Source organism: Pseudobutyrivibrio xylanivorans, assembly GCF_010906925.1.
Taxonomy (GTDB): domain Bacteria; phylum Bacillota; class Clostridia; order Lachnospirales; family Lachnospiraceae; genus Pseudobutyrivibrio.
Genome location: NZ_VTVE01000002.1, coordinates 288,358 through 346,028, shown reverse-complemented (window position 1 = coordinate 346,028; position 57,671 = coordinate 288,358). Strand labels below are relative to the sequence as shown.

47 protein-coding genes (2 of these 47 only partly in view) are annotated in these 57,671 nt (G+C 36.8%); 45 read left to right on the top strand and 2 right to left on the bottom strand.

The genetic code is table 11. The features are described from left to right. The 44 genes from lysS to F0Q01_RS08100 all read left to right on the top strand — a co-directional run. Positions 1 to 1,138: the 3' portion of a lysine--tRNA ligase gene (gene lysS, locus F0Q01_RS08315; RefSeq protein ID WP_090488098.1), read on the top strand. 890 nt of this gene lie to the left of the window's left edge; only the last 1,138 of its 2,028 coding nucleotides appear in the window; the start codon falls outside the window, past its left edge; its stop codon occupies positions 1,136 to 1,138. Positions 1,139 to 1,423: 285 nt separating this feature from the next. Continuing rightward, entirely contained in the window at positions 1,424 to 2,983 is a 1,560-nt protein-coding gene (gene yjeM / locus F0Q01_RS08310; protein WP_090488096.1) for a glutamate/gamma-aminobutyrate family transporter YjeM, read from the top strand. Between the two features lie 143 nt (positions 2,984 to 3,126). Further along, positions 3,127 to 4,479 carry an MATE family efflux transporter gene (locus tag F0Q01_RS08305; protein WP_090488094.1) on the top strand — a complete coding sequence of 451 codons (1,353 nt, stop codon included), beginning with the start codon at positions 3,127 to 3,129 and terminating at the stop codon, positions 4,477 to 4,479. A gap of 24 nt (positions 4,480 to 4,503) precedes the next feature. Then, positions 4,504 to 5,364, top strand: a complete 861-nt coding sequence (locus F0Q01_RS13930) for a patatin-like phospholipase family protein (RefSeq protein WP_090488092.1) — start codon at positions 4,504 to 4,506, stop codon at positions 5,362 to 5,364. 139 nt (positions 5,365 to 5,503) lie between these two features. Beyond that, positions 5,504 to 6,529, top strand: coding sequence for a histidine kinase N-terminal 7TM domain-containing protein (locus F0Q01_RS08295; RefSeq protein WP_090488090.1), 1,026 nt, complete (start codon positions 5,504 to 5,506; stop codon positions 6,527 to 6,529). Between the two features lie 3 nt (positions 6,530 to 6,532). Further along, a complete protein-coding gene (locus F0Q01_RS08290; protein WP_090488088.1) occupies positions 6,533 to 8,704 on the top strand; it encodes an HD-GYP domain-containing protein in 2,172 nt (723 codons plus the stop codon). A gap of 330 nt (positions 8,705 to 9,034) precedes the next feature. Beyond that, the gene (locus F0Q01_RS08285; protein ID WP_090488085.1) at positions 9,035 to 9,313 is read left to right on the top strand and encodes a helix-turn-helix domain-containing protein; all 279 of its coding nucleotides are present in this window, start codon (positions 9,035 to 9,037) and stop codon (positions 9,311 to 9,313) included. Next, entirely contained in the window at positions 9,300 to 10,424 is a 1,125-nt protein-coding gene (locus F0Q01_RS08280) for a type II toxin-antitoxin system HipA family toxin (RefSeq protein ID WP_090488084.1), read from the top strand. The genes F0Q01_RS08285 and F0Q01_RS08280 overlap by 14 nt, the downstream gene beginning before the upstream one ends. Before the next feature lie 157 nt (positions 10,425 to 10,581). Next, positions 10,582 to 11,922: a Gfo/Idh/MocA family oxidoreductase gene (locus tag F0Q01_RS08275; RefSeq protein WP_090488082.1), complete on the top strand. Its 1,341-nt coding sequence runs from the start codon at positions 10,582 to 10,584 to the stop codon at positions 11,920 to 11,922. 21 nt (positions 11,923 to 11,943) lie between these two features. Continuing rightward, entirely contained in the window at positions 11,944 to 13,200 is a 1,257-nt protein-coding gene (locus F0Q01_RS08270) for a CDP-glycerol glycerophosphotransferase family protein (RefSeq protein ID WP_090488080.1), read from the top strand. Positions 13,201 to 13,335: 135 nt separating this feature from the next. Then, positions 13,336 to 14,151: a hypothetical protein gene (locus F0Q01_RS08265; protein WP_090488078.1), complete on the top strand. Its 816-nt coding sequence runs from the start codon at positions 13,336 to 13,338 to the stop codon at positions 14,149 to 14,151. Next, a complete protein-coding gene (locus tag F0Q01_RS08260; protein WP_205467965.1) occupies positions 14,145 to 15,236 on the top strand; it encodes a glycosyltransferase family 32 protein in 1,092 nt (363 codons plus the stop codon). The genes F0Q01_RS08265 and F0Q01_RS08260 overlap by 7 nt, the downstream gene beginning before the upstream one ends. Continuing rightward, positions 15,237 to 16,985, top strand: a complete 1,749-nt coding sequence (locus F0Q01_RS08255; protein WP_090488076.1) for a sulfatase-like hydrolase/transferase — start codon at positions 15,237 to 15,239, stop codon at positions 16,983 to 16,985. Positions 16,986 to 16,998: 13 nt separating this feature from the next. Beyond that, positions 16,999 to 18,807, top strand: coding sequence for an aminotransferase class I/II-fold pyridoxal phosphate-dependent enzyme (locus F0Q01_RS08250; RefSeq protein WP_090488074.1), 1,809 nt, complete (start codon positions 16,999 to 17,001; stop codon positions 18,805 to 18,807). 15 nt (positions 18,808 to 18,822) lie between these two features. Next, a complete protein-coding gene (locus tag F0Q01_RS08245) occupies positions 18,823 to 19,914 on the top strand; it encodes a glycosyltransferase (RefSeq protein WP_090488072.1) in 1,092 nt (363 codons plus the stop codon). Positions 19,915 to 19,933: 19 nt separating this feature from the next. Continuing rightward, entirely contained in the window at positions 19,934 to 21,040 is a 1,107-nt protein-coding gene (locus tag F0Q01_RS08240; protein ID WP_242941848.1) for a glycosyltransferase family 32 protein, read from the top strand. A gap of 28 nt (positions 21,041 to 21,068) precedes the next feature. Beyond that, the gene (locus F0Q01_RS08235; RefSeq protein ID WP_090488070.1) at positions 21,069 to 22,238 is read left to right on the top strand and encodes a hypothetical protein; all 1,170 of its coding nucleotides are present in this window, start codon (positions 21,069 to 21,071) and stop codon (positions 22,236 to 22,238) included. Between the two features lie 13 nt (positions 22,239 to 22,251). Then, on the top strand, positions 22,252 to 23,289 hold the full coding sequence (locus F0Q01_RS08230; RefSeq protein WP_090488068.1) for a hypothetical protein: 1,038 nt from the start codon (positions 22,252 to 22,254) through the stop codon (positions 23,287 to 23,289). A 19-nt stretch (positions 23,290 to 23,308) separates the two neighbouring features. Beyond that, entirely contained in the window at positions 23,309 to 24,310 is a 1,002-nt protein-coding gene (locus F0Q01_RS08225; protein WP_090488066.1) for a polysaccharide pyruvyl transferase family protein, read from the top strand. Next, positions 24,297 to 25,532, top strand: a complete 1,236-nt coding sequence (locus F0Q01_RS08220; RefSeq protein ID WP_090488064.1) for a Coenzyme F420 hydrogenase/dehydrogenase, beta subunit C-terminal domain — start codon at positions 24,297 to 24,299, stop codon at positions 25,530 to 25,532. The genes F0Q01_RS08225 and F0Q01_RS08220 overlap by 14 nt, the downstream gene beginning before the upstream one ends. A gap of 44 nt (positions 25,533 to 25,576) precedes the next feature. Next, entirely contained in the window at positions 25,577 to 27,367 is a 1,791-nt protein-coding gene (locus F0Q01_RS08215; protein ID WP_177209281.1) for a methyltransferase domain-containing protein, read from the top strand. Next, complete coding sequence (gene wecB / locus F0Q01_RS08210) at positions 27,368 to 28,468, top strand: non-hydrolyzing UDP-N-acetylglucosamine 2-epimerase (RefSeq protein ID WP_090488062.1); 1,101 nt, start codon at positions 27,368 to 27,370, stop codon at positions 28,466 to 28,468. It begins immediately after the preceding gene. Next, on the top strand, positions 28,468 to 29,568 hold the full coding sequence (locus tag F0Q01_RS08205) for a glycosyltransferase family 2 protein (RefSeq protein WP_090488061.1): 1,101 nt from the start codon (positions 28,468 to 28,470) through the stop codon (positions 29,566 to 29,568). The genes wecB and F0Q01_RS08205 overlap by 1 nt, the downstream gene beginning before the upstream one ends. A 14-nt stretch (positions 29,569 to 29,582) precedes the next feature. Further along, positions 29,583 to 30,929 (top strand): hypothetical protein, encoded by a 1,347-nt coding sequence (locus tag F0Q01_RS08200; RefSeq protein ID WP_090488059.1) that lies wholly within the window; start codon positions 29,583 to 29,585, stop codon positions 30,927 to 30,929. A 360-nt stretch (positions 30,930 to 31,289) separates the two neighbouring features. Then, the gene (locus F0Q01_RS08195; RefSeq protein WP_090488057.1) at positions 31,290 to 32,114 is read left to right on the top strand and encodes an Rpn family recombination-promoting nuclease/putative transposase; all 825 of its coding nucleotides are present in this window, start codon (positions 31,290 to 31,292) and stop codon (positions 32,112 to 32,114) included. 62 nt (positions 32,115 to 32,176) lie between these two features. Then, a complete protein-coding gene (gene pseG / locus F0Q01_RS08190; RefSeq protein WP_163927198.1) occupies positions 32,177 to 33,145 on the top strand; it encodes a UDP-2,4-diacetamido-2,4,6-trideoxy-beta-L-altropyranose hydrolase in 969 nt (322 codons plus the stop codon). A gap of 167 nt (positions 33,146 to 33,312) precedes the next feature. Next, a complete protein-coding gene (locus F0Q01_RS08185; RefSeq protein ID WP_090154028.1) occupies positions 33,313 to 33,525 on the top strand; it encodes a helix-turn-helix domain-containing protein in 213 nt (70 codons plus the stop codon). 3 nt (positions 33,526 to 33,528) lie between these two features. After that, complete coding sequence (locus tag F0Q01_RS08180) at positions 33,529 to 34,806, top strand: HipA domain-containing protein (protein ID WP_090488053.1); 1,278 nt, start codon at positions 33,529 to 33,531, stop codon at positions 34,804 to 34,806. A 135-nt stretch (positions 34,807 to 34,941) separates the two neighbouring features. After that, positions 34,942 to 36,525 carry a glucose-6-phosphate isomerase gene (locus F0Q01_RS08175; protein ID WP_090488051.1) on the top strand — a complete coding sequence of 528 codons (1,584 nt, stop codon included), beginning with the start codon at positions 34,942 to 34,944 and terminating at the stop codon, positions 36,523 to 36,525. Between the two features lie 92 nt (positions 36,526 to 36,617). Continuing rightward, complete coding sequence (locus F0Q01_RS08170) at positions 36,618 to 37,226, top strand: hypothetical protein (RefSeq protein WP_090488049.1); 609 nt, start codon at positions 36,618 to 36,620, stop codon at positions 37,224 to 37,226. Positions 37,227 to 37,244: 18 nt separating this feature from the next. After that, complete coding sequence (locus tag F0Q01_RS08165; protein ID WP_163927196.1) at positions 37,245 to 37,883, top strand: YesL family protein; 639 nt, start codon at positions 37,245 to 37,247, stop codon at positions 37,881 to 37,883. A gap of 72 nt (positions 37,884 to 37,955) precedes the next feature. Beyond that, positions 37,956 to 38,342: a GntR family transcriptional regulator gene (locus tag F0Q01_RS08160; protein ID WP_090154017.1), complete on the top strand. Its 387-nt coding sequence runs from the start codon at positions 37,956 to 37,958 to the stop codon at positions 38,340 to 38,342. Beyond that, entirely contained in the window at positions 38,326 to 39,225 is a 900-nt protein-coding gene (locus F0Q01_RS08155; RefSeq protein ID WP_090154015.1) for an ABC transporter ATP-binding protein, read from the top strand. The genes F0Q01_RS08160 and F0Q01_RS08155 overlap by 17 nt, the downstream gene beginning before the upstream one ends. Beyond that, positions 39,200 to 41,209 (top strand): hypothetical protein, encoded by a 2,010-nt coding sequence (locus F0Q01_RS08150; protein ID WP_090488047.1) that lies wholly within the window; start codon positions 39,200 to 39,202, stop codon positions 41,207 to 41,209. Before F0Q01_RS08155 ends, F0Q01_RS08150 begins: the two co-directional genes overlap by 26 nt. Before the next feature lie 158 nt (positions 41,210 to 41,367). Next, positions 41,368 to 41,646 carry a flagellar biosynthesis anti-sigma factor FlgM gene (flgM, locus tag F0Q01_RS08145; protein ID WP_090154011.1) on the top strand — a complete coding sequence of 93 codons (279 nt, stop codon included), beginning with the start codon at positions 41,368 to 41,370 and terminating at the stop codon, positions 41,644 to 41,646. A gap of 82 nt (positions 41,647 to 41,728) precedes the next feature. Then, positions 41,729 to 42,241 carry a flagellar protein FlgN gene (locus F0Q01_RS08140; protein ID WP_090154009.1) on the top strand — a complete coding sequence of 171 codons (513 nt, stop codon included), beginning with the start codon at positions 41,729 to 41,731 and terminating at the stop codon, positions 42,239 to 42,241. A 69-nt stretch (positions 42,242 to 42,310) separates the two neighbouring features. Beyond that, a complete protein-coding gene (gene flgK, locus F0Q01_RS08135; RefSeq protein WP_090488045.1) occupies positions 42,311 to 44,128 on the top strand; it encodes a flagellar hook-associated protein FlgK in 1,818 nt (605 codons plus the stop codon). A gap of 24 nt (positions 44,129 to 44,152) precedes the next feature. Continuing rightward, entirely contained in the window at positions 44,153 to 46,066 is a 1,914-nt protein-coding gene (gene flgK / locus F0Q01_RS08130; RefSeq protein ID WP_090488043.1) for a flagellar hook-associated protein FlgK, read from the top strand. 84 nt (positions 46,067 to 46,150) lie between these two features. Beyond that, positions 46,151 to 47,713, top strand: coding sequence for a flagellar hook-associated protein FlgL (gene flgL, locus F0Q01_RS08125; protein ID WP_163927195.1), 1,563 nt, complete (start codon positions 46,151 to 46,153; stop codon positions 47,711 to 47,713). Between the two features lie 21 nt (positions 47,714 to 47,734). Beyond that, a complete protein-coding gene (fliW, locus tag F0Q01_RS08120) occupies positions 47,735 to 48,187 on the top strand; it encodes a flagellar assembly protein FliW (protein WP_090153999.1) in 453 nt (150 codons plus the stop codon). 2 nt (positions 48,188 to 48,189) lie between these two features. Further along, complete coding sequence (csrA, locus tag F0Q01_RS08115) at positions 48,190 to 48,423, top strand: carbon storage regulator CsrA (protein WP_090153997.1); 234 nt, start codon at positions 48,190 to 48,192, stop codon at positions 48,421 to 48,423. 151 nt (positions 48,424 to 48,574) lie between these two features. Continuing rightward, positions 48,575 to 50,563: an excinuclease ABC subunit UvrB gene (gene uvrB, locus F0Q01_RS08110; protein ID WP_090153994.1), complete on the top strand. Its 1,989-nt coding sequence runs from the start codon at positions 48,575 to 48,577 to the stop codon at positions 50,561 to 50,563. A 61-nt stretch (positions 50,564 to 50,624) separates the two neighbouring features. Then, on the top strand, positions 50,625 to 53,450 hold the full coding sequence (gene uvrA, locus F0Q01_RS08105; protein ID WP_090488039.1) for an excinuclease ABC subunit UvrA: 2,826 nt from the start codon (positions 50,625 to 50,627) through the stop codon (positions 53,448 to 53,450). A gap of 144 nt (positions 53,451 to 53,594) precedes the next feature. After that, the gene (locus F0Q01_RS08100; protein ID WP_090488038.1) at positions 53,595 to 54,110 is read left to right on the top strand and encodes a zinc ribbon domain-containing protein; all 516 of its coding nucleotides are present in this window, start codon (positions 53,595 to 53,597) and stop codon (positions 54,108 to 54,110) included. Positions 54,111 to 54,179: 69 nt separating this feature from the next. On the opposite strand, the gene F0Q01_RS08095 is transcribed toward F0Q01_RS08100, so the two are convergent. Further along, the gene (locus tag F0Q01_RS08095; protein WP_090488036.1) at positions 54,180 to 55,844 is read right to left on the bottom strand and encodes a glycosidase; all 1,665 of its coding nucleotides are present in this window, start codon (positions 55,842 to 55,844) and stop codon (positions 54,180 to 54,182) included. Between the two features lie 15 nt (positions 55,845 to 55,859). Then, positions 55,860 to 56,834 carry an adenylylsulfate kinase gene (locus F0Q01_RS08090; RefSeq protein ID WP_205467964.1) on the bottom strand — a complete coding sequence of 325 codons (975 nt, stop codon included), beginning with the start codon at positions 56,832 to 56,834 and terminating at the stop codon, positions 55,860 to 55,862. Between the two features lie 133 nt (positions 56,835 to 56,967). On the opposite strand from F0Q01_RS08090, the gene F0Q01_RS08085 reads away from it, so the two are divergent. Then, a protein-coding gene (locus F0Q01_RS08085) for a LacI family DNA-binding transcriptional regulator (protein WP_090488034.1) crosses the window boundary here: on the top strand, positions 56,968 to 57,671 show its 5' portion. The gene runs 334 nt beyond the window's last position; only the first 704 of its 1,038 coding nucleotides appear in the window; the start codon lies at positions 56,968 to 56,970; its stop codon lies beyond the right edge, outside the window.

Here is a 57,671-nt window from a genome sequence, read left to right as displayed (position 1 = left end):
GTTTACACTTATGGAGCTTTACCAGGCATACACAGATTATGAGGGTATGATGGAGCTTACAGAGACTATGTTCCGTCGCCTTGCTGAAAAGGTTGTAGGTTCTACAAAGATTTCGTACAACGGAATCGAGATTGACCTTGGTAAGCCATTTGAGAGACTTACAATGACAGACGCTGTTAAGAAGTACGCAGGCGTTGATTTTGATACAGTTGCTGACGATGAGGCAGCAAAGGCTCTTGCTCGTGAAAAGGGCGTAGAGTTTGAGGATCGTCACAAGAAGGGTGATATTCTTAATCTCTTCTTCGAGGAGTTCTGCGAGGACAATTTGGTTCAGCCTACATTTATTATGGACCACCCAATCGAGATTTCTCCTCTTACAAAGAAAAAGCCATCTGACCCATCAAAGGTAGAGCGTTTCGAGCTCTTCATAAACGGATGGGAGATGTGTAATGCATATTCAGAGCTTAATGACCCAATCGATCAGCGCGAGCGTTTTGCAGCACAGGATGCTAATGCAGAAGCTGGTGATGATGAGGCTGAGCACACAGATGAGGACTTCCTCAACGCACTTGAAATCGGTATGCCACCTACAGGCGGTATTGGTTATGGACTTGATAGACTTTGCATGCTTCTTACAGATAGCGCAGCTATCCGTGACGTGCTTCTCTTCCCAACTATGAAGAGCCTTGATGCACCAAAGAAGTCTGCTACATCAGCTGATGACAAGTCAGGATTCTTTGCTCCTAACTCAAGCATCGATTTCTCAAATGTAGCTATTGAGCCACTTTTTGAGGAGCAGGTTGATTTTGATACATTCTCTAAGAGTGATTTCAGAGCAGTTAAGGTTAAGGCTTGCCAGGCAGTACCAAAGTCTAAGAAGCTTCTTCAGTTTACACTTGATGATGGTACAGGCACAGATAGAACTATCCTTTCTGGTATTCATGAGTTCTATGAGCCAGAAGAGCTTGTTGGCAAGACACTTGTAGCTATTACAAATCTTCCACCACGCGCAATGATGGGTATTGAGTCATGCGGTATGTTACTTTCAGCAGTTAACAACCTTAAGGATTCAGACGGTGAAGAGCTTCACCTTCTTATGATTGATAACCACATCCCAGCTGGCGCAAAGTTATACTAAGAATTTTTGGTCCTAGGGGACGGGGTTCCTGGTCCATTTTAGATTAAGGCCCTATAGCGAAAAGCTATAGGGCTTTTTGCTTTGTAACGACCTACAGAAATGAGGCAATGTGTATTAGTCTTTGACCTTTTAAAGTTTAAAAGTTTAAAGTGCGAATGCATTGTATTTCCTATGTTTTAAAGGCTTTCTCACCATAGCGGAACCGATTTAATCGTGATATAATTGACAACGCTGTGCGTAAAAATTAAATAAAGAATTTATTTAGAGGGAGTATTTAAAAGATACATGAAGGAAAAGAAATTGGGACTTATGTCTCTCATACTGATGATTTTTACATCAGTATATGGATTTAATAACATTCCAAGATCTTATTATTTAATGGGATATGCAGCTATCCCTTGGTTTGTTATTGCAGGAATTTTATTTTTTATTCCATTTGCATTTATGGTAGCAGAGTTTGGTTCTGCTTTTAGAAACGAGACTGGTGGAATGTATTCATGGATGTGTAAGTCAGTTGGACCAAAGTATGCATTCATCGGCACATTTATGTGGTATACATCCTATGTACTTTGGATGGTAAATGTGTCATCAGGTATTTGGGTGCCTGTATCAAACGTTATTTTTGGTAAGGACACAACAGCAACATGGTCCTTATTTGGATCACATTTCTTATCAGGTTCTAGATTGCTTGGTATCATGGCAGTTATATTCTTTATTGTAATCACATATTTTGATTCAAAAGGAATTGATAAAATTAGCACAGTTACATCTGTTGGTGGTACAGCAGTTCTTACAATTAACATTATGGTGGTAATCGGCTCTATCATTATGATTATTGCTCGCGGTGGACAGCTTCAGCAGCCATTTGCTGGATTTGAATCACTTAAGACTCCACTTAATGTAGCATATCAGGGAAGTCCGATTGCGATTTTGTCATTCATCGTTTATGCGCTTTTTGCATACGGTGGAATTGAGGCAGTAGGTGGACTTGTTGATAAGACAGAGAACCCTAAGAAGAATTTCCCAAAGGGAATCGTAATAGCAGCACTTGTTATTGTAGTTGGATATGCAACACTTATTATGCTTGTAGGTTCATTTACAAATTATAAGCAGATTCTTGGAAATGATGAGATTACACTTGGAAATGTTTCTTATGTAATCATGTCAAATTTCGCAGCAGAGATTGGCAAGGCATTTGGTGCTACACCTGCGACACAGCTTGCACTTGCTCATGGATTTGCCAGAGTATATGCATGCATTATGCTTCTTGCTCTTATGGGTGCTATGTTTACACTTGTTTATTCACCACTTAAGCAGATTATCGATGGTACACCAAAGGAGCTTTGGCCAGGTAAAATGGGTGAGACAGCCGAGGGTGGAATGCCAAAGAACGCTATGTGGATTCAGTGCACAATCGTTTCAGTGATGATTTTACTTATCTCATTTGGTGGCGATACAATGCAGCAATTTTTCTTGATTCTTACAGCAATGGTAAATGTTGGTATGACAGTGCCTTATATGTTTATCTCATTTGCATTTCCTAAGTTCAAGAAGATGAAGGATGTAGATAGAAGCTTCGTAGTATTCAAGTCTCAGGCTTCAGCAAATATCTGGGGATATGTGGTAACACTTACTCTTTTATTTGCCAATGCATTTGCAATTGTCCAGCCAGCTCTTGATGGCGACGTAAAGACTACATTCTGGTCTTTAAGCGGCCCAGTTATCTTCGGATTCGCAGCATGGGTAATCTACACACGCTACGAAAAACGCCTTTTGGCCCAGGGGGACGGGGTCAGTGGTTCATCTGAAGAAGTGTCAGAGGAGCCAGTAGCTCAGACAGAATAGTGGACCTAGGGGACGGGGTTCATGGACCATTTTGCAGGCCTAATTGGCCTGCATTTTTTATGTCTTTAGTTAAGCGTTTAACAATTGCTAGTGCCCAATTAAATTGGTATGATATTAAAGACTGAAAAATTGAGGAGTTAAATATGAAACAGGGGTTATTTTCAGATAAGGATTTTATTCATAGACTGTGGAATCTTACATTGCCACTTGCGTTCCAGAGCTTGATGCTTGCACTTGTTGCGGCATGCGATGCAGTGATGCTCGGCCGAGTGGAGCAGGATTCTATGGCGGCGGTATCGCTTGCTACACAGATACAGTTTATCCAAAATATGATGCTTGCAGCAGTGACAGGTTCCATTGCGATACTTGGTGCTCAGTACTGGGGCAAGGGAGATAAAAAGACTCTCCATAAGATTTTTGGAATGAGTCTTAGAATCGCATTTATTATTTCAATTTGTTTTTGCGTGGCATGTACCTGCTTTCCAAGACAGTTGATGATGATTTTTGCTGAGGATGAGAATCTTATTGGAATAGGAATGGGATATCTCAGAATAGCAGGATATTCTTATCTTTTGACAGGATTGTCCCAGTGTTTCCTTGGCACTATGCGTGTTACTGGTCATGCAGATAGAAGTGCACTTATTAGCTCTGGCGCTGTAATTATAAATATTATTTTAAACGGCATATTTATTTTTGGATTGTTTGGTCTGCCAGCTATGGGTGCCAATGGTGCGGCCCTAGCTACACTTATTGCAAGAATAATAGAGTTTAGTGCAGCTGTTATCTCATCATTCCAAAAGGATTTTATTCATCCTACAATAAAGGATTTGTTAGTGAGAGACAGATTGTTGGCAAAAGATTACGTGAGATGTGGTCTTCCTCTGGCGGGAGCAGCCCTGTTCTGGGGAATAGGATTTACATCTTATACAGCATTTATGGGACACTTGGGTCCGGACGCAGCGGCATCTAATTCCGTTGCAGCAGTTGTGAGAGATTTGATGTGCTGTCTATGTGACGGTATCAGTGCAGCCGGTGGAATTATAGTAGGAAATGAGCTGGGAGCTGGAAATCTAGATACTGGTAAATTGTACGGTAGCCGTATAGCAAAGCTTTCAGTTTATGTGGGATTTTTATCTACAGGTATCATTTTACTGGTGACACCGATTGTATCAAATTTCATTATTCTCACACCGAAGGCCAAAAGCTATCTGGTGGGAATGATGGTTATAATGGCTTTTTATATGATAGGAAGAGCTATCAATACAGTGGTAATCAACGGCGTTTTTGGTGCTGGGGGTGATACACTGTTTGATATATATAGCCTGGCAGTTTGCATGTGGGGCATAGCTGTGCCGCTGGCATTTTTAGGAGCATTTGTATTTAAATGGCCAGTTCTTTGCGTTTATGCTTGCACTTGCGTGGACGAAGTGGGAAAATTGCCTTGGGTTTACCACCACTACAAGAAATACAAGTGGGTAAAAGATTTGACTAGATAATTGAGCACAAGAAGGGAAGCGAGGATGAAAAAAGGATTAGTTATGGAAGGTGGAGCAATGCGAGGCATGTTCACCTGCGGTATTATCGATGTTTTGATGGACAATGGTTTTGATTTTGACTGCGCGGTTGGTGTATCTGCCGGAGCTACATTTGGCTTGAACTACAAATCAAAGCAGCCAGGAAGAGCTCTCCGTTACAACAAGATTTACTGCGGAGACAAGAGATATGCCAGTGTGCATTCTCTTTTAACTACAGGAGATATTTACAACGTATCATTTTGCTACAACACACTTCCATATGAGCTGGATTTATGGGACACCGAGACATTTTACAGCAATCCAATGGAATTTTACTGTGTAGTAACTGATATCAATTCAGGCAAGGCTGTTTATCACAAGTGTGACAACGAAAGCCATAATCCATATGGAGTAGACATTCAGTGGATTAGAGCATCTGCATCTATGCCGATTGTTTCACGACCAGTGGAGATTGATGGTGGGCTTTATTTAGATGGTGGAATGTCTGATTCTATTCCTCTTGAGTTTATGGAAAAGCAGGGATGTGACAAGATTCTCGTTATCGAGACTCAGACCAAGGATTACATCAAAAAGCCTCAGGCGCATATGTGGCTTGCAAAGTTAAAGCTTGGCAAATTCCCTAACATGCTTGATACAATGAGAAATAGATACAAGATGTACAACAAGGAAAAGGAATACATCAGAAATCAGGAGGAGGCCGGAAAGGTATTTGTCATCAGACCAGATGAGCCTCTTAACATAGGTCCAATCGAAAGAAATCCTGATGAACTTCAGAGAGTTTACGAGCTGGGCCGAGCTGCAGCAACTAGAAATTTAGATGCTTTGAAGGCATATTTTGAAGTATAAGAATTGGCTTCTCACAGGTAATTATGTGATTTCTGTGAGAAGCCTTTTTAGTTACCAAGAAAAAGTATATAATTGCTATAAAGGGCGTTATGAAAAGTAACTATTTCTGCGGATAAAATAATAGGTTGTAGGGGACTATATGATTTATCTTATCTGTTTTTTGGTTGTACTTGTTATGCTTCTTTATCTAATAGGGTATGGAAGAAGTATAGGTATTTGGACAGTAGTTTTGACATCGTCGATTGCCATTGGAAATGGCGGATACTATGCCCTTGCTACGTCATCAAATCTTCAAGAGGCACTTCTTGCAAATAAAATTGCCTATGTCATAGGTGTATTTGCGCCAATTACTATTTTTTTTAGCATATGTAATCTGTGCAGAATAACTCTTTCTAAGAGAGTGAGTACAATATTATTTTCTATTCAAATTCTTATATATCTTTCAGTATGCACAATGGGAACTAAATATACTTTTTTCTATAAAGATGCGATTTTTCATGAGGGATCTACAGGAGTATATTTGGAGAAAACCTATGGGCCTATGCATACCGTCTATTTGTTAGCCTTGCTGGGTTACACAGCAGCAGGACTAGTTGTTAGCCTCTTTTTTATAAATAAAAGAACAATCGTTAGCCGCATCAATATTGATATGTTTATTTTTGTAGATATTCTATCTGTGGGAGTGTATCTGATTGAGAGATTATTACATTTGAATATTGAATTGATGCCGGTATCGTTTACCCTTTCAATAGGACTCATGTTGATTCCGTTGACTAAATTGTCCATTTATTCGGTGAATAATATTAATATTTTTGCAGATGAATTGCAGAAGACCGCCTATATTCTTTTTTCAAAGAAGCTTAAATACATGGGAAGTAATGAGAAGGCGGAGGAATATTTTCCTGAACTAAAAAACTGGGAGTTGGAGGAAAAAATCCCAGGAAGCGGAGGGCGATTTAATACATTTTTACGTCAGCCTCTAAATGAATTTGTAAGAGAGGGCAATCAGGAAAAAATAAATGGAAAACCATATAGATATAAGGATCAGATCTGTACATACGAAATTGGAATTCTTAGAAAAGCTAGCAAGAAGAACTGTGGCTATTATATAAAAATTTCTGATGTAACGGATATGATAAACGAAAATTTATTAGCGGAGCAGTAATTAATGGGGAAAGAAACGGGTCAATCTGTAGTAGGGGTTATAGATAACATTGTTCGACTAGGGGTAATGTTTATACTTGCCATAATCTTTATTATCATGGGAGTTGCTATGTGGGATAGCAATAATTCCCAGGAGCTATATAAAGGTTCTTTTAGTGCGGCCACTTTAGATAGAAATTGGACTCTTTTGTCTAGAGGGACGGAGAGAAAGGTGGATTTGCCCCTGGAACTTAATACGGAAAAAGGTGAGGAAATAGAACTTGTTAATTCTCTGCCAGGTGATTTGAGTGATGGCATGAGTCTGATGATCAGGGCAAATATGCAGGATGTGACTATATATGTGGATGAGGAAAAACGAGTTGAGTATACAACTGCATCCATAAAGGATATGTCCTATTATATTCCTAGTGCATATGTAGTAATTGATTTGAACGAAGAGGATTCTGGAAAAATCATTAGAATGGTGATATGCCCTAAGGAGCAGCCGGTAGTAAATGAGGTGCGAATCAGCTATGGTAATAATGTGTGGTTTGACGTCATCAAAAAAGGTTTGCCTGCTTCAGTATTTGCCATAATTATTTTAATACTTGGTGTATTGATGGTGGTTGCGGCATTTGTTTTGAGAAAGTATTTTAATGCAAATACACCGAGAAATTTGGGCTTTTTGATGATAAATATAGCACTGTGGATTATAAGTGAGTCAGGGTTGAGGCAGTTTATATTTAGTAGACCATCTCTTACCATGTATTTTTCATATATTCTTGTGGAATTAATAGGTGCAATGGCTTGTCTCTATTTTGATGAGGTGCAGCACGGTGTATATCATAGATTTTATCTTGTAGCTGAGTGTATAGTTCTTGGCCAAGTGGTTTTAAATGTCGGCTTGCATGTGTTAAAAATAGCTGACCTGTATGTAACTATGAAGTATTCCCACATGTGGATTGCATTTTGTGCGGTGCTTGCGATAGTGACTATAGTGATAGATATCTACACAAAGAGGGGACGGACATATGCAATTACCATAATTGGAATGGTGTGCTTTATCATTTTGTCACTTAATGAATTGCTGGGATTTTATTTGAATCGGTTCCATGTGTTTGGTGGGTCTATCTGTATAGCTATGCTGTTTCTCATGGTGGCTACAATTATACAGACTGTATATGATGAAGTGAATGGAGTTGAAAATCGAGAGAAGATGCAGACAGCCATGACTATTAACACAATCCAGACGATTGCCGGCGCTATAGATGCAAGGGATGAGTACACAGGCGGACATTCGGAGCGTGTAGGATTTTACGCCAGTCGTTTGGCCAGAGAGATGGCGGCGGACTATGATTTGACGGAAGAAGATATCTTGCGTGTCCATTATATAGGCTTGGTGCATGATATCGGAAAAATCGGTGTGGCCGACACGGTGCTGAATAAATCAGGACGCCTTACTGCTGAAGAATTTAGTCTTATGAAAAAGCACACAGAAATTGGCTATGAAATAATGAACTCTTTGGGGCAGGAGATTAAGGGCGTTTTAGATGGTATCAGATATCATCACGAGAGATTCGATGGACTTGGGTATCCAGATGGACTTTCAGATACAGATATTCCACTTATAGCTAGAATTTTGGCGCTCGCCGATAGCTATGATGCTATGACATCTAATCGTGTATACAGAAAGCGACTGACAGATGAGCAGGTTAGAGAGGAAATACTAAAGAATTCTGGAACTCAGTTTGACCCAGCCCTTGCAGAGATATTCATAAGACTTATTGATAGAAAAGAGCTGAGCGTGATGACTGTAGAGGGAGCGGCTGCTGACTTAAGTGGAGTGGTAAGAAAGTCGTCTCTACTAGAGGATAAACTTCAAAGAGATTTGCTTGATAAAATGGATATCATAAATCCGACTCATATCAGGATGCTTTGCTACATAATGAAATTGATGGAAAAGAAGGGCAAGGAGTACATTGTATATTTTGCTTCAGCAAAATCGATGGAAAAGCTGGAGGAGCAAATTAAGGAAAATTCCAGCAATCATGATGTATTCCTGCTTTATACCAATGAGCAGTATATAATAGCTCTCTATGACAAGACCGAGGAGGAGAAGTTTGTATTTGTAAATAGCGTGCGCATGGGCTGCCATGATGTGAAGATGGTGGATATTATGGACATGCTAGATTCTTGAAGGGATATTAATAAAAAGGATTTTCTGCCGATATAGAAAGTATAAAACAAAAGAATTGCAATTTCGGCAGGAAGTCCAACTCTCCGGTGGTTGATTTGACAAAGGTTAGATTGGCTGACGCGAAGGCACAGCAGGAAAGACAATTCGAGAAAGGAACTTAATAATGACATTATCAGTTTTCGCTTGAGAGCTGCTTTTCGATTTCAATGGAAGTTGGGAAGCAGCTCGTTTTAGTTTGAGAAATTTATAGGTAGGGGGAATGTCAGGGGGCTTAGGGATAATATATTAGCATTTATATACAATTATGAAAAAAAGTGCTAATATATTAGCATGATTAATTTATATCAGAAAACATGGAATGAAATAAATAAAGAGATAGCAGGTAATGTCCGTCTGCTTAGAAAAAGAAAAAAGATAACTCAGAATGAATTGGCGAAGAAATCAGGAGTAAGCTTTGCTTCTATAAAACGATTTGAGCAGACAGGTGAAATTTCGTTACAGTCCTTAACAAAGATTGCCATAGCATTGAATGTTGAAGATGAGCTAGAGACATTGTTTACATCTGTGCCTTTTTCATCTATAGAGGAGATTATAAATGAGCAAAGTTAGTAAATTAGATGTTTATTTTGGAAATCGTTTAATTGGAACTATGGCATTGTATAAAGATACTTTGGCGGCATTTGAGTATAGTAAAGATTGGCTGAAAGATGGTTTTTCAATCAGTCCTTTTTCTCTACCTCTAGAGAAAGGTGTGTTTATACCGAAGCTAGATCCATTTGGTGGATTATACGGTGTTTTTGCAGATAGTCTTCCAGATGGATGGGGAAGACTTCTTGTTGATCGTTTAATGAGAAGAAATGGTCTTAATCCTGAGCGTATGGGGAATCTCGACAGGTTAGCTATTGTAGGTGAATCTGGGATGGGGGCACTTGCTTATAAGCCTCAAACTGTTTTAAGTAGAGGAGAGGAGAAAAAAGGGCTGGACATCATAGCTGAGGAATGCAAGGAAATCCTTCAAACTGAATCTACAAAGGGGTTAGATTATCTGTTTGAAAATGGTGGTTCTTCAGGAGGGGCGAGACCAAAGATTCTTACGGAAGTTGATGGAGAAGATTGGATTATTAAGTTCCCTTCAAGTGATGATAGTAAAGATATCGGAAAGATCGAATATGACTATGCTATTTGCGCAAAAGAATGTGGAATAGAGATGGAAGAAGTGAGATTGTTTGAATCGAAAAAGTGTATGGGCTATTTTGGAACAAAACGATTTGACCGAAAAAAGAAGGGCGACAATTATAGAGTACACATGGTATCGGCAGCTGGATTATTGGAAACATCACATCGAGTGCCTAATTTAGACTACAATACATTGATGCGACTCACACTGCAACTTACTAAATCGATGGAAGATTGCGAGAAACTATTTAGGATTATGTGTTTTAATGTATATGCGCACAATAGAGATGATCATTCTAAAAACTTTAGTTATCTCTATGATGACAAGGAGGATCAGTGGCATTTATCACCTGCATATGACTTGACATATAGCAATTCTATTGCTGGCGAACATGCAACAATGGTCAATGGAAATGGTTCAAACCCAAGTGAAGATGATGTGTTGGCTGTAGCAGAGAAAATCGGGCTTAATTTAGTTAAAGCAAAACGGGAATCAAATAAGATATATGAATGTGTTCAGGAGATGCTGGGAAGATATTTATAGAGTGAAAGCTTTATGACTTGCTGAAATTCTTATGGACATTTTGTGAATAATAGAGCTTTTTCTACAATAGAATAGTAAAATTAAATTTGTAATAGCCGATAACTATCATAGAATTCTATAGTTTTTTATGAAGCCATGGGGCTGAGAAGGAATATATATGAAAAAAGTAATTACTTACGGAACCTTTGATTTATTCCATGAAGGTCATTACAAATTATTACAAAGAGCAAAAGCACTGGGTGATTACCTAATTGTTGGTGTGACCACCGAGAGCTATGATAGACAAAGAGGTAAGCTTAATGTAGTTGATGATTTGCTTACTAGAATAGAAAATGTTAAAAAATCTGGTTTTGCTGATGAAATTATCATCGAGGAAAGTTACGGTCAGAAGGTAAGCGATATCCAAAAATACAATGTTGATATTTTTACTGTAGGTAGTGACTGGGTAGGATACTTTGATTATTTGAGAGAGTATTGTGAAGTGGTATACCTTGAGCGTACCAAGGATGTATCATCTACTATGCTTCGCAATCAGAATTTCAGTATCAAGCGAATCGGCATTATTGGTAATGGTCGTATAGCAGGTAGATTTGTAGCTGAGGCTCGCAAGGTATCTGGTGTTAATATTCAAGGTGTATATAATCCTAATACTGAAAGTGCAAAGGAATTTGCAGAAGAACATGATATAAATTTATTCAAAACAGAGCAAGAGCTTCATGAGAACTCTGATATTATTTATGTTGCTTGTCCTCATCAATATCACTATGAATATATTAAAACAGCATTAACACAAGGGCTCCATGTGATTAGTGAAAAGCCGCTTGCCCTTAAGGAAGATGAAGCCAGAGAGTTATTTGACTTGGCAAAGGAGAATGGCGTCATCTTAATCGAGGGAATTAAAACAGCATATTGTCCTGGCTTTACAAAGCTTATGGATGTAGCTAGAAGCGGAATAATCGGAAATATTAGATATGTAGATGCATGCTTTACTAAGCTTGAGAAAACTGATAGCAGAGAGTTAACTGATACTAAGTATGGCGGAAGCTTCATAGAATTAGGAAGTTATTGTATGCTACCAGTTATTAAGCTTTTTGGCTTGGAATATGATGATATTAGCTTTAATAGTATCCATGCAGAAAATGGACTGGATGTATTTACCAAGTGTTCAATGAATTTTCCTAGGGGAATGGCTACTATCACTTGTGGATTAGGAGTTAAAAGCGAAGGCAGATTACTTATCGCTGGAACGCAGGGATATATAATCGCAGAGGCGCCTTGGTGGAAGACCACTTATTTTGAAGTACATTTCGAAGATCCAGGTAGAGTCGAAAAATATTCTGAGACATTCCTAGATGACGGACTTAGATATGAGATAGCTGATATGTTAAATCAGATAAATGGTAATGAAAGCAGCGAGTTCAAGCTCACAAGAAAAGAATCAATAACTATGGCTTCCGTTATGGAGAAGTTCCTCATTCATGAGAATAGAGGAGTCTAATTAATAGGGATTGGGCGGATAATGAAAAAAGAAGATTTGTACATTTTAAAAAGAAGAATAAAAGCACTGTGTAACAGCATGTGCTTTTATTTTTGTAGAGTTTTTCCTATTGATAAAAAACTTGTAAGCGTGTGCACTTTTGAGGGAAAAGGCGGATTTGGATGCAATCCTAAGTATTTGGTTGAAAAGCTTCACAAAATGGATGGATCTCTTAAATTTGTTTGGTTTGTAAATAAAAATGCTTGGGAAAAAGAATTCCCTGATTATATAAAAAAGGTTCCAAACACTCTGTGGTCTAGAGCATACTATCTGACTCGTTCAAAAGTGTGGATTGATAATTATAGAAAACCTTATGGAACAGTAAAGAGAAAAGGTCAGTACTACGTAAATACGAATCACTATACACTCGGTATCAAGACTGTTGGATTATGGCGCGGAGCAGGCTTTTCAAAAATGGCATATCTGGTTAGCAAAAATGATTCGGATATGATAGATGATTTGATAATCGATTCGAAATTCTGCGAGCTGGCTAGTCCAAAGGGGCTTATTTACGATGGCCACTATCTAAAGACAGGCGCACCAAGATGCGATGTGCTATATGGTGACAGAAGTGTCATTAAGCAGAAATATAGGATAAAAAATGGTCTGCCAGAAGATGCAAAGATTCTGTTGTTTGCTCCTACTTTTAGAGAGGGGGCTAAGGATGGAAAACGTTTTGTATATTCGCAGCTTTGGAGTGTAGATTTTAAACATTTGATTGACTGTCTTGAGGAGAAATTTGGAGGCAAATGGTACATCTGCTTTAGAGTACATCCGCAGCTTGCAGCAGGATTCTCTGATTATGAAAATGATGAAATCGCTGATAGAATCCTCAATGAAAGCCAGGCAGACGATTTATATGAAATCATGGCGGCTATGGATGCCTATATGACAGATTACTCTAGCGCATGTTTCGAGGCGGCATTTGCAAAAATGCCTGTATTTATCTACGCAGATGATATTGAAAAGTATGAAAGAGATAGAGGGTCACTATACTGGAATATGACCACTGACTCACTTGACAAGGTCACAGCAAATCAGGAAATGTTCCCAGGAGAAGACTGGGTATTCCCATTCTCTATCGCCACCAATAATGATGACCTAGAGCACGATGTACTGCATTTTGACCAGCAGAAATACGAGGATAGGCTGGATGAGTTCTTTGGAAAGATCGGATTGGTATTTGACGGTAATGCCAGCGAGAAGGTGGCCCAGGAGATTTTGGGGAGGATGGAGTAAGAAAAAAGGCGATGGCGATTTGCTATCGCTTTTTTAGGACACAAAATATTCACAACATTCTGTGGGATTTTGAGTAATTTGGGACGAAATAGGGTAAAATATTAGTGATAGTGTAAAAAATGGAGAGACTAACGAATGCTTAGAACAGAGGATTTAGTTAGAACCTTAAAGAAAAATAAATACGTTATCTATGGCGCAGGATATGTAGCTGATAATTTTTATAAAGCGCTTGAAAATAGAGATTTATTGGGAAAGTTTGAAGGGTTTATAACAACTAAAGGATCATCAGAAGCAAAATACGGCTGGTCTGTAAGAGCGATTGATGAATGTAATCTCAATGATGAATTGGTTTGTATTGCTGTACACGAGTCAATTACGGGAGAAATTGAGACAATTCTTAAGCAAAGTGGAATAGAGAATTATACATGGATATATCCAAATCTGTATGAGCTCTTGGCGGGTAATAAAATATGTACAGAGAATGTTCCAATTAAATCAGTACTGAGTGCTAATAAAAATAATTTAATGATTGCTATTCGTTATGCAGCAATTGAACAATTCTACGGGGAAAGAGCCGATGGATATGAGCTGTATTTGGCAGCGATGAAATTGCATTGTGGTATTGATACAGCAAATAAGAGATTAGATTCCTTCAAAGAGCTGATTGAGATTGTTGAAAAAAAAGGCTACAAAGAAATAAATCCAATTAGTTTATTAGAGAATTATGAGTTGCTTGATGGAGTACATCGTCTTGCGATAGCTATATATTGGGGCGAAAATACAATTGATGCAGATATTTATAAATCTTTAAATGGCGGGAAAATAAATATCCATGAGGCAAATGGAAGAGCAGATATATCCGAGTTGTCTAAAAAACTAGAAGAAGGAATACTTAGTCCGTTAAAAGAAATAAATAAAAGAATAATGGAGAAATATGGGGTAAAATGCTAAAACTCGATAATTGTGGACCAATTGAATATAGAAAGATGTCTCAAAAAAATAAGGTTTACTTATTTGGCGCGGGTAGGGCGTTGGAAAGTTGTCTTGATATATATCATGAAAACAAAGACATTGAAGCAATTGTTGATAATAACGATCGAATGTGGGGAAATAGCGTAAAGCATAATGGAAGAGATGTAGAGATAATTAGTCCTAAGAAATTTGTTAAAAGAATTAAAGGAGAGATATCTCGAAGTATTTTGATGATTACATCCCCATTTTACAGTGCAGAGATTGTAAATCAGTTAGATGTTATTCCAGAATTGGATGGTTTAAGAACTTTTTTGCAAATAATTGTAAGAAACACAAAAGAAGCTGGGACGGATTTTGTGTTTTCATCAGGTTCAATGATAATCCCTAAGAAAATCCATTATATTTGGGTTGGAGGGAAAGAACTGCCGGAAGAGTTTAAAAAGAACATTCAAACATGGAAAAAATATAATCCTGATTACGAGATAATAGAATGGAATGAAAATAATTATGATTGTAAGAAATGTGATTATTCGCGAGAAGCTATAGAAAGTAAAGCTTTTGCTTTTTTTCCTAATTTTGCGAGATTAGACATTATTTACAATGAGGGGGGAATATATTTGGATACTGACGTTGAGGCTTTAAGAAGTTTTGATGACTTATTGTGTGACAAAGCGTTCTTTAATATGGGATGTGCGGACAGAATTAATCATGGCTGTGGATTTGGTGCTGCGGCACACAGTGAAATCATTGGCGCACTAAGAGATAAATTTGCCCAAAGTCATTTCTTGAACGAAAATGGAAAACCAGGAAATGTTCCTTGCCATCAATTTGTACATCCAGAAATGAAAAAAAGAGGATTTTTACTGGAAAACAGATATCAAAAGATTGATGGGGTGGTTGTATATCCAAATGAGGTAATGTCTCCATTGACAATTCCAGGAATGCCAGATTGCTTCTCAGATAAGACGGTTTCGGTACATAAAGAGGCGGGAGCTTGGAAGAGTGATAGAGAAAAAGAAGGAATGCAAAAATTAGAAGAATTATATAAAGAAAGAATAAGATAAATGGATGTAAGATTAAAAGCTGAAATTGAAAAGAAATATAATGATCTTTTTGAAAAATATGGGTTAGAGCGTCCACTTGATGGAAAAAAGATTGCAGCCTATGTAAAAGAAATACTAGAAGAGTTTCTTAAAGATAAGAAAAAGCCTGCTATCTATGCTAATGGTGGTCACACAAAGATGCTTATGGCTGATTTTATGTTTGAATTGAAGAACGTAAAAGTCATCATTGATAACTATAATCAAGAAAATGAGTCAGGGTTCAAACAAATCACAGACAATGAAATATCTGAATATGAGATAGACGGTATTATTATTTCTTCATACAAATTTAGGAAAGAAATTGCAGCTAAATTAAAAGAAATATGTCCTAGTATTCCTGTTCTAGATATTTATGAGGAAATTAATAAAAGGGGTATAAAACTGAATGCGGACTACTATTATGGAACTCATCCTCAGCAGATATATAGAACAATAAACAAGCTAAAAACAAAACCTGATGATAAAGAAAAATATCGTGAATTAATATCTTTGTTTCTTCAAATCAAAGATATTAGATTAGCAATAGAGTGTTGTAAAAAAGCAGATTGCTTGTATGCAGAAAAGCTATATCAATGTCTTCTAGAAGACATTGAAGAATTATATAGCTTAATGCTAGAAGCATACAAAAAAATAGATAAAAAGAACGTTCTGTTACTATGTCTAGATGGTATGAAGAGAAGTGATATGAATCACCAAGTAATGCCAAGAATCATGAAGATAATAGATAGAAAAGGTCTTTTTTATACAAATGCATATTCTTATTCAACATCCACTTTTGAAAGTTTGATGCCAGTGTATAGCGAAAATTTTAATATGCAAACAGGTTATTACAAAAGTAATAAAGTATTAGGTGATGAGTGTAGATTTATAAAGCAAGCGAAAGAACAGAAAAGAAAAATATGCTTGTATACTGACATGGACAAACATATTGAAGATTCGTTAATAAAGTATAGCGGAGCATTTCAAACCTTGACCCAGAAGTTATGGGATTTTATGTTAGACGCTTTGGAAACAGATAATGGATTATTTTTAATTCATGAATTATATGAAACCCATTATTCATTTTCAAATCCATATACTGAAGGAGATGTTTTATTTGAAGGGACAGCAATGCTGTTTGATTTTTTGCCACAGAAGGGCGGAAAACTCAGAGCTGATTATGAAAAACAGCATGATGACTCTATGAGATACACAGATGAAACACTTGAAATTTTCTTGGATAATGTGGATTTAAATATATTAATGTATGCGGATCATGGAAATCTATTATTGTCAAAAGATACTAAACTTGAGGATGTACCTGAAATAGAGCTTACATGTTCAGAAGGATGGACTCAAGTACCATTTATAGTATTTGGAAACCATGTTAAAGCAGGAAGAAACAATCAAATTGTTTCTTTGGCAGAGATGAACAATGTTGCATTATCGATGGAAGAAGGCAGGGATATTGATATTAAGAAAAGAGAGTATATAAAGTGTGCTCGTTCAGAAATCTATAATCCTGACTTTAAGTTTTTATATAAAAAACTAGGATACGAAGAAGACTTGTTGGCTTTTGAAGCATTTGTATTTGAAAATGGAGATAAGATAATAATATTTAGCAATGGAAGAAAAAGGGTATATGAGCAAGACACTGAGATATTAGATTCTAATAAGATAGAAGAATTGTTTAGTATCGTTAAGGATGACATTACAGTAGTTACAAGATGAAAGGGGACCATTTATGCAAGCAATAATATTAGCTGCAGGTATGGGGCGAAGACTTAAAGAATTAACACAAGACAATACAAAGTGCATGGTTAGAGTTAATGGGGTGACTCTGATTGAGAGAATGCTGTCTCAAATAGATAAGAAGCATTTTTCTAGAGTTGTAATTGTGGTGGGTTACCATGGTCAAAAGCTAATAGATTATATTGACACCCTTAATACACAGACTCCAATAACATATATAGATAATCCTATTTATGATAAAACCAACAATATTTATTCTTTGGCTTTAGCCAAAGACTGGTTGTTGAAGGATGACACAATCTTGTTTGAATCGGACATTATTTTTGAGGATTCTGTTTTAGATTCATTGTTAGAAGACCCAAGAGAGACATTGGCTCTCGTTGACAAATATCAGTCTTGGATGGACGGAACATGTATAAAACTGGATGAGGATGATAATATTGTAGATTTCATTTCAGGAAGAAATTTTGATTTTAACAATACGATTGGTTGTTACAAGACTGTAAATATTTATAAGTTTAGTCGAAGATTCTCTGAGAATTATTACATACCATTTTTAGATGCTTATCAGAAGGCATTAGGTGAGAATGAATATTATGAACAGGTATTGAAAGTTATTACGATGCTTGATTCATCAGAAATAAAAGGAAAGCGCCTTAACAATCAGAAATGGTATGAGATTGATGATGCACAGGATTTGGATATAGCAGAAGTTCTTTTCTGTGACAACATATGTGCTAAAGTCGAAAAAATTGAGGAAAGATATGGGGGCTACTGGAGATTTCCAGGACTGCTTGATTTTTGTTATCTAGTAAATCCTTATTATCCTAATCAAAAAATAAAAGATGAAATGAAAGCCTCATTTGACTGTTTGCTTACTAACTATCCATCTGGGATGAAAGTAAATTCACTATTAGCATCTAAAAATTTTAACGTCCATCAAGAAAATATAGTTGTTGGTAATGGAGCAGCAGAATTGATTAAGATATTGATGGAGCAAATGGAAGGTAAGGTAGGTTTTATTAGACCTACTTTTGAAGAATATCCAAATAGATATCCGTCGAAGCAATCTGTTGTTATGCAAGTGGATAATCCTGATTATTCATATGGAATCAAGGAAATTGAGTCTTTCTTTGCAGATAAAAAAATACACAATTTGATAATTATTAATCCAGACAATCCATCAGGAAATTATATTGAAAAAGAGGATTTATTATCTTTAATTGAATGGTGCGATGAAAGAAAGATAAATATTGTTATCGATGAATCTTTTGCAGATTTTGCAGACGAAAAAGAAAACTCCTTATTAGACCAAGATATATTGGAAAAATATAAGATGTTGTATGTAGTAAAGAGTATTTCTAAGTCCTATGGAGTACCGGGACTGCGTTTGGGAATAATGGCATCAGGTGATAAAGATTTAATTGGCCTGATAAAGAAAAGCGTTTCTATTTGGAATATAAATTCATTTGCTGAGTTTTATATGCAAATTGCAGAGAAATATAAAGGTCAGTACGAGAATGCATTAATAGAATTTAGAAATGAAAGACTACGCTTCTTTAAAGAGCTGAAAAAGATAAGTAGCATAAGAATTGTACCATCACAGGCAAATTATTTCATGATTGAATTGCTTAACGGGCACAAGGTAGTTGATGTTATTCAGCAGCTTTATATTAACCATAATATTTTGGTTAAGAACTTATCTAAAAAACTTAATGGAAAAGAATATATACGTGTGGCGATTAGAGATGAGGATGACAACAATAAATTGGTTGAAGCTCTCAAGAGTGTATTAAGCTAGTAGGAGGAAAAGTTCTTGCTAAAAGTATTTTTTATTATTAATTGTTTTTCAAAAGGTGGAGGGGCAGAGTCTCTTTTAACATCGATCTTAAATGGATTGAACCCAGAAAAATATGAGCTGGGAGTTATGGAGATTATTCATGATACCATCAAGCAAGAACAAATACCAGACTATGTGAAAGTATATCCATATTATACCTTGGCAAATGCGCCTGATAGAAAATCTCGTATGTACTACGTATATCATGAGTGGGATAAGGTAATAGCTCAGTATATACCACAAGACTACGATGTTTATATTTCATTTAATTATCTTAAACCAAGCTTCCTGTTGCCTCCAGGTAAGAAAAATATCGCTTGGATTCATGGTGATCTCTACAATCTGCTCGAGGAAAATATGCAAGAAGAACGGCAGCTTCAAGACAAGTCTTTTGAAAAGGCTAAAAAGATTGTGGTGATTAGCGATAATACAGAAAAGTCATTAATAGATTTATATCCGAATCATAAGGATAAGGTAATAAAATTATATAATTGCATAGACGCTAAAAGGATTAAAGATGAATCAAATCGTAAATGCGATATAAAACTAGATGAGAACGCCATTATCTTTTTTGGAAGACTGGATGATAATAAGAACCCAATAAGAGCGATTGATATATTTGAACAAGTGCTTAATAAAAATAGTAATGCGAAACTATATTTCTTAGGAACAGGAAATCTTAGAGAAAAGGTAGAAGAAATAATTAAAGAAAAACAGTTAGATCAAAAAGTGGTTTTACTTGGATATCATGAAAATCCATTTCCGATTGTGAAACAGGCAAAAGTAATGCTTATGGTTTCCAAGTCAGAAGGATATAGCTTGGCTGTGTCAGAAGCGATTAGCTTAGGTGTACCTGTAGTATCAACTAGAGTAGGGGCTTCAGAACGACAAATAGCAAGTAAAAGGAATGGAAGAGTAATAGATACCAACGAAGAAGCAGTAGAAGCTTTGTGCGATTATCTCGATAGAGAAAGTAATGATGAAATAAAGGCTGCAATGTTTGCAGATGAAAATGATAGATTTGAAGATTACATTAGGGATATTGAAAAGATGATTGATGTAATTTAAATCAGATTAGGAGCCATGTATGTTTAAAGTAGAGAGCATTAAGAGCGTAGAGGATAGGGTTGATAAGGGATATTCAATTATATGCTATGGTGCTGGAAAGATGTGTTCAAAACTTGAGGACATTTTGGAGTCTCCGAAAATAATTCAATCTATTAAATACATAATTGACGAAAATAAAGACAGGCAAGAAGAAAAAATATTATTGGGAAATAATAGCGTAGAAATTATTTCCTTAGACAAAGCAAAGAAAATCATAGGTAATGGTAGATATTTAATAATAATCAATAATTTAAAATATGAAGAGATATTAGAGATTCTTGATAGAATACCAAGTTTAAGAGAAGTAGATATTTATTCATTAGAGCTACTAGGAGCAATTAAGCAAGAAGAAATAGATTATAACAAATATGTACCGACGAATATTAGAAGAACTTCTGAAGCATTAATCCCAAAGATAATTCATTATTGTTGGTTTGGAAATGGAAGCAAATCTGATTTGAATAAAATGTGTATTGATAGTTGGAAAAAATGCTGTCCAGACTATGAAATAATTGAATGGAATGAATCAAATTATGATGTAAGTAAAAATAATTATATGTATCAGGCATATAAAAGAGAAAAATGGGGGTTTGTGCCTGATTATGCTAGGCTTGACATTGTCTATAACAATGGTGGAATTTACTTAGATACAGATGTTGAAATAATTGATTCATTAGATGATTTATTATATCAAGAAGCATATTGTGCGTTTGAACATAATGATCATATAGCATTGGGGTTGGGTTTTGGTGCGCGTAAAGGAAATTCTTTTATTAAAGAATGGCTGGATGATTACGAAGATAAATTATTTATAAAAGAAGACGGAAATTTGAATTTAACAGCAAGCCCGGTATATCAAACTGAAGTGCTAAAAAAACATGGATTAGTATTAAATGGTGAATACCAGTTTATAGATGGATTAACTATTTACCCGGGAATAATGATTAATGGAATGTGTTCTAAAACGAGAAGGGTAAAGACCAGAAACTTTACTAAATCAATACATCATTATGAAGCATCGTGGGAAGACAGTATTTTTAGAGAACATAATAAAAGAATATCTGGGGATATGAATAGAAGTATGTAATTTTTGCATAACTTGGAGGATGGTAAAAATGGATTATATAGATTATATAAGAACATGGTTATCCGGAATAGATGATGAAATAAGTTTTTGGGAAAATGAGGTTTTTAATGAACAGGGACAATTTCACAATAAAATAATAACAAGGTATATAAAAGATAGGAAATTCAAATTAGAAGATGATTTAGAAGATTATGATGAATGTAGTTTTTTAGATGTAGGAGCAGGACCTTTTTCGCGATGTGGATTTGAAAGTGAAAAAGTTAAAATCAATGCAATAGCCGTAGACCCCCTTGCAGATGTATATAGACGTCTGATGGAGAAATATAATCTTACAAATGGAATACAGTTAAGAACAGGTTTAGTAGAGTTTTTGGATGAATTATTTGATGAAGAAACATTTGATATTGTACATATGAGTAATTCTTTGGATCATTCATTTGACCCAATACTTGGAATATATCAATTGCTTTATGTGTGTAAAATCGGGGGAAAAGTAATTTTAAGACATCATGAAAATGAAGCCGAGAACGAAGAATACGAAGGATTTCATCAATGGAATTTATCGGTACACAATCAAGAGAATTCGTTTATGGTTTGGCGTGAAAATATAAGACATAATGTAAACAAATTATTTGCGGAATACGCGGATATAACTATATATCCAGACCAAAAGGAAAACGAATCAAATTGGTTTTATAATAAAGTGGTTTTAACAAAAAAGAAAACTATAGAAGTGCCAAAGAATGAGTATTTTAAAATCTTTTCAAAAGTAATATATTCTCATTTTTTGAATTATTCATATGATAGGGAGCAAGAAGCACTATTATATGGACGTAAAAATAACTTTGCAAAATTGGTAAAAGATAAAATAGCATTATTAAGAAATAAAGCTATTATTTTAACTAATAAAACCCCTTACAAAAAAATAGATATTTATGGAGTAGGTGGTATAGGAAGAGACTTATATATTCTTTTAACAGAAATAGGCATTACTGTTGATAAAATAATTGATAAACAAGATAAGCATATCGGACTTTTACCAATTGTAACTATGGCCAACTATGTATTTGAAAAAGAAAAAGATTTAATAGTAATAACTTTAGATAAGGACTACGAAATTATAAAAAGGCAATTAATAAATAAGGGAGTAAATGAAAAAAAAATAATAAAAGTAGATCAGTTTTTAGAAAGCTTTTAGTGGAGAAAAGAATATGTTGGCAAATTACATTAGTAAAATTGGTATTATACCAAGTGAATTAATAGAAAATAAAGATATTATTTGGATGTTTCATAATGATATTAATGCGTTGTTTAAATATGATAAAAAACTTAATAAAGGTGAGTTTGTTTGTTCATTAGAGGAAGAGGCGTCGATTAAAAAAACGCTTATAGGAAAACTGATTATAAGAGACAATACAATATTTATGATACCAATGTGGGGGAATTATATCCACATTTATGGTATTAATTCTAAAAAACAGGAGATTTTACAATTAAAGGATGAACGATTATATAGAACTAAGATGTTATTTTGTGGAGCATTTATGTATGGAAATGACATCTATTGTATTCCAATGAACTATCAATATTTGATTAGAATTACAGCTGACAATACGATTGAATACTTATTTGATATAGGAGAAATATTCAAAAAAATAGGTATCCATAAGGTATGTTTAAATCGGGCTGCTTTTTATGGAAAGAAAATAGTAGCAGTTCAGACGGGGGATAACAGATATATAGAATATGAATTAGAAAATCAAATTATTGAAGTCAAGGAGAGCGGTATAGGTAATATTCAATTAAATTCTGTTGAGATTATTGCAGATGAAATATATTTGTGCGGAAAAACTAATGATAATAAATGGAAAGTGTATAGAGAGCGGGATAACAAAGTCGTATTTCAATCAGATGACTGGATTACAATTAGAAAAATCGGAAAGGATTTGTTGATAGATACAATAAGAGAAGAATGGTTTGTAATAGTAGATCACAAATCTGGAATACAGAAAAGAGTTGAGGATCCTATATTGGTAGAATCAGGTTATTATAAAAATGGAATTCTTTCAGATGATGGAAAGTATTATTACAGTAATAGACAAAGAATTTTGAAAGAGTATGAAAATGGAGAATTTGCCGATGTAGGAGAGTTGGAAGCAGAATTTGACATTAATATGATTGTAAAAGGTGAAGAGAAAATTAATGAGATAGAGTGCTTTAAATTAGAGAATTTTGTTGAGTTAATATGAAAGTAATGGAGAGGTGGATATGATAGATGTAAGTATTTTGACATATTGGGGAGTGCCAAACTATGGGGCTTGGACACAGGCATATGCGTTAACCTCATATTTAAATAGCTTAAATAATGTATCAGCACGTCAACTAGCTTATTTAGAACAAAGTCATGATGATATTTATTATAGAAATGATCTAAGATTAAAGAATTCATTTTCATATAGTTGGAATATTATACCGCATACATTTGTTGGATCAGTTGGAGACCTTGAAAAAAGAAAATACGATGTATTTATAACAGGTGCAGATAGTATATGGTCATTTGAGGGAAATACTTTAAATAAAGATCTACATTTGATGGGAATAGGAATTGATGCGAAAAAAAAAGTATCCTATGCGCCAAGCGCCGATAGGTTGACTGTTGAAGAACTTTCAGTAGAAATGATCGATGGTATTAGTTCATATGATTATTTATCGGTGCGAGATGAATATACAAAAAAAATAATAGAAGAGTCTGGAGTAGATAAGAACATAGAAATAGTAATTGATCCTGCTTTATTATGGGACTTCACAACTGATAACAATATTGTATTTCCAATATATAAAGATTATATAGCAGTATATGGTGCACATTGGGATGAAGCTTTTATAAAAATGGCACAAGAGTATGGACGAAAAAATAATTTGAAGCTAATATCGTTAGGATATAAAAATGATTGGTGCGATATGAGCATTAAAATGAATGAACTAAGGGCGGTGGAGTGGATTGGATTTATAGGAAAAGCTAATGCAGTGATAACAAGTACATTTCATGGCCTAATGGTTGGGATTAATTATGGGAAAAAAGTGATTCTAAATCAGGTTATTAGTGTGGCAAATCGGTCTGAAACACTTAGGAAAGATTTAAATGCAAAATCTTTAGAAATTCCAAATGCATTCGAGTTTCAAAAGGAAGAATATGTAGATAGACTTGTAGCATTAAGAAATAAAGCAAGTGATTATATAAAAAGGGCTTTGTTAGATGGAAATGAATGATGGGAAGATTATAAGTGAATTTTTTTATGGGGCAAATATCGATGACTCGATTTTGAGGAAGAGTTCCTCGGGGGGAGTCTTCTCTGCTTGTGCAAAAGTTATATTAAAATTAGGTGGAATTGTTATAGGCGCAGTATATAATGAAGAAAAATATTTGGTAGAACATATTGCGGTAGATACATACGAAGCTATTGATAGGATGAGAAAATCAAAATATGTATGGAGTGATTTTACTAGAAGTATAAAAGATATTCAGAAAGCCATTATAGAAAAAAGATATGTTCTATTTACGGGGACACCTTGTCAAGCTGCGGCTATACAAAAGAAATTTGGATACTATGATAAATTGTACGTACTTGACTTGTTTTGTCATGGAACTGCAGAACCAAATTTTTTTAAAGCATATTTAGAATCTTTAGATTATAAAATTAAAGAAATCGATTTCCGCTTTGAGGGGAAAGAAGATAATTATAACTTTAAATATGTCTCTAATGATGAATGTAATCAAGAGATTATTTCAAGTTGGAATGAGAATATATTTACTCGATTATATATGGAATCGGTAGTGATGCGAAATGTATGTTTTAAGTGTAAATATTGTGAAAAAAAACATGTGAGTGATTTGACAATAGGGGATTTTGATTATAAGGATTATGCAAGAGAAAATGGGATAATGGCAAAGCACCCTTCCATTATTACGATAAATACACCTAAAGGTAAATATCTATGGCAAACTATTAGAGGAGAAATAAAGCATAGGAAATTACTTAAAGAGGAGATGATTAAAAGTTATTTTCAAAATCATTCTTCTGGTGGAGTATGGGGATATAACTGGGATAGAAAAAAAGAATTTGAAGAATTAGTTCAAAATGAAGGGTTTGAAAAGGCGGCAATAAAGACTTGTTATCCTCGAGAAATGGTATTATTGGAAAAATTGATAGGGAAAACAGTATATCTATATGGAGCAGGCAAGATTTCAAAACGAATTATCAGTATAAAAAATAAGTATTTTAAGAATGATATTAATGTTGAAGGAATCATAGTAACAGAAAGAATTGCAGAAAGAAGCATATATGGCATACCGGTAAATATATTAAGTGAAATTGATTTTAACAATATAAATAAAGTAATGGTTGTTCTTGCTGTAGGCGATAAATTTCAAGATGAAATATATAAAAAACTTAATTCCATTACTAAAGAAATAAACGTTATTAAATACTAATGGTGAACTATATCAATCAATTATACTAGGAGAATGATTATACTATGGGATATATAATTTTTGGTGCAGGTGCATATGGTCATACTGCGGTAATGAATTTAGGAAAAGAAAACATAGACTTTTTGGTTGATAATAATAAAACGGGTGTTTCAGAAGATGGTATAGATATTTATCTTTTTAACGATGTAAAAAAAGATTTAATAAGTAAAAGAGTGATTGTATGTGTGTCATCTAAATATCAAGAGGAGATATGCAAACAACTAATTAATAATGGTATAGAGTTTGAGTTGTTAAATGATGTATTAAGCAAAAATAGGGCTGAAAAAATAAAAAATAGGACGGATTATATATCTGTATATAAAAGAGCAATAACCTGGATAGAAAAATATAGTATTAAAGGACAAGGGATAATTGTTTCAACAGATAGTAAAGTTAGTTATCCAGAAGTAACAGGATATTATATTCCGACGCTTTTAAAATGGGGTTATAGAGAAACTGCGATATCTTATGCAAAATGGCTTTTGAGTATTCAAAAAGAAGATGGATCTTGGTTTGATGCGTATGATAGTGAGCCATATATATTTGATAGTGCGCAAATCCTAAAAGGACTAATTGCGATTAGAGACATCTTGCCAGATGTGGATATTGCAATAATAAAAGGTTGCGACTGGATTCTTTCGCAAATGAATGAAGAAGGAAGATTGATTACACCAAGTAAGAATGCATGGGGAAAAGATAGAACCTTCTGTGATGAAAAAATACATATATACTGTCTTTCTCCAATTAAAAATGCGGGCTTAATATTTAATCGAAATGATTATATAGAAAAAGTTGATAAAATATGGGGTTATTATAAACAAACTTATTATGACGAAATAATGAATTTTAGTTTGTTATCGCATTTTTATGCATATGTTATGGAAGCTTTAGTTGATATTGGAGAAGTTGAAATGGCGAGGGAAGCTATGAGAAATATTTCAGCTTATCAAAAAGAAAGTGGGGCAGTGCCAGGTTTAAATAATGTTGATTGGGTATGTTCGACTGGTCTTTTTCAATTGGCATTAGTGTGGTTTAGATTAGGAGATATTTCAAGGGGCAATAAAGCTTTCGAATATGCTTGTAAACTTCAGAATGAGAGCGGCGGTTGGTTTGGAAGCTATATTTCGGAGGAAAATGCTAATGAAACAAATTCGTATTTTCCATCGGCAGAAATTAGTTGGGCTGTAAAATATTTTTTAGACTCCTTATATTATAAAAATCTTGCAGAATTTAATGATGAAAATGATGCTTTTATGCAGAGCATAGATGATGAGGATGATAGATATAAAAAATTAAAAGATATTATAAGTAAAAGTAAGATTAATACAAGCATTCTTGATGTAGGATGCGGTAAGGGGAGATATTTAAAAAAATACATAAATGATTTACCTAATTATAAGTATCACGCTGTAGATTTGTCACCACTAGTTATGGAACATATAAAGGATCCAAGAATAGAATGCAAACAAGGAACACTGACTGAGATACCTTATTTGGATAACAAGTTTAATGTTACGTATACTTGTGAGGCATTAGAGCATGCTATTGACATAGAAAGTGCTATAAGAGAAATGGCTAGGGTAACAATAACTAATGGGAAAATAGTGGTAATTGATAAGAATAAGGAATCTCTAGGAAGATTAGATATTGGAGAATGGGAACAATGGTTTGATGTAGATGAACTAAAGAATATAATGTGTAAATATTGTTCAAATGTTTATGTTGACACTAACATAAATTATGAAGGAAAAGGTTCTGATGGACTTTTTTGTATTTGGGTTGGAACGGTGAAATAAATGATTAAAGTTTTAACAATTTTTGGAACGAGACCAGAGGCAATAAAAATGTGTCCTGTTGTTCTTGAAATGCGTAAGCATAGTGAAATAGAAAATCGGGTTTGTATCACTGGACAACATAGAGAGATGTTACATCCAGTTTTAAAAGCTTTTGATGTTACTCCAGATATTGATTTAGATTTAATGCGACCAAACCAAACCCTTTCTATGATTACGGAAGATGTTTTGGAAAAAGTGGGAACAATTATAGATGAATATAGTCCCGATATAGTTTTGGTTCATGGTGACACAACAACAGCGTTTGCCAGTGCTTTAGCATCGTTTTACAGAAAGATTCCTGTAGGGCATATTGAGGCAGGATTGCGTACAAATAATATTTTTTCTCCATTTCCAGAAGAATTTAATCGAAAATCTATAGACATGGTATCGGAAGTTTTTTTTGCTCCTACGGAATTAACAAAAAACAATTTATTAAAAGAAGGAATTAATTCGAAAAAGATAGTTGTAACTGGAAATACAGTTATAGATGCAATGTCAATAACTGTAGATGATTCATATATCGATGAAAATATAGAGTGGGCAAATGGAAGCAAACTTATCCTTTTAACAGCACACCGTAGAGAAAATATAGGTGTTCCAATGCAAAGAATGTTTGCCGCAGTAAAAAGGATAGTAGAAGAATTTGAAGATGTTAAATGTATTTATCCAGTACATATGAATCCGAAAGTTAGAAGTATCGCAAGAGAGGTTTTGAATGATGATGCTAGGATTAGGTTAATAGAACCATTGGATGTAGTTCAGTTTCATAATTATATTAATAATTCTTATCTAGTTCTTACTGATAGCGGTGGAATTCAAGAGGAAGCGCCTTCACTAAATAAACCGGTTCTTGTAATGAGGGAAACTACAGAAAGACCGGAAGGAATTGAGGCAGGGACACTTAAGTTAGTGGGTACAGAGGAGGATAGTATTTTTAATGCAGTAAAAGAACTACTAGTTGATAAAAATATATACAACAAAATGAGTACAGCACCTAATCCATATGGTGATGGGCATGCATCCGAAAGAATTGTTGCCGAAATTATTAGGAGATTTGGTTAATGGCAGAAATATCAATTGTTTTACCTGTATATAATGGAGAAAAATATTTGGCTAGGTCAATAGAGAGTGTTATTAATCAATCATTTCGTGATTGGGAATTAATAATAGTTAATGACTGTAGCACTGATTCATCTAAGCATATAATGGAGAAGTATGCGGAGATAGACGAAAGAATAACAATAATAAATAATGATATTAATCAAAAACTACCGAAATCTTTAAATATTGGATTTAGGAAAGCAAATGGAAAATATTTGACGTGGACATCTGATGATAACAGATATAGAGAACTAGCATTAGAAAAGATGATTATGTATCTGGAAAGCCATAAGAAAAGTGCTATGGTTAAGGCCGATATGACAATTGTGGATGATAACGAAAATGTTATTAGTACAACAAAATCATATGAAGACAAACAAATGTATATAAATAATCAGGTGGGAGCATGTTTTTTGTATAGACGCGAGGTATATGAAAAAATAGGCGAATATGATTCTGATATGTTTTTAGTAGAGGATTATGAGTATTGGCTTAGGGTATTAATGACATATGGGCATATAGATTATATACCAGAAGATTTATACATATATTTGCATCACAATCATAGTTTGTCTGTAGATAGAAGGAAAGAGGTAATAGAACAGAGATATAAACTTTATAATAAATATAAAGAATTCTTTTTCAAAGGCTTAATTGATAATGATTTGATGTATGATTTCTCGCATATATATAAAAGTATGGAATTACAAAATATGTTAGATGAAGGAGAGAGGAGAAAATATCAAAAATCAATTTTACCATTAATGAACGAGTTGGTTGATTATACAAAGCACAAGAAGATCGGTGTATATGGGGCAGGGATTAAAGGGAAGCAATTTGTAATAGAGAATAAAAATGTTGTTGCAGTAATTGATTCAGATATCAAAAAATGGGGCTCATTTGTAAGCGATAAAAAAGTAGTGTCAATTGAGGATTATTGCGAGAAATATGGAAACATGCCAGTAGTTATAGCTGTAACTAATAGAAAAAAACAGCTAGAAATAATGCAATTATTAAAGTCTTATAATCTTAAATATTCGTTGTGGGATATTTTTCAATAGAAAGTGGAGGGGTTATGCGCCAGTACATAAAAAAGAAATGCTATGAGACTATAGCGGGCTTAGATGAAATACATTCAGAAATTGAAAAAAAATATTCAAATAATCAATTGCAAGATATTTTAGAATTGTTGGAATTATGTCAACAAGCTGCTATTAGTATAGGTAATGCTATAGAAAAATCTGAAGGAGAAGGCACGGCTGCGGTAAGTTACTTAGAGAAATATTGTGACTTAACTTATGAACTACATGAAGCAATCATTAAAGATGGAGCGATTAATAACGAAACAAAAGCCCTGAAAAACTTACGTGGATTCATACAAAAAACGAGTAATGAATTAAATAATAACATTAGGACTCGAAAAGAGGTTGTATTCTTACCTTATAAAGCTTCTATGTGGGATTCTTTAGAATCAGTATGGAAAAAATATGAAGAGGATGAAGATTGCGATGCATTTGTTATACCCATTCCATATTATGATAGAAATCCAGATGGAAGTTTTGCAAAACAATATTATGAGATAGGAGATTTTCCAGATTACGTACAGGTATACCATTATGATGCCTATGATTTTGAGGGACGACATCCAGATGAAATATACATACATAATCCGTATGATGATATGAATTATGTTACCTCTATAGAACCTTATTTCTATTCTGAAAATTTAAAAAAATACACGGAAAAGCTTATATATATACCATATTTTGTTCTTTGGGGTATAGAGAAGGGCGAGGTGGTTTCATTAGATAGAGTTGAAGGATATGCAGTGACTAAGGGGGTTATAAATGCTGATAGAGTAATTCTTCAATCTGAAGAGGTAAAAGTAGCATACGTAGAAGCTTTAGTTAACTATTTTGGAGAAGATACAAGAAGAGTTTGGGAAAATAAAATAGAGGGAACAGGTTCTCCGAAGATAGAAAAAGTTCAAAATATTAAGAGAGAAGATTACACAATACCCGATGAGTGGCAGAGGTTAATTGAACGCGAAGATGGAGCGATAAAAAAGGTGATTTTTTATAATACAAGTTTAAAAGCATTTATAAATGCACCTGGAGCTATGTTGAAGAAGATTCAAAAAACATTATCATTTTTTGAAGAAAATAAAGATAAATATACATTATGGTGGAGACCGCATCCTCTTTTTAAATCAACTGTTAGCTCGATGATACCGGAAGCATGGGAAGTATATTCTGCACTTGTGAATGACTATACAAAAAATGCTTGGGGTATATATGATGATACGCCAGATTTAGATAGAGCAATAGCATACAGTGATGCTTACTATGGAGATGGAAGTTCTGTAGTTGAACTATATTCATATACTGGGAAACCAATAATGTTACAAGATCCTTATATTTAAATAAAAATTTCTATACTGGAAATTGTTATAGAAAGCTATAGGTGTAACAACTTTACAATAGATAGTTTAGATGCTATACTCATCCATGCAATTCAAATAAGCATTAAGGCATCGCGACCATTTCGGTCAAAATACCCACCAGTTTTGATGACAGAGTGCAATTTAAGGATGAGTTATGAGCTATATTTTACAGTCAGCAGTAGTTCTTTAGACTTTTTTTATTAGAGTATCTATATTTATCTTTCCTTTTTGTTTATTTGAAGAGCAAGAAGGAGGGATGAGTTTGAGAAAAGCGGATAGTACGTAGGTTTTCTCCTTGATGAATAAGATTGTAGATTTTATAATTAAGGAGAGAAGACATTGTATCAAAAGAAATATGAAGAATTAAAATTTACAGATGATTTTATGTTTTGCAAGATATTAATGGGAAACAAAGATATCTGTAAAGAGATTATTGAATTGCTCCTGGGAGTTAAAGTTAAGAATATAGTATACCTAGAGGAGCAAAAGCCAATTGAAATAACATCTGATGGTAAGGGAATTAGGCTAGATGTATACCTGGAGGATGGAAATACAGTATATGATTTGGAAATGCAGACCACGATAAGTAAGGACATTGCTAAGCGTTCTAGATATTACCAAGGAATGATTGATTTGAATTTAATCAGCAGAGGTGCTGCTTATTCTGAACTGAAAGAATCGTATATAGTATTTATATGTTTGGAGGATTTGTTTAAAAAGAATAGAAGTTTATATACCTTTAGCAATATTTGTCTGGAGGATAATGAGCTAATACTTGAAGATGGAACAACACGAGTTTTTGTTAATGCCAGTGGCAGTAGAGATGGGCTTACAAGTGCACAAATAGCTTTCTTAGACTATGTGTCCGGTAAGGAACCTACTGATGAATTGACAACTAAGCTTAGTATGGAAGTAAAACGGGCTCGCGATAAAGAAGAATGGAGGAATGAATATATGACATTACTTCAAAGAGATAGAGAAAAATATGAGGAAGGCAAGGTAGAAGGAAGAGCTGAAGGAAGGGCTGAAGGAAAAGCTGAAGGAAAGGCTGAAGCTTTAATAGCGCTAGTAACCGATGGACTTCTTGATATTGATATAGCTGCTAAGAGACTTAATAAATCTCCAGAGGAATTATTAGAAATAATTAACAATAATAGAAAGTAAAAGAATTATAGCTTCTCATGTATGCAAGCATACATGAGGGGCATTTTCTATATGAGGAAGTTATGATTATTTTTAGAGCAGATGGAAATGATAAAATCGGCGCAGGGCATGTGATGCGGTGCTTGAATATGGCAGAGCAATATATCGATGAAGGAATTGAGGTATTGTTTTTGACGGCAGATGATAGTTTTAGCCAACGTATAGTCGAAGCAGGCTGCAATCATATAATACTTAATTCTGACTACAATAATATGATAGAAGAAATAGAGCAAATTGAAAGTATAGTGGATGAATATAATCCTACTATGTTTATTGTAGATTCATATTTTGTGACAGATGAATATATGCGCCGAGTAAAACGCGTATGCAACGATAAAGGGTGTAAGCTCACATATATAGATGATGTTTTGGCTTTTGCTTATCCTTGCGACATATTGATAAACTACAATATATATGGGCCAGATTGTAAATCAGAATACAAAAAAATATATTCAGGTGCTAATGTAGTACTTCCAGAATTAAAACTTGGATTAGAGTATTTGCCATTAAGAAAAGAATATAAAAATATACCGCCAAGAAAGGAAAAAGGAGAAATCAAAGATGTCTTTATTTCTACTGGAGGAGCTGATACAGAGCATATAGGTCTTGCTTTATTGAAATATATAAAAAGAAATCCCGTCTTAGATAAATATAATTTTCATTTTGTTATTGGCGCAGTAAATACAGATAAAGAAAAGATAGAAAAAATTGCAAAAGAGCAAAGCAATATTATCACATATTTTGATTTAACTAGTCTTAAGGATTTAATGCTTAAATGTGATGTTGCAATCAGTGCGGCTGGAAGTACTCTTTATGAATTATATGCCACACATACACCGACAGTTACGTATATCGTAGCGGACAATCAAATTCGAGGAGCTAGAGGATTTGAAAAAGCTGGATTAATGAAGTGTTGCGGCGATATACGAGAATTAGGGGCAACAGTATTGGCTGAGCGATTATTGACAGAAGTGTTATGTCAAAAACGATGATTTTGGGGCAAAATAGGTTATAGGATTGTAGGCTGATACACTGTATAATAAATACATAATTGACTTAGCCGTACGGCTCATTATATAATCAAAACAGGATTATAAAGCCGTACGGCTAATTTTATGCAAAAATGTCAATGATAACGCCGTACGGCGAAGAGGTGTTTATGAGGGTAACAGATTCAAGTTCATTTGGAGCACAGGTTAAAAATAAAAGAAAAAAATTGGGATACACACAGAAGTACATTTCAGAATTCACAGGCATAAGTGTAAGTTTTTTATCAGATTTAGAGAATGGAAAGAAAACTATCGAGCTAGATAAAGCTTTAAGAGTTGCAAATCTATTAGGACTTGATGTTGAACTTAATGAAAGGGGCTAATAGATGCGAGAGTTAAGTGTGTATATAGAACTAAATGGAATACAGACTTTGGTAGGTAAGATTTCTGGCGAGCAATATAATGATGCTAGATTTAGATATGTAAGGGAATATATTGAAGCTAGGGAAGCAGCTCCTATTTCTGTTTCATTACCATTTCAAGACGATTATTTCTCTACTGAGCAGACAAGAAATTTTTTTGAGAGTTTGCTACCGGAAGGTTTTTCTAGGAAAGCTGTGGCGGATTGGATGAAGGCTGATGAAAATGACTACATTGCTATTTTGGCTCAGTTGGGAAGAGAATGCCTTGGAGCGATAAAAATAGTTGAAGGAAATGATGATAGAGAATCAGGGTATGAGTTGTTGTCCGCAGAAAGGGTTAAAGCTCTCGCTGCAGAAGGGGCAACTAAATCTACAGAAATATTATTAGAGACCCATCTTTCTTTAACAGGAGCTTCAGGAAAAGTAGGATTATATTACAATAGTGATAATAATACATGGTATTTACCAAAAGGTGATGCTCCTAGTACGCATATTGTGAAGCAGAGTCATGTAAGGCATAAGCAAATTGTATTGAATGAGCAGTTGTGTATACAAACTGCTAAACGTATAGGAATTGCAGTGCCAGAGAGTTTTATAGTTTCTAATGGTTCACAATCAGATCAGGATGTTTTGTACGCTACCCCTAGATATGATAGACCTCTTTCTGAGAATAAAATAATAGATGGGTTGAAATGTCCATATAGATTACATCAGGAGGATTTTGCTCAAGCGTTAGGCATTTTTGCATCGGACAAATACGAGAAGGTTCCGTCGGGATATATGTCGAGGATGTTTGACCTGTTAAGACATAATTCGGTAAATCCTATCGAAGACCAGATTGCCTTATTAAGGATTATTATTTTTAATTACTTGATAGGAAATACTGATTGTCATGTGAAGAATTTTGCTTTGTTGTATAGTGAAGATTTAAAATCGAAAAGATTAGCACCGGCTTATGATTTGGTTGCAACTAGAGTATATAGAACTACATCAAATATGTCATTTTATATAGGTGGAGAACTAGATATTTCGAAAATTAATAGAAATAACTTCGCCATTTCTGCTTTTGAAATCGGATTATCACAAAAGATGGTATTAGACAATTTTGATTATGTTGCAAATAAACTTGAGGGAGCAATGACAGAAGCAGCAGAGGAATTGGCGAATAAAGGATTTGATAATTCAATATCGTTAAAAAACGAAATATTGAAAAATGGAGGTTACGCCTTTTTGCACATGTAAATTATAAATAGAAATATTTTGTGAAAAACCAGTGCCTCTCCTTGAAAAGGAGAGGTTTTTATTATAAAATTTTCTCCGAAAGACGAAATCGTTAAAGTGTTCACAAAATCAATGTTTTTATAAAGGAGTAACAAAATGATAGAATGGAAAAATTTCGACAAGCTTAACTCATTCAAGAAGCTTCAGGGCCTCAAGAATCAGGTAGAGCTTAAGACAGCTATGGCAGGAGCAAATGGTGCTAAGCGTGTTGCGGAGTACTCAGTTCCTATGTCAAATGGTATGGTTTACAACTTCGCTTCAAAGCAGGTTGATGACACAGTTCTTGATGCACTTGCAGAGCTTGCAGAGGAGACACAGCTTACAGAGAAGTTTGCAGCACTTTTCAATGGTGAGGTTATCAATACAGGTGAGAAGAGATTAGTTCTTCACCAGCTTACACGTGGTCAGCTTGGCTCAGATGTTGTTGCTGATGGCGTTAACAAGAGAGAGTTTTACGTAGAGCAGCAGAACAGAATCGCTGAGTTTGCTAAGAAGGTTCACGCTGGTGAGATTGCAAACGAAAAGGGCGAGAAGTTCACAACAGTAGTTCAGATTGGTATTGGTGGCTCTGACCTTGGTCCTCGTGCTATGTATCTTGCACTTGAGAACTGGGCAAAGGTTACAGGCACATTCAAGATGGAAGCTCGTTTCATCTCTAATGTTGACCCTGATGATGCTGCTTCAGTACTTGCAGGTGTTGATGTTGCACATTCTATCTTCATTCTCGTTTCTAAGTCAGGTACAACACTTGAGACTCTTACAAACGAGTCATTTGTTAAGGATGCTCTCAAGAACGCAGGTCTTGATGCTTCAAAGCACATGATCGCTGTTACTTCAGATGCATCTCCACTTGCTAAGTCATCAGATTACCTTGATGCATTCTTCATGGATGATTACATCGGTGGCCGTTACTCATCTACATCATCAGTAGGTGGTGCAGTTCTTTCACTTGCATTCGGTCCAGATGTATTTGCTAGATTCTTAAATGGTGCAGCAGCTGAGGATGCTCTTGCTAAGAACACAGATATCCGCAAGAACCCAGCTATGCTTGATGCACTTATTGGTGTTTATGAGAGAAATATCCTTGGCTACGAGTCAACAGCAGTTCTTCCATATTCACAGGCACTTAGCCGTTTCCCAGCTCATTTACAGCAGCTTGACATGGAGTCAAACGGCAAGAGCGTTAACAGATTTGGCGAGGCAGTTGATTATGTTACTGGCCCAGTTATCTTTGGTGAGCCAGGTACAAATGGTCAGCACAGCTTCTACCAGTTATTACACCAGGGAACAAACATCATCCCTCTTCAGTTCGTAGGCTTCAAGAAGAGCCAGATGGCTACAGACGTAGTTATCGAGGACAGCACATCACAGCAGAAGCTCAAGGCTAATGTTGCAGCTCAGATTATGGCATTTGCTTGTGGTAAGGATGATGACAATAGAAACAAATATTTCGAGGGCAATCGCCCATCATCAATCATCGTTGGCGAGCAGCTTACACCAGAGACACTTGGTGCACTTCTTGCTCACTTCGAGAACAAGGTTATGTTCCAGGGATTTGTATGGAATCTTAACTCATTCGATCAGGAAGGTGTTCAGCTTGGTAAGGTACTTGCTAAGAAGGTTCTTTCAGGCGATACATCAGATGCTCTTGCAGCATACGCTAAGCTTCTTGATATCTAATAAAATAGTTTACAAAAATGGCCTCTGCTTATTGCGGAGGCCCATTTTTTCGTTTACGATAAAGGAAGTTATAATTATAAGGAAGTATTACTATGGGAAACAAATACAACGATAGTGAGATGGAGTCCGTTAAAAAATCCTGGGCAGGAGAACGGGCCAAGCTAACTCAGATGACGGGAAAGGAAAAAGCGGATTACATCTTTACCTATTATAGGATTCACATTTTATTAATCTTAGGCATTCTGATTGCTGTAGGTTGGTTCATCCATCACGCTATGACTTACGTGGACTATGAATTCTTCGGCATGGTTATAAATGGTGAGTCAGTAAATCAAGACCGAGAGCAGGAGATTACGGAGTATCTTGGCATGACAGGCCATGAGGCTGCTGATTTATCTGCAGGTCTGACTACAGATGAAGATGTGGCAGGAGGTTACGGTACGCGACTTAGCGTTCTTGTTATGGCGGGGCAGCTTGACTTTGCATTTACTGATGAGGAAGGTGTGAAGTACCTGACTAACTATGGAATCATCACTGATGACAATCAGCCAATCGATATTTCTGATAGCCCTATACATGAGTATTTTGGTCTAGATGACAATATTAAATATCTGGTTTGGGCTGGTCTTTCAGGCAATAGGCAGTATCTAGACTCAATGATGCAGATGATGGACGATATTGAAAGCGGTAAGATTAAATAAATTTAAGGAGAAATAATTTTGGGAAGATTTTTTAACAGCAGATTCTTTGAGGGAATCACAAAAGCCACGGATGTTTTACTCATTGGCTTCTATTTTATTATTTGTTCATTGCCAGTATTTACAATTGGCGCTAGCACTACAGCACTATACTATGCTATTCACAAATGCACTTTTAAAGGAAAGGGTTACACAACAGACTTTTTCCGTTCATTCAAATCTAATTTCAAGCAGTCAACATTATCATGGCTGATATTTATCGTATTATTTATAGTTTTAGGCGGTGATATTTATATCACAAGAAATATGCTCCAGCCTGACAATCCACTTGCAGCATCATCCATGTTTTTCACGGTTTTACTTGCATTTATGGTGGTATGGTCAATCTACCACTTCGCTTATATTGCCCGCTTTGAAAATGGATTCAAAGCATCTTTCAAGGTGTCTGCAATAATTATGATTGCTAATCTTGGATGGACATTATTAATTATGGCAATTGTTATTGCGGCAATTGTACTTGTCTATCTTTTCTTATTCTTATATGTATTTATGCCAGGAATAATGGCATGTATACTTCATCCAATTCTTGAAAAAGTATTCCGCAAGTATATGACTCCAGAGGACTTGGCGGCCGAGGAAGAAGACCTCAGCGAAATTTAAAAGCTTGACATAAAAACGTGTTTGTGATACAAGTGTATTAGGACACGTAATACAGCACAGGGGAGGTATTAGATGATCCAATTAAATTATAGAGATTCTAAGCCTATATATGAGCAAATTAAAGATGGTTTACGACGTCTGGTGGTGTCCGGTGCAGTTCGCACCGATGAAAAGCTGCCTAGTGTGAGGGAGCTGGCTACCAGTCTGTCTATCAATCCCAATACCATCCAAAAAGCTTATAGGGAACTAGAGCAGGAAGGTTACATTTACACAATTGCCGGCAAGGGAAGCTATGCTGCACAGCGAGCTGATGTTGCCACAGGGAGGAATGAAGAACTTATGAAAGAATTCGATGAAATTGTGAAAGAACTTCTGTATCTATGCGAGGATAAGAACATCCTCATCCAAAGAATTGAAGAACTTGCGAAGGGAGGTGGCCAGAGTGATTCAAGTAAATAATGTCACCAAGAAGTTTGGCGATTTTACAGCACTTGATGGATTGGACATGCATGTAGAGCGTGGAGCAATCTATGGTCTTGTTGGACCTAATGGTGCAGGTAAGTCGACAATCATCCGCCACCTTTGCGGAGTTTATAAACAGGACGCTGGCGATATTTTAATCGAGGGCCAGCCAGTATTTGAGAATGAATTGCTCAAGCAGAAAATGGCAATTATTCCAGACGACATTTTCTTCTTTTTACAGGCAAACACAAAGGATATGATGAAATTCTATAAGAATATGTATCCAAAGTTTGATGAGAAACTTTTCTTCAAAATTGCGGAGTGTTTTCCTGAAATTAATATGAAGAAAATGGTACGTAGTCTTTCAAAGGGAATGCAGAAACAGGTGGCTTTTATGTTGGCAATTGCCAGCCGCCCAGAGGTTATGATTTTGGATGAGCCAGTTGATGGTCTTGATCCAGTTATGCGTCGTCAGGTGTGGAGCCTCATCATGTCTGATGTGGCAGAGACAGGAGTTACAGTTCTTGTCAGCTCCCACAACCTACGTGAGCTTGAGGATGTCTGTGACCATGTAGGTATTATGAACCATGGTAAGCTTCTCATTGAGCGTTCACTTGACGAGCTGCAGACATCTATTACTAAGATTCAGATAGCTTTTGAAGGTGAGATGCCTGAAATGCCTGAAGAGATTCAGGTTCTTAAAAAGATTTCAAATGGTAGAGTTCATACTCTTATTGTTAAGGGAGAGCCTAGAGCTGCAGAGCAGAGAATTGCAGCCCTCAATCCACTTTTGATGGATGTGCTTCCACTTACACTCGAAGAGATCTTTATTTATGAGTTGGGAGGTGAGGATTATGCAGTCAAAGACATCATTTTTTAACAAGGGACTGTATAAGAAAAATATTAGCAGAACCTGGATTGCAGGTTTGCTGTATTTTATTATACTTCTGTTACTCATGCCTGTTTCTTATATCATCAGCATTGCAGATTGGGACAACACCTATTTTTCAGATGTAGGAATTACAAAGGGAATGTGCCTGTTCATGCATATGTCTGATATGCCAACAGCGGGATTGGCAGTATGTATAGCGATAGTTCTTTCGGCTATCACTTTCTGGTATTTATTTTACAAGCGCGACACTTATATGATGCATGCTTTCCCAATTAGCAGAAAGAGTGCATATTTTACTGGAATAGCATCTATTCTTACAGTTGCCATTATTCCAGTTGTAGCTGTGTCTATAATAATGTCAATAATCGCACTTACAGTAGACACTATAGCAATGGGCGGCATTTGGTATTGGGCGCTTATTGTGATTGTTTCCACAGTATTGTTCTTATCAATAGCAATGTTTGCGCTTATGGTTTCAGGCCAGCTTATCACAGGTATAGCATTCTACTTTATTTTTGTAATGCTTTACTTTTTAATGGAGCTAGCATTCAGAATTACTTCCGCTATGCTTTTATTTGGAATGGGCGCTAGCTTGCAGAGTCAAAATGTGAGAATTTTTAGTCCACTTCAGTATATTCCTGGAAATTGCAAAGTGGATTATATAGCATGTTACACTGGAAATGGATACTTGAAATCATTGATAATGAAGTTGGAAGGTGCAGAGTACCTAGCTATTTATTTCGTGGCAGCATTAATTTTGCTTACCGTTTCATTTCTCCTTTATAAATATAAAAAGCTCGAAACTGTTCACGATTTTATTGCGGTACCTTTTATGAAGCCTGTATTTACCATTGGAATGGCATTTTTCATTTCAATGGTTGCAGGTGCCTTCGTTAGCGGCATGTACGACGCTACAGGCAACCATACATATTCCAGCAAATTTGCAGTTGCAATCGTATCTTCGCTAATTATTGGAGTACTTATTTTCTTTGCAACACAGATGATGATTGAAAAGACAATCAGAGTATTTAATGCGAAAAAGGCAATATATTGCGCAGGATATTCAGTTGTAGCACTTGCAGTATTATTATGCTTGAGATTTGATGCATTTAAGGTAGAGAACAAGGTGCCAAATGCATCAGACGTAGCATGGGTTGGTATTGAGGCCAACTATACAATGGTATTTACTAGTGAGGATGAGATTAATACAGCTATTTCTCTTCACAAGAACTTCTTGACAGACAAGAAGGAGCTTAGAGATGTAAATGTCAAATACGAACATGTTAACGGCAGTTACTTTACTATAAAGTACAAGCTTAAAAATGGAGATTCAATTATACGTCAGTACCAAGTTGTGGACACTGAGTCTCCAGACGTAAGCCCAGAATACGTGGCAGCTACACAGCCTATTTTAGATTTCCTTAACAATCCTACTATTATTAAGGAGCATGTAATAGGAAATATCTGGGATGATTGTAGTGTCACCGATATGTATTTTAGTACAGTGACTTATGATGATAATCGTAATGAGTTCAACTACTATACAGAGTACTTCATGAGTCTCAGTGAATATGAGAAGATGAAGAAATTTGAAAAGGTTTATCAGGCACTTCTCAAGGATATTGATGAAGGAAAAGTATTTCAAACAACATTTGCAGGATACACTTCTGAAAGAGAAGACCAGTCGCTATACAACGATTTTGGCTTTAATGTAGTTAATGAAGAAGTACCATATTTCTCCGATGTAGATACATATTATGATGAACAATACGATCCTAGAAACACATATGAAGGTGAAGGAGATATGCATGAGCAGTCTATTTATTGTTCATTGAATACGGAATGTAAACACACACTTAAGGCATTAAAAGATGCAGAATTCTATTATACTGATGATCAGGTGATTACCTGGGAGAAATATAACAAGATGATGGGTTATGAGTATGAAGAAGACCCAGAGACTTATGAGTAGAAGTGCACAAAAATAATTTAATAATTTTGTAAAAAAGTTTTCCAAAAGCTATAAAGTTTTTTCAGCCGCGTTCCGATAAATGAAATGTAAAGAAAAATGTAACTAGAAAATACGGACATAACTGACTGAACATAAAGGGAGGAAAGGAGTGTTGAGATATGCGTATTGAGGCTTACAATCAGGTAGCGCAGCTCTATCAGACATCAAACAACAAAAATGTCACACAGTCTGCTAAGACTAATAGTATGGGCCGCGATGAAGTTCAGATTTCATCAGCAGGTAAGGATTACCATACAGCAAAGGCAGCTGTTGCTGAGGCAGCAGACATCAGAGAAGACCTTGTTGCGGACATTAAGGCTCGTATCAAGGCTGGTACTTATGACGTAAGTCCTGATGATTTTGCAGAGAAATTATTGTCTCAGGTAGGCTCTATTTAGGAATTAACCATACACAATCGCGGTAAGTCTGCGGTTTTGTGAATGGTGCCAATAGAGCATTATTTTAAGCGAGGTATGATGCGTGGCTAGTTTAATGGAAGAATTGCTCTTAACTATGGATGGTGAAACGGAGCAGTATGAAAAGTTAATCAGTCTTAATGATGAGAAGAAGGATTCAATCATCTATAAGAAACTTGACGTACTGGAGGCTATTACCGTTCAGGAGCAGGCCATTGCAGACGCCTTATTGGAACTGGAAAAAAAGCGCCAGGGATTGATGCAGAGTATTGCAGCAGTCATGGGGCATGAAAACGACCAAATTACAGTTTCATGGATGATCGATAATTTGGCTGGACAACCTGTAGAACAGAAAAAGCTTATTACAGCTAGAGGAAAACTTAGGGAAGCGGCAGACAATGCCCAGATATTGAACTTCCAGACACAGAACTTGCTTAGGCAGGCTATTGAAATGGTGGAATTTGATATTACCCTCCTGAAGAGTGTCAAGCAGGCACCTCAGACTTCTAACTATGGTAAGAATGCAGAGACTACAGGAGATTTGTTAGGTAATAGAGGATTTGATGCTAAGCAGTAGGAAACGGATGTCCTTGAAGTATTAGCAGAGTTTCTTTGCGGAGACTCATTTACTTTGGAGGATTGACGTATGGCTAATAGTTTTGGAAGCTTATATGTTGGGGCATCAGGCCTACAGTCTGCATCACATGGATTAAATACAACAGCAAACAACCTTACAAACGTTAATACCGAAGGGTATGTACGTCAGCAGGTTGTTTACGAAGATAGAGATTATAGAAAAATAGGTAACGCTTCGGTCAGCACACAGTATGCTGGCCTTGGTGTGCAAGTAGGAACAATCGTCCATACTCGCGATATCTTTTTAGATAAGGCATATCGTACAGAGAGTGGGCGATATTCTTTTTATCAAGCTAGCTCAGAGGCAGTGCAGGAAGTTTACACTCATCTGCAGGAGTCTGACGGCGTACAATTCGAGAAAGCCATCGAGGATTTCGAGGGCGCTTTTGAAGAGTTTGCCAAGGACCCATCAGATACTGTAAATCAGAACCTGGTATTGCAGAAGGCTAGCCTTTTTTTGGCCCGCGCACAGGCGGTACAGGACGGATTTGAAGATTACCAGACTATTATCAATTCCAAAATCACAGAAAAGCTCGAGCGAATCAATGAGATTGGAAAAGAATTAGTTGATTACAATAAAAGAATTCAAGCCATCGAGGCAGCACATGTGGAGAAAGCCATGGATTTAAGAGATAAGAGAGACCTTCTCTTAGATGAGCTGGCTGGACTTGTTCGCATGAGTTACAGCGAGGACCCTTCAGGTGTTGTAAAGGTTGAAATCGAAGGCGTTGAATTTGTAGATGAAATCAATTGCCACTATGTAGGTATATATGCAAATAAGAGAACAGGATATGTGACTCCATACTGGCCACAGCTTTCTGATCTCAAACATGAAAATGAAGAGGATAATTATTACTATCCAATTTTTGATACAACAAATGTAAGTGCTGAGAAGAACTCAGATATTGGAGAAATCAAAGCGCTTATCATGGCAAGAGGAACTGGCTGGAGTAACTACCTTGATTATTTTGATGAAAATGGTCAGTACCTTACACCGGAAGCATACGAATCAGGAATAGCAAACTCAATCATGATGAACTCAGAGGCAGAGCTTGATACACTTATTCATCAGCTGGTTACTACAATCAATGATTTGTATAGCCCAATTACAACAACTTCAGCAGCCATTGAAAATGCTAAGACTATTTCATACAAGATTCAGGATGTAAATGGCAATGAAATAACAATTACTGAAGACGCAGACAAATTTAGAATTCTAGACGAGGCAAACTGCTCAGTAGGTACTGACGGCAAGCTTCCACCTAGAGAGTTGTTTGTAAGAAACGGAACTGAAAGATATACAGCAAGAGAGGTTACAATATACGATGAAAATGGTGTAGAAATTGGCAACCAGCTTGTATACGCATACAACGAGGAAGACCCAACAGATACATCAAAATGCTATACATTAAAGTCTCTTAAAATAAATGAAGAGCTTGTTAAGCAGGAATCGTATCTTCCACATCGTGTTTTCTCAGACCAAAGCCAGATAGATCAAAAACTTGGTACAAATTTAAGTTTAATCTGGACAAAACAGCCATTCAACTTGAATCCTAGTGATACAACTCCATGTGGATTCTCAGGATTCTATGTTAAGTGGATTGGAGAAATTGGTAATACAGGTAATGTATATAAAACTACAGCCAAATCTCTTGAGGGCACCAAAGAAGAAATTGAATTTTCTCGTCAGGGTGTTATCGGAGTATCTTCAGATGAAGAACTTACAACAATGATTAAATATCAGTCAGCTTACAATGCAGCTAGCCGATATATAAATGTAGTTAATGAAATGATTGAACACCTAGTGACATCACTTGGACACGTATAAGACTAAAGGCAGGAGGAATAGCCTATGTCATCAACATTTTTTGGATTAACAATAGCAGCATCTGGACTGAATACATCTCAGGCACAGATTAATACAACTGCTAATAATATCTCAAACGTAAACACCACAGGCTATAGCCGTCAGGTTGTAAACACTGTGGCATCATCTGCTTTACGTTGCTATCAGAGCTGGGGTACTACAGGTACTGGTGTAGAGGCAACAGGTGTTACTCAGCGCAGAGATTTATACTACGATGAGAAATACTGGAACAATCAGTCAGCACTTGGTTTCTATGACAAGAAGCAGTACTACATGGCTCAGATTGAAGATTATTTCAATGAAAACAACAATAACGCTGGTTTCACAACTATTTACACTAAGATGTTTAACGCTATGAGTACTCTTCAGGGAAGCCCTGGAGATGATACAGTTAGAAAGCAGTTTATTTCTAATGCTAAGCAGCTTACAGAGTATTTCAATCAGTTGGCAACTAAGCTTGATGATTTACAGAGTTCCATCAATGATGAAATTAAGACAGCAGTTGATGATATCAACGCGATATCGGAAAAAGTAGCTATTTTAACAAAACAGATAAACACAATCGAGCAGGGTGGCGGACGTGCCAATGAGCTCCGTGACCAGCGAGCACTTTTGATAGATAACCTTTCGAAGATGGTCGATGTAAAGGTTCAGGAGACAGAAGTATTAAATAGTAATGACCCTGATATGTACACTGGTGCAACATATTACACTGTATATATCAATGGCCAGATTCTTGTAGATACATATGAACACAACACACTTGCTGTTAAATCTCGAGAGCTAGACCAGAACCACAACCAGACAGATATTGACGGTCTATATGAAATTGTTTGGTCAAAGGATGGAGATAGATTTAATGCTACACCAAGCTCAAGTGGCGGTTCATTAAAGGCCATGTTTGAAGTTCGTGATGGTAACAACAACGAGAATATGCACGCAACAGTTACTGGTGCAACAGCTAATTCCATTACAATCACAAACTTGAGCATTGATGATATCAATGAGCTTAACATGCCTACAAGAGGTTCCCTTGATACAAATAATACTGAGTATACATACGACAGCTTCTCATTTGACACAGATGATGAGGGCAAGGTTAAATCAGTGACATTCTACATCAATCAGACACTTACTGTTGCTGAGCAGAACAATTTATATGGCCAGGCTCTTCAGGTAGGTGACGATGTGGATTACATGGGTATTCCATATTATCAGAATCAGATGAACCTGTTCCTTAGAAACTTCTGTGAGAGATTTAACCATATTGAAATTGGACCAGAGGATGATTACACAGTGGACCCACCAATTCTTAGCCCAGACAGAGGTTATGATTTAAATGGTGATCCAATGAACGCTTTCTTCATTTCCAGAGATAAAATTGACCTTACAGTAGAGCATCAGATGAGAGAAGGCACAATAAACGCCACAATGTACAGTGGCAAGGATTCAAGCGATGATACAAAAAAATATGAGTCATATTATCTTATGACTGCAAAAAATGTTGGAATCGCTATGAAGATAGACAAGGATTCTTCAAAGATTGCTACAACAACACGTGAAAACTACAATTCAGGTGTTGATGCAGCTGATTTAGTAGTAAAGCTTCAGGCTCTTCAGAGCAAGACAAAGTTATTTAGAGGTGGCGGAGGAAATGCATTCCTTCAGTGTATCTATTCAGATGTAACTGTTGATACTCAGGAGTGTAAGATTTTCCAAACCAACTTTACAAACATCGAAAAGACTATAGGCAACCAGCGTACATCAATTTCTGGAGTTGATGAAGATGAAGAGGCTTTAGACTTAATGAAATTCCAGAATGCCTACAATTTGGCGTCTAAATGTATTTCTACATTTGCCGAAATATATGATAGGTTGATACTTAATACGGGTGTTTAAAAGGTGATTTTGGATGTGTGTGTCTTCCCGCTATCCGGGTAGATGGTATTCAACCTAGGTCTTATAAAAGAAAGAGGTACTATTATGAGAGTTACAAACAAAATGATAATGAACAACGCAGCTTCAAATATCAACTCTACAAAAGAGATTGTAAATCAGCGTAATACTCAGATGACAACTCAGAAAAAGATTGATAAGCCATCAGATGATCCTGTAATTGCAGTTCGTTCACTCAGATTGTCTACAACTCTTTCACAGGTAACACAGTACTATCAGAAGAATATTCCTGATGCATCTAGCTGGATTGAGGTTACTGAGACTTCACTTCTAAACATCAGAGACTTGATTACAGATTGCAAGACTCTTGCTGATAAGGGTGCCAATGGTTCTTTGAATCAGGAAGATAGAAATACAATTATCACTCAGCTTGAATCTCTTCAGAAGGCTGTTTTCAAAGAGGGAAATGCTGACTATGCTAACCGTACAGTTTTCACTGGTTATAGAACTAACAGTGACTTAGTATTCACGAAAAATGAGACAGATACTGAGTACCAGATTACACAGACTCTTTCTATCGAAAAGAACATGGAAGAGCATAGATACTACAACGGAATCACTAAGGTCCCTACTACAAAGACAGAGGTTGCAGCAGTTACTAATATCAATGATATGGCGCAGACAAACTATTACCGAGTACGTCTCAACTATGATGATGTGCTTTCTCGAGATAATTTTGTAGTAACAGATGCAGCTGGTAATGAAATAACAGTGGATATTACAGATTTTGCGAATGAGACAGAGTGGGCTGATTACGAGGTGGCAGATGGAGCGAATCCAGGAGAATTTCTTAAGAAGCAGGGCGAGAAGACTGTACCTGATGATTCCATCTATTTCATTAGAGAGACTGGCGATATCATTTTAGGAAAAAATATTGCAGCTCAGCTCAAGGCAGCAGATGCAAAAATTGACATTACATATACTAAAAAAGGATTTGCTGAAGGAGAACTTCGTCCAGAGTATTACTACAACTGTACAAAGACAGCAGATCCACTTGATGTAAATGTTCCAGTAGAATACAAGAAATTTACACCAGATGGAGAAACTATCCACTATGATATTCAGTATACTGTTGCAGCAGGACAGACAATAAATATCAATACAGAGGCATCAGATGTATTTAACAGTGATGTTTTACGTGATATTACAGAGATGCTTGATGCGGTCAAGAATGCACGAAATGCTCATAACAAGCTTGATGAAATCAAAAAAATGAAGGACGAATCACAGTATGCAAATGAAGATGACCAAGCATACTTAAAGCAGTGGGAGGACGCTCTCAAAAAAGAGGCAGATTACTTTGATGACAATTTGAAAAAACTTTTCTCAACAGAAATAGGCAAAACTGCTAAGTATTGTGATAAAATAAGTTTAAGTATTACTGATTTGGGTTGTAAGAAAGATTCTTTGGATTTAACTAAGATTCGTGTTGGCGATCAGAGACAAACAGTTCAGGGTCTTCAGTCTACCAATGATGACGTTGATCTTTCTCAGATTATTATCGATTACACAGCAGCTTACACAGCATATCAGGCATCGCTTACAGCAGCTGGAAAGCTGGGCGATTCTACACTACTAAATTATCTTTAATTCGCAGGAGGAGAAGGGACGATGCGCGTAAAAACTAGATTGTTTGGCGAAATTGAAATTGTTGAAGACAAAATTATCAATCTCGTTCATGGACTAATAGGTTTTCCAGACATGAAGAGATACACCCTTATTTTTGATGAGGAGAAGAAAAACAAGGGCAACATCATGTGGCTTCAATCCCTTGATGAGACAGATTTTGCAATGCCAGTAATGCTTCCACATCTTGTGAAGCCAGACTATGCACCACAGCTTAATGAGGATTCACTTGAGCAGTTAGGAGATCTTACACCAGAGAATACTTATGTATTAGTTACTGTTAGAGTTCCTAAGAACCCTAAGGAAGCCTCTATTAATCTTAAGGCTCCTATTATTATCAATGCCGACACTAACGTAGGTGACCAGATAATAATCGAGGGCTCAGAACCAGTCCGTTATTTGATTCATGATGCAATACACGGAAAGGATGGTGAGTAGCGATGTTGGCATTAACACGAAAAACAGGCGATGCGATTATGATCAACAACAACATCGAGATTACAGTCCTTGAGGTTCGCGGTGATCAGGTCAAAATTGGTATTTCAGCACCAAAAGAAGTATCTATCTACAGAAAAGAAGTTTACTTAGAGATTCAGAAGGAAAACGAGGCAGCAACAGAAGCTGCTCAGGCAATCAGCTTAGACGATATCGAAGCTCTCAAGAATCTCTTATAAAATCAATATTTTTAAAAGATAATGGCGGTCAGTTAACTGGCCGCCTTTTATGCTATAATTTTACATAAGTGAGAACAAATGTTTGACATATTTGTAGGCTGTGATATAATTTCATCATACGATTGTGTGCAATTAATTTTTGGTGAACAATATGGATTTTAAATTACATTCAGAATATAAACCTACTGGTGATCAGCCTCAGGCTATCGAGGATTTAGTCCGGGGATTTAAGGAAGGCAATCAGATGCAGACACTGCTTGGTGTTACAGGTTCTGGTAAGACATTTACCATGGCCAATGTAATAGAGCAGCTTAACAAGCCTACTCTTATTATCGCTCACAATAAGACCCTTGCAGGTCAGCTTTATAGCGAGTTTAAGGAGTTTTTCCCGGAAAATGCAGTAGAGTATTTTGTTTCCTACTATGATTATTATCAGCCGGAGGCGTATGTGCCTAGCACTGATACATACATTGCCAAGGATTCATCCATCAATGATGAGATAGATAAGCTGCGCTTGTCGGCGACTGCATCACTTTCTGAGCGACGAGATGTTATTATCGTTTCATCTGTTTCTTGCATCTATGGTATCGGTGAGCCAGATGATTTCCAGAACATGATGGTGAGTCTTCGCCCAGGAGATTTAAAGGATAGAGATGATGTTATTCACGAGCTGATTAATATCCAGTACATGCGCAATGATATGGATTTTGACCGCGGTACTTTTAGAGTTCGTGGTGATGTGCTTGAGGTTATCCCTGCAATTACCAAGGACTACGCCATCCGTATTGAGTTTTTCGGAGACGAAATTGATAGGATTTGCGAGACAGATATTATGACAGGTCAGGTCAGAAGAGAGCTTGAGCATGTGGCTATTTTCCCTGCCAGTCACTATGTCATTCCACAGGACAAAATCAATGCAGCCTGCGCCAGCATAGAGGCGGAGCTGGAGGAGAGAGTCAAGTTCTTCAAGTCAGAGGACAAACTAATCGAGGCTCAGCGAATTGCAGAGCGCACTAATTTCGATATAGAGATGCTTAGAGAAACAGGATTTTGCTCGGGTATCGAGAATTATAGTAGACATATGACTAGCCAGCAGCCTGGTGAGCCACCGAAATGTCTTATTGATTATTTTGGTGATGATTTCTTGATTATTGTGGATGAGAGTCATATCACCTTGCCACAGGTACGAGGCATGTTTGCAGGTGACCAGGCTAGAAAGCGCACATTGGTGGAGTATGGCTTTAGATTGCCATCGGCACTGGATAACAGACCACTTAATTTCGGAGAATTTGAGTCCAAGTTAGATCAGATTATGTTTGTATCTGCTACACCTGGCGACTATGAAGAAGAGCATGAGATGCTTCGTACAGAGCAGGTTATCAGACCTACTGGACTTCTTGATCCGGAGGTTGAGGTGCGACCAGTTGAGGGACAGATTGATGACCTTTACAAGGAGATTCAAAAAGAAACAGCCGGCGGTCACAAGGTAATGATTACCACATTGACCAAGCGTATGGCAGAGGATTTGACGGATTATCTTGCTGAGCTTGGTGTCCGTGTTAAATACATGCATTCAGATATTGATACTATGGAGAGAGCAGAGATTATCAGGGATTTGAGACTTGATGTGTTTGATGTTCTAGTAGGTATCAACTTGCTTCGAGAGGGTCTTGATATTCCAGAGATTACACTTGTTGCAATCTTGGATGCTGACAAAGAGGGATTCTTACGTAGTGAGAGGTCATTGATTCAGACTATTGGTCGTGCAGCTCGTAACAGCGAGGGTCACGTAATCATGTATGCCGACACCATGACAGAGTCCATGGAAAAGGCCATCAGTGAGACTGAGCGTCGTCGCCAGATTCAGATGGCATACAACGAGGCTCACGGCATCACGCCTACCACCATTCAGAAGTCAGTCAGAGAGCTTATTTCCATTGGCAAGGCCATCGCTAAAAAGGAACTTCAGTTTAAGAAGGACCCTGAGGAGATGGATAGCAAGGAGCTTGAGAAGCTTATAGCTGACATCCAAAAGAAGATGAAAAAGGCTGCTGCCGAGCTCAACTTCGAGGCTGCTGCTGAGTATAGAGACAAGATGGTAGAGCTTAAACAGATGATGCAGCAGATGTCAGAAGAGTAATTTATTTACAAATTCCATATGATTGTTTGACTTGTAAAACAAGTTTTTTGAGGATATAGAAATGAAAGAAAAGAAATACATTAAAATCAAGGGGGCCAACGAGCACAACCTTAAAAATATTAGCCTAGACATTCCCCGTGATGAGTTTGTAGTACTGACCGGATTGTCTGGTTCAGGCAAATCATCACTTGCATTCGATACTATTTTTGCAGAGGGACAGAGACGATATATGGAGTCTCTATCTTCATATGCCCGTCAGTTCTTGGGTCAGATGGAAAAGCCAAACGTAGAGCATATGGAGGGTATGCCTCCAGCTATTTCAATCGACCAGAAGAGCACCAATCACAATCCACGTTCTACTGTTGGCACAGTTACAGAGATTTACGATTATATGAGACTTCTCTATGCTAGATGCGGTGTCCCTCATTGCCCTAATTGTGGCAAGCCTATCAGCAAGCAGACAGTAGACCAGATGGTAGATGCTATAATGGCTCTCCCTGAGCGCACCAAAATTCAGCTTCTTGCTCCAGTAGTTAGAGGCCGCAAGGGTACTCATGAAAAGCTTTTTGAAAAAGCTAAAAAGTCTGGTTATGTCCGCGTAAATGTTGATGGCAATGTATATGACCTTTCTGAGGAGATTAAGCTAGATAAAAATATCAAACACAACATCGAGATTGTGGTTGATAGACTTGTGATAAAAGAAGGAATTGAAAAGCGTCTTACAGATTCAATCGAGTCAGTTCTAAAGCTTGCTGAGGGACTTATGATTGTTGATGTTATCGATGGAGAGCCTATCAGATTTTCTGAGGGATTCTCATGTCCTGATTGTGGCATTAGTATTGATGAGGTGGAGCCACGTAGTTTCTCCTTTAACAATCCATTTGGTGCCTGCCCAGAGTGTTTTGGTCTTGGTTATAAGATGGAATTTGACGAGGATCTTATGATTCCTGACAAGAGCCTTTCATTTAATCAGGGCTGCGTGCAGGTTATGGGCTGGCAGTCAGCCAACAAGTCTACAAGCTTTGCCCATGCTCTTTTAGAGGCATTGGCTAAGGAATACAAGTTTTCACTTGATACACCATACAAGGACCTTCCTGAGAATATCAGACACATGTTCATTCATGGTTTTGACCGTTCAGTGGATGTTGAATATGAGGGTCAGCGAGGTAGAGGTGTATATCCTACAGTGTTTGAGGGCCTCATTGAAAATGTTAATCGTCGTTATAAGGAGACATTTTCAGAGAACCAAAAGCGTGAGTATGAGGAGTTCATGTTCTACAGTGAGTGTCCTTGCTGCCACGGTCAGCGACTAAAAAAGGAATCACTAGCTGTTACTATAGCCAATAAGAATATTTTCGAGATGACTCAGTATCCAGTCCATGAGCTCTATGATTTGATTGATAAGCTAGAGCTTACAGAGCAGCAGAAAAAGATTGGTGCTGTGGTACTCAAAGAGATTAGAAATAGACTTAAATTCATGGTGGATGTAGGACTTGATTACCTTACACTGGCTCGTGCTACAGCCACTCTTTCAGGTGGTGAGGCTCAGCGTATTAGATTGGCTACCCAGATTGGTTCGGGTCTTGTAGGTGTTGCCTATATTTTGGATGAGCCGTCAATTGGTCTTCATCAAAAGGACAATGATAAATTACTGGCATCACTTAAGGGACTTCGAGATTTAGGTAATACACTTATTGTTGTAGAACACGATGCAGATACAATGCGTGCTGCTGACTATCTTGTGGATATCGGACCTCGTGCAGGCAAGGATGGTGGAGAAGTCATAGCTGCCGGTACTCCTGAGGAGATTATGGCTTGCCCAGATTCTATTACAGGCCAGTATTTAAGTGGCAAGCTTTGCATACCAGTTCCTTCTGAGCGCAGGGAGCCAAAGGGATGGCTCACTATCAAGGGCGCTCGGGAGCACAACCTCAAGAATATCGATGTAGATATTCCACTTGGAATCATGACAGTAGTTACCGGTGTGTCTGGCTCCGGCAAGAGTTCACTTGTCAATGAAATATTGTACAAGGATTTGGCTAAGAGACTTAACAGAGCTAGAAAAATATCCGGAAAGCATGATGATATTTTAGGAACAGAGGCACTTGATAAGGTCATCGACATCGACCAGTCCCCGATTGGACGTACACCTCGTTCTAACCCAGCTACATATACTGGAGTATTTGATTTAATAAGAGATTTATTTGCTGGTACAACTGAGGCCAAGGAGCGCGGCTACAATAAGGGACGCTTCTCATTCAATGTAAAGGGCGGTCGATGTGAGGCTTGCTCTGGTGACGGTATCATTAAAATAGAGATGCATTTCCTTCCAGATGTGTATGTTCCATGCGAGGTCTGTGGAGGCAAGAGATATAATCGAGAGACTCTAGAAGTTCATTACAAGGGTAAGACAATCTACGATGTTCTTGATATGACTGTTGAAGAGGCTGTTGAGTTCTTCAAAAATGTACCAAGCATTGCCAACAAGATTCAGGCACTATACGATGTAGGCTTAGGCTATATCAAGCTTGGTCAGCCAAGCACCACTCTTTCAGGTGGTGAGGCACAGCGTATTAAGCTTGCAACAGAGCTTTCTCGCCGCGCTACTGGCAAGACAATTTACATCCTTGATGAGCCTACAACGGGACTTCATTTCGACGATGTAAACAAGCTTGTTGAAATCATGCGCAAGCTCTCAGACTCTGGCAACACAGTAGTGGTTATCGAGCACAATTTGGATGTAATCAAGTGTGCAGATTATATCATAGACATGGGCCCAGACGGCGGAGACCGAGGTGGCACAGTAATAGCCAAGGGCACACCAGAGGAAATCGTAAAGGTGAAGAAGAGCTACACTGGCCAGTATTTGAAGGAATATTTAAAGTAAACAACTATTATTTTTAGAGGTGGACTACATCCACCTCTATTTTTTATAAAAATAGTAAAAAACAACTTGCAAAAAGAATAGGCATAGGGTAGTATATAACTACTTAAACAAAAAGGGATTAATTGTTATGAAAAGGAGAAAATTATGTTTTGTAATTCATGTGGTACAGAAGTAAGTGAGTTCGCTAGGGTATGTCCTAACTGTGGTGAGCCAACTGTAAAGGTTGAGACAAGAGAGGTGCTTGGCACTAAATGGGCTGATTTTTTGGGATATTTTTATTTTTGGATTGGCTGCCTTTTTGGTTTGATTGGAATAGCAAGGCTAGTGGAATTAAGTGGAAGAAGTGATGATTTACTTGGCGGAAAGGCTAACCTTTCAGGATATATTACTGTGGCGGTTGTTTTAAGTCTTGTGAATATAGCACTTTTGGCTGTTGCAGCGGTGGCTATCATAAATAGAAAGAGAAGTGCTGGCAAGTTAGTTTGTGCAGTTTTTGGCTACGAATTTGTTTCGACCATTATTTTACTAATTTATGGTTCCGCAGTATTGGGCCCTGGTAGTTTTTCTGGAAGTGATGGAGTTCGTATGATATTAGATATAGTGTTAATATTTGTTAATGCATCATACTTCGATAACCGACGTGACATCTTCGTAAACTAAAAATGAAAGCAATTCAAAAGGCACACCTCATAGTGGGTGTGCCTTTTTTATGCAGTAACAAATATAAAATTAATCAGTGATAATCTCGTAAGAATAGTCTCTGAGATTTGCACGAAGCTCGGCGCGGTGACCTTCTTTTTCCCAAGCAAGTTTTAGCATAAATCCATTTGCTTCTGCTGAAAGAGTACTGTCAAAACCAAAAGCTGGGTGTGTGTTTCTCAAACGAAGTAATTCAAGTTGCTTTTTAACTACGTCATTTTTAAGAGCTACTTCAATCATTTCGGAAGAGAGGTTAGTACGATTGATTTCCTTGTGGCCGCCCACACCGGCGTGGGCAACTGCCTCATGGTCATTTCTACCTGCGAATAAATCCAGATACCATACTTGAGGCTTACCTGGCATAAACATCTGAATAGCACGAGCTAAAAGCATTTTGCTGTCATTCTCGCCAAGGGCACTGTAGTATGTTGCATTGACCTGATAGTACATATTTTTCTGTCCGTGGAGATCCTTAACATAACCGCCACGGCCAACAATTGTATCAATAAGCTCCTGGATTTCTTTCTCATCAAGCATTCCCTTTAAATCAAGAAGAGGAATACCGTCATGACAACCGAGCATATTCACTACTCGAATATTTTTCTCGGTAAGTTCCTTAGCCCAATCAACTAAAAGCTTTCCTGATTGCTTCTCGAGAGTATAGATGAGAAGACCAGGAAGGAAGAAATCGTAGGTCATATAGCCCTTAGAAGCGATGGTTTCATAAGTGCCTTCGCCGTAAGTGGCGTGAATTTCTGGTAAAAGAGAAAGTCCATATTCGTTGGCAATATCCTTTACGCGCTCTAACACATCCCATGTGTCAGGCTCGTTTAAGAAATTCTTTTTACCTGGCTCCTTAGGTGCGTATGCAAATGCATCCAATCTTACGATTTTTGCACCATAATCGGCAAGAGTCTTAAGTGTGTTTCTATAGTGCTCCCATACGAGATCAGATTTGATGTTTAAATCCATCTGTCCAAGGTAGCGTCTGCTTGCTTCTAGATAATTAACAACGTCTTCTTTGTATTCTTCATAACCAGCGAAATCAATTTCAGAAGGGGTCTTGCCTTCATCCAGTGAAGCGCAAATGCGCTCTGCTAGATTAGTAGCTGCAAGATATTGCATTCCTGCGGCCTCTATTAAGTCGGCTGCATCAGGTCTCTTGTAGCGGACCTCCTGGTAGAATGTGTTCCAATATGGTACGTCCTTGCCATCTGGCATGCGAACCATAAGAATTGGAAGACCAGGTTTTCTGAAAAACATGTCTTTGATATATTTTTCATCAGGTTTAATATAACCTTCTTCAGTCATCTCCCCGCAACCTTCCCAAAACTTGTTCCAGTTGATGAAGAAGTCAGCGTATTTGGAATTCTCACCATTTTTTATTAAATCCTGAAACTGTGGTGAGAGAACAGAGGCGTGATTTAAGATAAAATCAAGCTTCAAGTCGATTCCCAAATCAGAAAGGGCCTCAATGGCCTCTTGAGAGCCAAGCTCCTTATTTATGCCGTAATCTATTACAGAAAATCCCCTGTCTAGATCGGTATTGTAAATACTAGGTAAAATATAAAAAGACTGGAATACATCTTTAAACTCAGGTTTCTTAAGAACCTTGATGATGTCCTCAAGTCTGTGGCCCATGCTGTCAGGATAAGCATTTAGCATAGGTCCGTTATCATTGCGTGTAGTACTCATAAAAACTCCTTTGGACTAAGCCATTAATTTGCTAAAAGTTTCAAAATCGATTAATTCCCCACTCTTAGTGATAATGATTTTAGCTTTTGACGCTTGTGATTTAATCTTTTCCTGCTCAATGTTTAAAATAAGCATTGTAAATGGGCTATCTAATTTGCCGTCTCTATTTCTAGAGCGTCTATGCTCGAGCGTTTCCTCTGGGGTAGAGTTTAAAAGGATAGGAATATCCACGTTAGAAAGGTAATCGCTATTGCCGTGGGTCCACTCTAGGATGAGAACCTTGGTGTCGCTCATGTCTACTTCGTCATACCAGAGGCTGGCTTCGTCGCGGCCCATTCTCTTAAGCCACAGCTTGTCAGCTCCATTTAAGAAAGCTGAGAGTATAGAATCTACTTCCTCAAAATCGATTTCCTTAGGTGTTCCAAGATAATTTTCTAAAGCTGAACGTCCACCATCTAAATATGTCTTAAACCAATCGTATTCTGAAATGTGAGCCTCATTGGCATCATCATCTACTTTCTGAAGCTCTTGAAGCTTTGCGATTACAGATGGATTGCTGAGTTTTGAAGCTGCAAGAGCTCGCACGCCGCCCTCACGGAATATATGTAGACGCTCAGCATCGTTGTACATTGGAATACGATGTGGATAATTGTCACCAGACATTGTGTAGCTTTTGATTCCAGCGGATGTAAGCATATAGGAAAGAATAGAAGCTATCTCACTTTTTCCAACGCCAGAACCACCGTGAACACAAACAACTGCACGACCAAAGCTATTAGAAGCGGCAGCCTTCTTAAGCTGCTTAACTAAAGCAGGGAAAATAGTACGTGCCTTAGCAATGTGTGAATCACCAATTTCAATCTTATCTCCTGGCATATCACCATGTGGAATGTCAGAAGGAATATTAAGTCCATCTACAAAAGTAAGAGTTGCGTTAAGCTTCTCTAAAACTGATGTATCTGTTGCAATCTTGTTGAATTTACTGTTCATTTTAACTCCCTCACTACAAAAAAATATGAAAAAACTGCAAAAACCCGCGTAAACTTGACACCTTATGCGCGTAAGTGCTATTATGTTTTCACAATACAATACAATCGATTTTTTGTAAAGGGGTTTTTGTTAAATGATAACTATCAAGGAGATTGCTCAGAGACTCAACATGTCCACAACCACAGTATCTAACGTCATTCACGGCAAGGCTGGAGAAGTTTCTGAGGAGACAAGACGTCGCGTAGAAGAATTACTTAAAGAAGTAGACTATGTGCCTAATATCAATGCCAGGAATTTGGCTCAGAATGAGTCTAAAATCATAGGTCTTGCCCTAAAAGCTCGTGTTGATAAGTACGAGAATCTTATTATGGATCCATTCGTAGCAGAGCTTATTGGCGGTATAGAGGAGACAATTAGAAACGCTGGATACTTCATGATGCTTTACATCTCAAGGGATACGGAGAAAATAATGCGCCATGTTTCAACCTGGAATGTGGATGGTCTTATTTTGTTTGGTATGCTTGATGATGACGGTATACGTGTTAGTACAAAGTATAAAAAGCCTATAGTCTGCCTTGATACATATAGTATGGAGGGGTTAAAGCATTTCACCAACGTAGGCCTTGACGATGAGCAAGGTGCCTACGAAATGGTTAAATACATCATTTCTTGCGGACATCAACGCATTGCATTCCTATCAGATAATACTAAGGGTGTAGACTTAGCCCGTTTAAATGGCTACAAGAGAGCCCTTAAAGAAGCAGGAATTGAATATAGTGAAAAGGACTTCTTAAAAATACGTCCAGCCAGCGCCGAAATAGAGGAAAGTTTGGATGA

Coding starts and splice junctions, on each gene's coding strand:
- yjeM (WP_090488096.1), top strand. CDS start 1,424: ATGAAGGAAAAGAAATTGGGACTTATGTCTCTCATACTGATGATTTTT.
- F0Q01_RS08305 (WP_090488094.1), top strand. CDS start 3,127: ATGAAACAGGGGTTATTTTCAGATAAGGATTTTATTCATAGACTGTGG.
- F0Q01_RS13930 (WP_090488092.1), top strand. CDS start 4,504: ATGAAAAAAGGATTAGTTATGGAAGGTGGAGCAATGCGAGGCATGTTC.
- F0Q01_RS08295 (WP_090488090.1), top strand. CDS start 5,504: ATGATTTATCTTATCTGTTTTTTGGTTGTACTTGTTATGCTTCTTTAT.
- F0Q01_RS08290 (WP_090488088.1), top strand. CDS start 6,533: ATGGGGAAAGAAACGGGTCAATCTGTAGTAGGGGTTATAGATAACATT.
- F0Q01_RS08285 (WP_090488085.1), top strand. CDS start 9,035: ATGATTAATTTATATCAGAAAACATGGAATGAAATAAATAAAGAGATA.
- F0Q01_RS08280 (WP_090488084.1), top strand. CDS start 9,300: ATGAGCAAAGTTAGTAAATTAGATGTTTATTTTGGAAATCGTTTAATT.
- F0Q01_RS08275 (WP_090488082.1), top strand. CDS start 10,582: ATGAAAAAAGTAATTACTTACGGAACCTTTGATTTATTCCATGAAGGT.
- F0Q01_RS08270 (WP_090488080.1), top strand. CDS start 11,944: ATGAAAAAAGAAGATTTGTACATTTTAAAAAGAAGAATAAAAGCACTG.
- F0Q01_RS08265 (WP_090488078.1), top strand. CDS start 13,336: ATGCTTAGAACAGAGGATTTAGTTAGAACCTTAAAGAAAAATAAATAC.
- F0Q01_RS08260 (WP_205467965.1), top strand. CDS start 14,145: ATGCTAAAACTCGATAATTGTGGACCAATTGAATATAGAAAGATGTCT.
- F0Q01_RS08255 (WP_090488076.1), top strand. CDS start 15,237: ATGGATGTAAGATTAAAAGCTGAAATTGAAAAGAAATATAATGATCTT.
- F0Q01_RS08250 (WP_090488074.1), top strand. CDS start 16,999: ATGCAAGCAATAATATTAGCTGCAGGTATGGGGCGAAGACTTAAAGAA.
- F0Q01_RS08240 (WP_242941848.1), top strand. CDS start 19,934: ATGTTTAAAGTAGAGAGCATTAAGAGCGTAGAGGATAGGGTTGATAAG.
- F0Q01_RS08235 (WP_090488070.1), top strand. CDS start 21,069: ATGGATTATATAGATTATATAAGAACATGGTTATCCGGAATAGATGAT.
- F0Q01_RS08230 (WP_090488068.1), top strand. CDS start 22,252: ATGTTGGCAAATTACATTAGTAAAATTGGTATTATACCAAGTGAATTA.
- F0Q01_RS08225 (WP_090488066.1), top strand. CDS start 23,309: ATGATAGATGTAAGTATTTTGACATATTGGGGAGTGCCAAACTATGGG.
- F0Q01_RS08220 (WP_090488064.1), top strand. CDS start 24,297: ATGGAAATGAATGATGGGAAGATTATAAGTGAATTTTTTTATGGGGCA.
- F0Q01_RS08215 (WP_177209281.1), top strand. CDS start 25,577: ATGGGATATATAATTTTTGGTGCAGGTGCATATGGTCATACTGCGGTA.
- wecB (WP_090488062.1), top strand. CDS start 27,368: ATGATTAAAGTTTTAACAATTTTTGGAACGAGACCAGAGGCAATAAAA.
- F0Q01_RS08205 (WP_090488061.1), top strand. CDS start 28,468: ATGGCAGAAATATCAATTGTTTTACCTGTATATAATGGAGAAAAATAT.
- F0Q01_RS08200 (WP_090488059.1), top strand. CDS start 29,583: ATGCGCCAGTACATAAAAAAGAAATGCTATGAGACTATAGCGGGCTTA.
- pseG (WP_163927198.1), top strand. CDS start 32,177: ATGATTATTTTTAGAGCAGATGGAAATGATAAAATCGGCGCAGGGCAT.
- F0Q01_RS08185 (WP_090154028.1), top strand. CDS start 33,313: ATGAGGGTAACAGATTCAAGTTCATTTGGAGCACAGGTTAAAAATAAA.
- F0Q01_RS08180 (WP_090488053.1), top strand. CDS start 33,529: ATGCGAGAGTTAAGTGTGTATATAGAACTAAATGGAATACAGACTTTG.
- F0Q01_RS08175 (WP_090488051.1), top strand. CDS start 34,942: ATGATAGAATGGAAAAATTTCGACAAGCTTAACTCATTCAAGAAGCTT.
- F0Q01_RS08170 (WP_090488049.1), top strand. CDS start 36,618: ATGGGAAACAAATACAACGATAGTGAGATGGAGTCCGTTAAAAAATCC.
- F0Q01_RS08160 (WP_090154017.1), top strand. CDS start 37,956: ATGATCCAATTAAATTATAGAGATTCTAAGCCTATATATGAGCAAATT.
- F0Q01_RS08150 (WP_090488047.1), top strand. CDS start 39,200: ATGCAGTCAAAGACATCATTTTTTAACAAGGGACTGTATAAGAAAAAT.
- flgM (WP_090154011.1), top strand. CDS start 41,368: ATGCGTATTGAGGCTTACAATCAGGTAGCGCAGCTCTATCAGACATCA.
- flgK (WP_090488045.1), top strand. CDS start 42,311: ATGGCTAATAGTTTTGGAAGCTTATATGTTGGGGCATCAGGCCTACAG.
- flgK (WP_090488043.1), top strand. CDS start 44,153: ATGTCATCAACATTTTTTGGATTAACAATAGCAGCATCTGGACTGAAT.
- flgL (WP_163927195.1), top strand. CDS start 46,151: ATGAGAGTTACAAACAAAATGATAATGAACAACGCAGCTTCAAATATC.
- fliW (WP_090153999.1), top strand. CDS start 47,735: ATGCGCGTAAAAACTAGATTGTTTGGCGAAATTGAAATTGTTGAAGAC.
- csrA (WP_090153997.1), top strand. CDS start 48,190: ATGTTGGCATTAACACGAAAAACAGGCGATGCGATTATGATCAACAAC.
- uvrB (WP_090153994.1), top strand. CDS start 48,575: ATGGATTTTAAATTACATTCAGAATATAAACCTACTGGTGATCAGCCT.
- uvrA (WP_090488039.1), top strand. CDS start 50,625: ATGAAAGAAAAGAAATACATTAAAATCAAGGGGGCCAACGAGCACAAC.
- F0Q01_RS08100 (WP_090488038.1), top strand. CDS start 53,595: ATGTTTTGTAATTCATGTGGTACAGAAGTAAGTGAGTTCGCTAGGGTA.
- F0Q01_RS08095 (WP_090488036.1), bottom strand. CDS start 55,844: ATGAGTACTACACGCAATGATAACGGACCTATGCTAAATGCTTATCCT.
- F0Q01_RS08090 (WP_205467964.1), bottom strand. CDS start 56,834: ATGAACAGTAAATTCAACAAGATTGCAACAGATACATCAGTTTTAGAG.